This window comes from Streptomyces sp. NPDC001728 (assembly GCF_040297565.1).
Lineage (GTDB): Bacteria > Actinomycetota > Actinomycetes > Streptomycetales > Streptomycetaceae > Streptomyces.
Window position 1 is genome coordinate 110,020 of sequence record NZ_JBEOZK010000009.1, and the last position, 46,074, is coordinate 156,093.

The window sequence follows — 46,074 nt, forward strand, 5'->3', positions numbered from 1 at the left end:
CGAACCGCTGGAGCTCTGCCCCTTCCCCAACCTGGTCCGCTGACATCCATGGCGTTGGGAATCGTCCGACCCGGTCAATTGGTCGGTAGCGGGGGTGGCATGCACAACGAGCGGCTGTCTGATGAGGAGCTGGAGCTGTTTGTCCAGTGCCTGCACCGGTTGCGAACCATGACGTGGGACATCTTCCTCAACTGGAAGTCGGGGAGCCCGAGTACCCCGTCGATGTGACGCTCGGCAGGGACTATCCCCCGGTCGGGGAGGCCGCGGACTATCGGCGGCCGTTCGCGGATCGGCGACAGGTGCCATCCAAATCTGACATCAACGACGGTGGATGACAGCAGCCCCGCACGGCACCTCGTGGCGCCCGTGAGCTGGTGTCGACCCTCGCTGGCCGTGGTCTGCGCGAGCTTACAAAGCAGATGTCGGCGGTTCGAAACCGTCCGCGCCCACCAGTGCCATGGCCTACGGCCCTGCTCGGATGAGAGTTCATCGGAGTGGGGCCTTCGGCGTTCGTGGGGTTCGAGGGGGTTCACGGATGCTGTCCTGGAGACTTCTTCTCCTGGGAATCGCCTGTTGGCCGCCGGAACGATCATGTCCGTCGCGATCAGAGCCAGCCGGTGGAGAACACTGTCGTCGTCGCACCGCCGCCCTGTGCGAGATTGTCCACGAGGTGCCCGTCAGTCGTTGGCGGGGCTGCGTAGGGGGAAGCGATGGAGTCGCTCGGGTACGCCATCGGTGCGTTGGCCTGGGGTGCGCCGGTTGTTGCTCTCCTCATGGTCGTGCTCACGGCCATCGTCGTTGGCAGGTGGCGACGGAGGACCCTCGCAGCCTTGGAGCGTGCGGAGCTGGAAGCGGGTGAAAGGGCCTCCCGACGTGACCGGGAGGAAGTACTGGCGGCAGAGGAAGGCTGACACCTGCCGCCGCTCCGTGGATGAGCGATGACGCGGGCGGTCGGCCTCCGCGAACCGATCACGGTCCGGGACTCTCTCTCTGCCTCTGTGGCGGATGGTGCCGCTTGTCTTCCCGTGGTCTTGCGGGAGGTGCGGTGGCTTGTGAGCGGGTCTCCCCGGCACCGCGCCGCCTCCCCCGGGCGGCACCTGCGGCGCAGTCAGCGATCTCCGCTGGCGCGGGCACCTTCGCATCGGTCCGACTCTCCCAGCCACCGTTTTTCACGTCCACGAGCAGATCAGGAAGGTCCGGCCCAGCGAGGCCTGCGACGCATCTGGCACGTAGCTGGCACGGCGCCCCTCCCTCGCCCCCGCCCAAAGAACGAACAAGGCCCAGACCCCCGGTTCAGTACCGGTGGCCTGGGCCATTGTTTATCTACCTACTGGTGGGCGCGGACGGTTTCGAACCGCCGACATCTGCTTTGTAAGAGCAGCGCTCTACCCCTGAGCTACGCACCCGTGGGAGGGACAACAGCGTACATGGCGGATGGGTGGGTGCCGCAATCCGATACCTCTGGCCGGGGGGGGTAGCCCCACCCCCGGGACGGTGGGTCGCCGGATCGTGACGTGGGGTGGCGGGGGCATAGCGTCGTCCTACTGTCCGCGTTTCTCGGTGGGGGTTCATCGTCATGGCTGTCGCAGGTCGTCCGTTCCGTGTGCTGCTCGTCTCCGGAGGGGTGCTGCTCTCCTCCCTCGTGCTCGCCGGGTGCGGTTCCGCCGATGTCGACGCCGCGTCCGTGGAGCGGAAGTCGTTCGCCTTCGACGGCGCGGCGCTCACCATCGACTCCGACGACTCCGAGCTGGTGATCACGCCCGCCGACATCGACGAGGTGCGGGTCGAGCGGCAGGTCGACGGGTGGGTGTTCATGGGGTCCGGGCCCGAGCCCACCTGGACGCTCACCGGCGGGCGGCTCACCCTGCGCGTGGGGTGCAGCGGGGTCTCCTCCAACTGTGACGCCGTCCACCGCATCCAGGTGCCCCGCAAGGTCGCCGTCACCGTCCAGGACGACAACGGCGGCGTCACCGCCGAGGGCTTCACCACCCCTCTGAAGGTACGGTCCGACAACGGCGACGTCCGGGTCCGCAAGCCCGCCGGCCCCCTCGACCTGTTCACCGACAACGGCGATGTCGTCGTCGACTCCGGCGCCACCGCCCCCGAGGTCGTCGCCCGCTCCGACAACGGCAACGTCCGCATCGCCCTCGGCGCCGTACCCCGCCGCGTCGACCTCTTCACCGACAACGGCGACATCACCCTCTCCCTCCCCACCTCCGAGTACGACGTGACCGGCGCCAGCGACAACGGCGACATCCGCATCGACGTCCCGCGCCGCGAAGGCAGCGGCCACGCCGTGAGCGCCCGCAGCGACAACGGTGACGTGTCCGTCCTCACCGCGAACTGACCGGCCCGTGTGTTCGTCCTTACCTGGTGGGAGAATGAATCGGACCGGGCACGGCGGACACAGCACGGGAGAGGTACGTGGCGGCGAGCGACGCGAGGGGGGCGGGCGGGGTTCGACGTCGTGACACGCCCGGCCGGGCAGACACCCGAACCGACGGTGGGCCGCGGCGGGCGCCCTCCGGCCTCCGGCTCGCCCTCGCCCTGCCCCTCCTCGTCGGCGCCCTGCTGCCGCACGCCTTCGCCGGCGGCGGCACCCGCCGCTGGTTCGGCGGGCGCGGTGAGAGCCAGCGGGCCGAGGCCCAGGCCGCCAAGGACGCCGCCGCCGCGGCCTTCTACGAGCTCGACACCGCCCAGCGCGGGCTGCGCATCTCCGTCGAGACCATCACCGCCGTCGACAGCTCCCCCGAGGCCCGCCGCGCCGTCGAGGGCTTCGAGGCCCTCGGCCGCCGCATCGACGAGGTCAGCCACCTCTACATCGACGCCGTCGACGCCCACGACCTCGACCACGACGACCTCGACGCCGCGACCGCATCCCGCGCCCGCGCCGAACTGACCCGCGCCAAGGACGAACTGAACCGCGCGAAGGCCGACCTGGACCGGTACGAGGAGGGGCTCGCGCCGCTGCTCGGGCGCGCCGAGACCCAGCTCGCCCGCCTCGCCCCCGCCGTCGAGCGCGCCCGGCAGGCCCTGCGCGGCGCGTCCGGCGCCCTCGACTCCGTACGCGAGAGCGGGCTGCGCGCCGACGACCTCGCCACCCGGCTCGCCGCCCTCGGCCCCGAGCTGACCCGGCTCAACGAAGGCGCCGGGCGGCACGGCGTGCCCGAGACGCTCCAGCGCGCCGACCGGGTGATGCGGGACGCCGAGGCCGTACGTGCCGAAGCCGAGCGGCTGCCCGCGCGGGCCGCCGAGATCGACCGGCGGCTCGTCTCCCTCCGTACCCGCACCGAAGCGCTCACCACCCGCACCGGCGGCGTCGAACCCGTCCTCTCCGAGCTGCGCCGGCGCTTCACCGCGCCCTGCTGGCAGGATCTCCAGCACGTGCCCGAGCAGGCCACCACCTCGCTCCACCAGGCCGAGGAACGGCTCGCCGAGGCCGGAAAGGCACGGGCCGAGCAGCGTTGGCCCGACGCCACCTCGCTCCTCTCCACCGTCCGCGCCCTGCTGGACTCCACCGACGAGGCCGTCTCCGCCGCCGGGGACCGGCTGCGCCGTCTCGACGCCGTCGCCAAGGACCCGAAGGCCGAGATCGACCGGACCCGGTTCGCCGTGCGCGACGCCCAGCGGCTCGCCATGGCAGGCCGGAGCACCCCCGACCCCCGCCACGCCCGGCCCCTCGACGAGGCCGTCGCCCGGCTCGACCGCGCGGTCGGCACGCTGGAGGGGCGGCACCCCGACTACTGGCACTTCCTCACCGAACTGGAGGGCGTACGGGCCACGGCCGCGCACGTCGTCGGGCAGATCCGGGAGGAGCGGGGCGCCGGACATTGATCCGGGAGCCGGGAGCCGAAAGCGGGGGCTGCGGGCAGGAAGCTGCAAGCGGAGGCCGTGAGCGGAACACTCCGAGCCGAAGGCTCTAGCCTGTCCCCATGCCTCGTTACGAATTCCGCTGCCGGACCTGCGGCGACACCTTCGAGCTCAGCCGTCCCATGGCCGAGTCCTCCGACCCCGCCTCCTGCCCCGCCGGGCACGACGACACCGTGAAGCTGCTCTCGGCCGTGGCCGTCGGCGGCAGCTCCACCGCCGGCCCCGCGCCGAGTGGCGGCGGGGGCGGCGGTTGCTGCGGCGGGGGCTGCTGCGGCTGAGGCCGCCGTACCCCTGACCGTCACCTAGACGGCGACCGCCGCCCGGAAGCGGCGCAGGATCTCCTCGCCCGCCGCGACCCCGCGTTCCACCAGGACGTCGAGGTGGGGGGCGGTCCAGTCGCTGTCGGCCAGTTCGCCGTGGCCCGGCCGCCAGGCCCGGTCCGCGGCGAGCAGCAGGTCCGCGTCGAGGAGGGAGTCGCCGGCGGCCAGCGTGAGCGTGGCCCCGGTGCGGTGGGCGACCTCGCGGACCGCGGCGCTCTTGGTGAGCGGCTTCGGGACCGCGTACACCTTGCGGCCCTGGAGCGAGACCGTCCAGCCGCGTTCCCCCGCCCAGGCGCCGAAGCGGCGCAGCCAGTCCTCGGGGAGCCGCTCGCGCTCGACGACGAGGTACGCGAAGAGGTCCTCGGCGACGCGGTGCTTGCGCACCCAGGACAGGTCCGTGGTCGCGGTGAGGTAGGCGCGGATCTCGGAGAGCGGTGCGCACTCCTCCGCGAGCCGGCGCACCACGGAGGCGTGCCACTCGGGGTCGGAGACGCCGTCGACGAGGATGTGTCCGCCGTTGGCGCAGATCGCGTACTTCGGTGCGGCGCCGGGGAGCTGGATGCGCTGGTACTGCTTGCGCGTCCGGGTCGTGGTGGGCACGAAGACGGCTTCGCCGGTCAGTCGCGCGAGGAGGTCGGCCGCGTCCTCGGTCATGTAGGAGAGCGGCTTGGACTCGTGGACCTCGACGCAGAGCAGCCGGGGGGCCTGCGCGTCGGGCATGCCGAGGGCGAGGGCCGCGGAGGAGTAGATGAGGGTGCGGTCGAGGTCGCTGGCGACCAGTACGGAGGCCGGGGCCTTCGTCCCACCCACCGGGGTCGTACTCACTGGGACACCACCGCCTTGCCGTCGGCGCCTGTCGCGCCCCTGGTGTACTGAGGGTGGATCAGACCGACGCAGCTGTACGGGAGTTCGTCGACCTCCTCGACCGGTACGCCGCGCTGCTCGGCGAGCAGCCGGACGTGCGCGAGGTCGGCGCCCGCGCCCCGCCTGGCGAGGATCTTCCAGGGGACGCGGCGGAGCAGGACGCGGGTGGTCTCGCCGACACCCGGCTTGACCAGGTTGACGTCGTGGATGCCGTACTCCTCGCTGATCCGCTCGACGGCCGCCCAGCCCTCCCAGGTGGGGGTGCGGTCGGCGGCGAGGAGTTCCTTGACGTCCCCGTCGACGGATCCGGCGACCTCGTCGAAGCGGGCGGCGACGGCGTCGAGGAAGTCGTTGGAGACGTCGGATCCGGCCAGTTCGCGGTAGAACTTGCCGCCGTGGAAGTCGTCCGGTCCGACCAGGTCTGCGCGGAGGACCGTACGCGATATCAGTCCGGACACCGTGGAGTTGAGGCAGGCGGACGGGATGAGGAAGTCCTCGCGGGTGCCGTAGGTGCGGACGCAGGAGCCGGGGTCGGCGAGGACCGCGATCTCCGGATCGAAGCCCGTGACACCCTCGGCCGCCTCGAACTCCCTTATCGCTTCGGCGAGTTCGCGAGTGATGGCGCCCTTGCCGGTCCAGCCGTCGACGAACACGACGTCGGCCGGGTCGTGGTGGGCGGCGAGCCAGCGCAGCGCGTTGGCGTCGATGCCCCGGCCACGCACGATGGAGACGGCGTAGTGCGGCAGGTCGAGGCCGTGGCGGGCCTGCGCCCAGCGGCGCATGAGGACACCGACGGGGGTGCCGGCGCGGGCGAGGGAGACGAGCACGGGGCGCCGGCCGGGGCACTCGGCGAGGACCGTCTCGGTGACGGTGCCGACGGCGCGGGCGATACGGGCGGCCGAGGTCTCCAGGGCGCTGTGGAACAGCTCCTGGTAGCGGGGGCTCGGCTGGTACTCGACGGGCAGCGACTCGGCGTAGTGGGCGCCGCCGCTCTGGATGGCTTCCTCGCGTTCCTCGGTGGGCGCCTCCAGCTCGACGTCCGAGAGGTCCTGGAGCAGCCAGCCGACCTCCTCGGGGGCGTAGGAGGAGAAGGCGGGGCCGCGGAGGGGCTCGGGCAGCATGGAGCTCCTTTCGGGAGCTTCGGTGACCGGGGGCCTGTCGTCGTACGAGGGGTACGGCGGGGCCGTGGGCGTGTGCGTGGGCAGGGGCGCGGCTGTGGGTACGGCTGTGGTCCTGTGCGTGGGTGCGGCGGTGGCCGTGGGCGTGTGCGAGGGGATGACGGCCAGGACGACGCGCGGGACGTGCGCGGACAGCTGGGCGAGCAGGCCGTCGGGGGCGTGCAGGGCCGGGGTGTCGGCGGTGGAGTCGACGACGGCGACGACCGCGTCGAAGCCCGCGCCGGCCACGTTGTACGCGTACCGCTCGCCGGGTCCGTCGGCGGGGTCGTCGTGGGCGGGGAAGACGAGCCGGGTGCGTATCGCGTATCCGGGGTCGTCGACGGCGAGGACGGGCGAGCGGGTGGTGGTGGAGTAGCTGACGTCGTGGCCGGCGTCCTCCAGGGCGGTGCCGAGGCGCAGCGGCGCGTACATCAGCTCCTCGAAGCCGAGGACGAGGACGCGGGGCGCGGCGGGAGCGCCGGGCTCCTCCGCGGTGACCGACGGGGCGCCCAGTTCCTCGCCGATCCTGCGTGCCAGGGCCGGCAGGGCCTGCTCAAGGCGGGTGCGGTGCTCCGGTGTGAAGCCGTGCCTGCCGCCGTCGGGGACCCCCTCGGGCCAGTCGAGCGCGATCCGCACGGGGGCCGGGCGGGACGCCGGGCGGAGGGGGGCGGGGGTGGGCGTCTCGTGCTCGGCCACCAGCGCCTGGCCCTTCTCCAGGACCCCTTCCGGGAGGCGTACGGTCCCGGCGGCGCCGGCCACCAGGTCGACGCGGGCGCCGATCTCCTCGGCGAAGGCGTCCAGGCGGCCGAGGTCGGCGGCGGAGCGCATGTCGACGAGGGCCACCACGACGTACCGCTTGCGCGGGTAGCGCTCGTGGAGGGTCCGGACGGTGTTGAGGACGGTGTTGCCGGTGGAGAACTCGTCGTCGACGAGGACCAGCGGCCCGTCGCCCGCGAGCAGCTCGGTGTCCTCGGGCAGCAGCAGGTGCGAGGTGGCGTGCGAGTGGGACTCCTCGAAGCCGCCCGCGCGGGCGACTCCGGCCACCGGCCGCCGGGTGGAGTGGAGGTACGGGGCGAGGCCGAGCCCGTCGGCGACGGCGTGGCCGAGGGCCGTGGCGGTCTCGGCGTACCCGAGGACGACGGAGCGCGCGGCCTCCTCCTCGCCGAGGAGTTCACGGACGCGCCGGCCGAGGCCGAGGCCGGAGCCGTACACGACCGAGGGGCGCTGCGGCACGTGCTTGCCGAGCACGCTGGAGACGAGTAGGTGCGCGCGCTTGGGGTTGCGGCGCAGTGCGAGGCCCAACAGGGCCGGTAGCTCCTCGTCGCCGATCAGTTCGACGCCCAGTCGCTCCGCGACCCACGTTCCGGTCCACACCACGTCGTCGACGTCCCTTCGTCAGCCGGCGAGGCCGGCGGTGAGCAGATCCACGAAGCCGACGTCCTCGTTGGCGACGCCGAAGACCTCGGCGCGCAGCAGGGTGCGCTCGGCCCACGCGCGATGCGGCTTCACTTCGTTCATCTTGTTCGTGTAGGCGGAGCGGAGGACTCCGCCGCCGCCCTGTTCCGGCCGCAGGATGTCCTGGGCGTCGCTCCACTCCTCGTGGCTGACCACGGAGAGGGCGTGCACCGGCACCACATGGGTGGGGTGGATGCAGGTCTTGCCGAGCAGGCCGTTGGCGCGGTCGAGTTCGATCTCGCGGAGCAGTCCGTCGAGGTCGTGCTGGATGAGCGCGGTACGGAGGTCCTCGGCGCGGCCCTCCAGGAAGGGGCTGCGGCGGAGCTGGGGCTTGAACATGCGCTCGCCGGGGCGGAAGTACTCCCAGACGGGTCCGGTGACGGTGAAGCCGGTGCCGTCGGAGCGGCCGAGGACGTTGACGACGTCGGCGATGACGTTCGCGACGATCTTGACGTCGTAGGCGGTCATGTCGGGCGAGCGGCGCAGCCCGTAGGCGGAGCAGAAGTCGGTGACGCCGAGGCGCAGGGCGAGGACGCGGTCGCGGTACTTGTCGGTGATCGAGGCGATGCCGGCGAGGGTCTCGGCCCGGGTCTCCAGGTGGAGGAGTTCGGGGGACTCCAGGACGGGCATGGCGAAGAGGCGCCGTCCGCAGTTCCGCTCGGCCTGGGTGAGCGCTTCGAGGAAGGCGCGCCCGCGGTTCTCGGTGAATTTGGGCAGTACGAATCCGGACAGCAGCCGGACCGTGTCGCCGAGGCGGTCGACGAGGTCGGTGATCTGGCGCGGTTCGCGGACCCGGATGAACAGCAGGGGCACGTCCGTGGCGGTGTCGGCGTCCGTCACGGTGCCCGCGGCGAGGTCGGCGAACTGGCGGACGAGGTTGACCTCGCCGGCCTCCACCTCGCCGTCGCTGATGGAGTCCTCCAGGCAGAGCACCATGGAGACCACTCCGCGGGCCGCCTGCTTGCGCACGTCGTCGGCGAGCCGCGGCCGGGTGGCCGGGCTGTAGAGCGTGGCCCCCAGGGCCACGGCGAGCGTGCGCGCGGGCGAGTCGGCGGTGAAGACGGCCGGCTCGCGGTGGAACAATCCTGCCCGTGTCGCGGACGAGATGTGTCCGAAATGACGCATATAAGTCCCCCGTCTACCTTTCTCGACCTGACGACATGTGGCCGGTAATAGTACGTAGGTGCGGGTGTCCGTAGTTCCCCGCGAGCGTGAAATTCAGGTAACTCGTCAGCATCCGTCACTCCTCTCCCCAGGTCGGTGGCGCCCCCGCGTTGTCCGCGGGCCCGCCGGGAGGGCAGGATTGCCGTCATGACGCACGCGATGCTGAAGGGCTCCAACGTCCCTCTCGACACCGCGGCCGTACGGGCCGTGCTCCGCTGGACCCCGGGCCCCGGGGTCCCCGACGTCGATGCGTCGGCCCTGCTGCTCGGGCCCGCCGGCCGCGTGCGGTCCGACGAGGACTTCGTCTTCTACAACCAGCCGCGCCACCCCTCGGGCCTGGTGCGGCGGCTGCCGAAGAAGCGGGACTCCGAGGGCCTGACGGACACCGTGGAGGCCGATCTCGGCGGTCTGGACGTCTCGGTCGACCGGGTGGTGATCGCGGCCTCCTCCGACGGCGGCACCTTCCGGTCCGTCTCGGACCTGCGGATCCTGCTGTACGACGCCTCGCCCGGCCCCGAGCGCGAGCCGCTGGCCCTGTTCGCCGTGACGGCGGAGACCGGCGAGGAGACGGCGGTGATCTGCGGCGAGCTGTACCGGCGCGGGGACACCTGGAAGTTCCGCGCGGTCGGACAGGGCTACCCGACCGGCCTGATCGGCCTCGCGACCGACTTCGGCATCTCGGTCGACGAGGACGCGCAGGAGGCACTGGACGTCCAGGACGCGCGGAGCGACGCCTGGACGCCCCAGGGCGGCTTCCCCGAGGCTCCTGGCGGCTTCTCCGAGCTCCCGGGCGCCCGGGAGCCCTCGGGCGCCGCCCAGGAGGCCGTGGCGGCAGCTCCCGCCCCCGGCTCGCCCGATCTCGACCTGACCGTCGCCCACGGCCCCGTACCTCCGCAGCCGATGATCCCGCCGCCGGTCCCCGACCGGGCCCCGGCCTACGGCTACCCCCAGCCGCCGACGAACGTCCCGGCCCCCGCGTACGGCTATCCGCAGCCGGTCGGCGCCGCGCCCGAGCAGCACCCGGCACCGGAGTTCCGGATGCCGCCCATGGGTCCCCAGTTCGTCCGGTCCTGAGGCGGCTGCGGGCAAGGGCTACGCCTTGGTCTTGTAGCCGCGCCCCCACTGGAGTCCCCAGCCGTACAGCCGGTCCAGCTCGGCCTGGAAGCCGTACACGAAGCGCACCTCGCGGCGGACCGTCAGCTCGCCCTTTGTGTTCTCCACGGTGAAGACCGCGCAGGAGCGGGCCTGCGGAGCGCGCTCGTCGAGCTCGATCTCGATCCGGGGGCCGCTGCTCGGGTAGAGCGTGATCTTGGCGTGCGTACGGTCGAAGGCCGGAGTCTGGTCGTAGATGTACGCGAAGAACAGCAGGCGCTTGATCTCGTCCTTGTGGTCCAGATTGACGAAGATCGTCTCGCCGGACGAGCCGCCGAAGCGGTCGTCCCCGCTGAGCTTCACGTACGGGGCGCCGTTCAGGTCGCCGAAGAAGTCGCCCAGCGGCTGCACCACGCCCTTGCTGCCGTCCTTGAGCTCGTAGAGGCAGCCCAGGTCCAGGTCGACGTTGACCATGCCCTGGGTGTGCGCCTGGACGACCTCGGGCTTGAAGAACTGGGAGGGGTTGCGGAGCAGTCGCCCGCTCTGGCGCGAGCGCCCTTCCAGGTCGGAGGTCCGCATCCGCCAGGACAGGTTCACCCGGAGGTTGCCGGTGGCAGCTCCCTGCTTGCTCAGCGAGACGGTCGGGTGCCGTCTCGTCAGGTCGATCGAGTTCGACGCGGCGCTGCCCGAGTCGAAATGCGCCGCCCTCCCCGGAAATAGGTTGTCCCAGAAGGCCATGCCGCCTTCACCCCCCACTGCTCGTGATCTCCCGCGCACATGCCTGCGGGGCGGCCGGGTGATACGGCCGCCCCGCAGTGAAGCGTTCCTCGTTGCCGGGGGTGTCACACCCCGGACGGCACCTCGGTCTTCTGCTCCGAGGAACCGGAGCCTCCCTCGGCCGCCGCCAGCCGCTTGTTGCGGCGGACGGAGGACCAGAAGGACCAGCCGATGAGCGCGACACCGAGACCGCCCGTGATGACCTCGGGGATCTCGTACTGGATGGTGACCAGGAGCAGGACGGCCAGGGCGCCGATGGCGTAGTGGGCGCCGTGCTCCAGGTAGACGTAGTCGTCGAGGGTGCCCTGGCGGACCAGGTAGACCGTCAGCGAACGGACGTACATGGCACCGACACCGAGGCCGAGCGCCATCAGGACGATGTCGTTGGTGATGGCGAAGGCGCCGATGACACCGTCGAACGAGAAGGAGGCGTCGAGGACCTCCAGGTAGAGGAACATGAAGAAGGCGGCCTTGCCGGCCAGCTGGACGACGGAAGGCTTCTTGCCGCTGCGCCTGGCCTCTTCCTCGACCTCGTGCTCGCGCTCCTCCTCTTCCTCCAGCTTGTTCTCGAAGTAGCTGGAGAGACCGCCGACGACGAGGTACGTGATGAGGCCGGCGATGCCGGAGATCAGCACCGTCTGCGCCTTGTCGACGTGCGTGCCGCCGTGCTGGTGGGCGTGGGTCGCGAAGGTCATCGCGCTGACGAGCAGGACGACGAGGGCGATGCAGACCGACAGCATGTCGACCTTGCCGAGCTTGGCGAGCGGGCGCTCGATCCAGCGCAGCCACTGGATGTCACGGTCCTCGAAAATGAAGTCGAGGAAGATCATCAGAAGGAACATGCCGCCGAAGGCGGCGATCGACGGATGCGCGTCGGTCACCAGTTCCTGGTAACGGTCGGGGTTGTTGAAGGCCAGGTCGACGGCGTCGATCGGGCCGATCTTGGCGCTGATCGCGACGATCACGACGGGGAAGACGAGCCGCATGCCGAACACGGCGATGAGCACACCGATCGTGAGGAAGATCTTCTGCCAGAAGGCATTCATCTTCTTCAGGATTCCGGCGTTGACCACCGCGTTGTCGAAGGACAGCGAGATCTCGAGGACACAGAGGATCGCAACGATCCCGAAGGCCTCCCACCCCCCGTAGAGCACCGCTGCGGCCAAGCCGAGCGCAGTGATCGCGAACGACCAGCCGAAGGTTTTCAGAACCACTGTCTACCCCATCGTGAAATTACATGGCTTTACGAAACGTTGACCCCGAAGTCTAGAGCGATGCCCCGGAGCCCGGACGCGTACCCCTGACCCACCGCCCTGAACTTCCATTCGCCGTTGTAGCGGTACAGCTCGCCGAAGATCATCGCGGTCTCGGTCGAGGCGTCCTCGGAGAGGTCGTAACGGGCGAGTTCCTGACCGTCCAGCTGGTTCACGACACGAATGAACGCGTTGCTGACCTGACCGAAGCTCTGGCTGCGGTTGTCGGCGTCGTGGATCGACACCGGGAAGACGATCTTGTCGCAGTGGGCCGGCACCTTGCCGAGGTCGACGATGAGGGACTCGTCGTCCCCGTCACCCTCGCCGGTGAGGTTGTCGCCGGTGTGTTCGACGGAGCCCTCGGGGCTGCGGAGCTGGTTGTAGAAGACGAAGTACTCGTCGCCGAGCACCCGTCCGGCCTGGCACAGCAGCGCGCTGGCATCGAGGTCGAACGGAGCCCCGGTGGTGGAGCGCGCGTCCCAGCCGAGCCCCACGAGGACCTGGGTGAGGTTGGGTGCGGCCTTGGAGAGGGAGACATTGCCTCCCTTGGCGAGCGTGACGCCCATGATTCGGTTCCTCCCCGGTGGTGATGAGGCACGTCCGGCGCCGCACGGGGTGTGCGGCGCCGGACGGTTCGAACGGTTCGGCTCAGACGTTGACGCCGAAGTCCTGCGCGATGCCGCGCAGGCCCGAGGCGTAGCCCTGGCCGACGGCACGGAACTTCCACTCCGCACCGTGGCGGTACAGCTCGCCGAAGACCATGGCGGTCTCGGTCGAGGCGTCCTCGGAGAGGTCGTACCGGGCGATCTCGGCGCCGCCGGCCTGGTTCACGACGCGGATGAACGCGTTGCGCACCTGGCCGAAGGACTGCTGGCGGTTCTCGGCGTCGTAGATCGACACCGGGAAGACGATCTTGGCCACGTCGGCCGGCACGGTGGCCAGGCTGACCTTGACCTGCTCGTCGTCGCCCTCGCCCTCACCGGTGAGGTTGTCACCGGTGTGCTCGACGGAGCCGTCGGCGCTCTTCAGGTTGTTGAAGAAGACGAAGTCCTGGTCGTTGCGGACCTTGCCCTCCTCGCTCACCAGGATCGCGCTGGCGTCGAGGTCGAAGTCCGTACCGGTGGTGGTGCGGACGTCCCAGCCCAGACCGACGGTCACGGCGGTGAGGCCAGGGGCCTCCTTGGTCAGCGAGACGTTGCCGCCCTTGCTGAGGCTGACTCCCACGAGTCCCTCCATAGGTTTCCAGGGGCAGCGCCCCCGTCGTGCGTTGGTATCGGATCAACGACTGGATCCTAGTGACGGGTTCCCGGTCGAAACAGTCGATTCGCCCGGTGAATCCGAGGGTGTCGGTGCCGGAGCGGCCCGACGGGTGCCTCAGAGGGCGTCGAGCGCCTTCAGGTACTCGCCGAGGTCGCGGGCCTCCGACAGGGCGTTGACGACGGTCCAGCGGACCACGCCCTCCTTGTCGATGACGAAGGTCCCGCGCACCGCGCAGCCCTTCTCCTCGTCGAACACACCGTAGGCACGGGAGGCCTCACCGTGCTTCCAGAAATCGGAGAGCAGCGGGAACTCCAGGGACTCCTGGTCGCCGAAGACGCGCAGGGTGTGGATGGAGTCGTTGGAGACGGCCAGCAGCTGGGTGTCGTCGTTGACGAACGCCCCCAGGTTGTCGCGCAGCGCGGTGAGCTCACCGGTGCAGACGCCGGTGAAGGCGAAGGGGTAGAAGAGCAGCACCACGTTCTTCTCGCCGCGGAAGTCGGAGAGCCGCACGGTGCGCCCGTGGTTGTCCTTCAGCTCGAAATCCGGGGCCTCGGCCCCGACCTCGATCGCCATCGCGTACGCATCCCTTCGCCGGGGCCCTGACCTTGGGCCGAATCGGTGATCCCCACCCTACGGCCTGCACACGAAAGCCCCCGCCGGCGTCCCGGCGGGGGCTTCTCGCAGCGTGGTGATCAGCGCTTGGGGGCGGTCAGGCGGGTACCCGTCCAGTCCTTGGCGACGCTGATGCTCTTGGTCTGGGAGAGACCAGCAGTCTGCGCGGCATCGTTGATGTCGGACGGCTCGATGTAGCCGTCGCGGCCGGTCTTCGGCGTCAGCAGCCAGATGGTGCCGCCGTCCTCCAGAAGACCGATGGCGTCCACCAGGGCGTCGGTGAGATCGCCGTCCTCGTCGCGGAACCAGAGCACGACGGCGTCAGCGACGTCGTCGTATTCCTCGTCCACGAGCTCGGCCCCGATGATGGACTCGATGCCTTCACGGAGATCCTGGTCGACGTCATCGTCGTAGCCGATCTCCTGGACCACCTGTCCGGGCTCGAACCCCAGCCTGACGGCCGGGTTGGTCCGCTCCTCCGCGTGGTCCGCGGTCGCGCTCACGGCTTGCCTCCTGCTCATTCGGTAAATGCTTTGGGCCACGCGTATGCGCGCGGCGCTGGCCGTAGTCCACACGTGCCGGGGCTCATCGCGCAAGTACCCGGCCGTGGAGACCGCCGAAACGGTGACGTTTGGGGCCGTCTCGCCGCAACTTCCGGCGCTGACGGACCGCGCTCCGTGATCAGGCACACACGATTCATCCCGTTTCGGGGACTTCTGAGGTTTCAGTCTGCCGAACGCCCGGACGAAACGCATGCGCGGGTTGGGCGTAAGGTTGCGATTTGAGTACACCCGGACGCCTGGAGGGCACCCCTGGGGGTTACCTTTCGGTAAATGTGACGTCTGGCACCGACCGGGGTACACGATGGACATCCCGACCACTTCCGTGGCCCCGTGGGTACCACCGAACAGCGAAGGAAGAGCGTGGCTCCCGGATCCGATCGCAACCCGATCATCATTGGCGGCCTTCCCAGCCAGGTCCCGGATTTCGACCCGGAAGAGACCCAGGAATGGCTCGACTCCCTCGATGCCGCCGTCGACGAGCGGGGCCGTGAGAGGGCCCGCTACCTCATGCTCCGACTGATCGAGCGGGCCCGCGAGAAGCGCGTGGCCGTGCCCGAGATGCGCAGCACGGACTACGTCAACACCATCGCCACCAGGGACGAGCCGTTCTTCCCCGGCAACGAGGAGATCGAGCGCAAGGTCCTCAACGCCACCCGGTGGAACGCGGCCGTGATGGTCTCGCGCGCCCAGCGTCCGGGCATCGGCGTCGGCGGTCACATCGCCACCTTCGCCTCCTCGGCCTCGCTGTACGACGTCGGCTTCAACCACTTCTTCCGCGGCAAGGACGAGGGCGACGGCGGCGACCAGATCTTCTTCCAGGGGCACGCCTCCCCCGGCATCTACGCCCGCGCGTATCTCCTGGACCGGCTGAACGACACCCAGCTCGACGGCTTCCGCCAGGAGAAGTCGAAGTACCCGAACGGCCTCTCCTCGTACCCCCATCCGCGGCTGATGCCGGACTTCTGGGAGTTCCCGACCGTGTCGATGGGCCTCGGCCCGCTCGGCGCGATCTACCAGGCCCGGATGAACCGGTACATGGAGGCACGCGGCATCGCGGACACCTCCAAGTCCCACGTCTGGGCGTTCCTCGGCGACGGCGAGATGGACGAGGTCGAAGCGCTCGGCCAGCTGTCCATCGCCGCCCGCGAGGGCCTGGACAACCTGACCTTCGTGGTCAACTGCAACCTCCAGCGGCTCGACGGTCCGGTCCGCGGCAACGGCAAGATCATCCAGGAGCTGGAGTCGATCTTCCGGGGCAACGGCTGGAACGTCATCAAGCTGATCTGGGACCGCTCCTGGGACCCGCTGCTGGCGCAGGACCGCGACGGCATCCTGGTCAACAAGCTGAACACCACCCCCGACGGCCAGTTCCAGACGTACGCGACCGAGACCGGCGGCTACATCCGGGACCACTTCTTCGGCGGCGACCACCGGCTGCGGGCGATGGTCGAGGGCATGTCGGACCAGCAGGTCCTGCACCTGGGCCGCGGCGGCCACGACCACAAGAAGATCTACGCGGCCTACGCGGCGGCCAAGGCCCACGCGGGCCAGCCGACCGTGATCCTCGCGCAGACCGTCAAGGGCTGGACGCTCGGCCCGAACTTCGAGGGCCGCAACGCGACCCACCAGATGAAGAAGCTGACGGTCGACGACCTCAAGCGCTTCCGCGACCGGCTGCACATCCCGGTCACGGACAAGCAGCTGGAGGACGGCCTGCCGCCGTACTACCACCCGGGCCGGAACTCCGAGGAGATCCAGTACATGCACGACCGCCGCAAGGCGCTGGGCGGGTACGTCCCGACCCGTGTCGTGCGGGCCAAGCCGCTGGTCCTCCCCGCGGACACGACCTACGCGGCGGCCAAGAAGGGCTCCGGGCAGCAGTCCATCGCCACCACGATGGCCTTCGTCCGCATCCTGAAGGACCTCATGCGGGACAAGGAGATCGGCAAGCGCTTCGTGCTGATCGCCCCCGACGAGTACCGCACCTTCGGCATGGACGCCTTCTTCCCGAGCGCCAAGATCTACAACCCGCTGGGCCAGCAGTACGAGGCGGTGGACCGCGAACTCCTCCTCGCCTACAAGGAGTCGCCGACCGGGCAGATGCTGCACGACGGCATCTCCGAGGCCGGCTGCACGGCCTCGCTGATCGCCGCGGGTTCGGCGTACGCCACGCACGGCGAACCGCTGATCCCGGTGTACGTCTTCTACTCGATGTTCGGTTTCCAGCGGACCGGCGACCAGTTCTGGCAGATGGCCGACCAGCTGGCGCGCGGCTTCGTGCTCGGCGCCACCGCCGGCCGGACGACGCTGACCGGCGAGGGCCTCCAGCACGCGGACGGCCACTCCCACCTGCTGGCCTCGACCAACCCGGCCTGCATCGCCTACGACCCGGCGTTCGGCTTCGAGATCGCGCACATCGTCAAGGACGGTCTGCGCCGGATGTACGGCTCCGAGGCCGAGGACGTCTTCTACTACCTGACCGTCTACAACGAGCCGATCCAGCACCCGGCCGAGCCGGCGGACGTGGACGTGGAGGGCATCCTCCAGGGCATCCACCGCTTCAAGCCGGCCGAGGCGGGCACCATCCCGGCCCAGATCATGGCCTCGGGTGTCGCCGTGCCGTGGGCGATCGAGGCGCAGCGGATCCTCGCCGAGGAGTGGAACGTCAGGGCCGACGTCTGGTCCGCGACCTCCTGGACCGAGCTGCGGCGCGAGGCCGTGGCCGTCGAGGAACACAATCTGCTCCACCCGGACGAGGAGCAGCGCGTCCCGTACGTGACGCGCAAGCTCCGGGGCTCCCAGGGCCCGTTCGTGGCGGTCTCGGACTGGATGCGGGCGGTGCCGGACCAGATCTCCCGCTGGGTGCCGGGCACGTACGGCTCGCTCGGCGCGGACGGCTTCGGCTTCGCGGACACGCGGGGCGCGGCCCGTCGCTACTTCCACATCGACGCTCCTTCGATCGTGCTGGCGGTACTGACGGAACTCGCCCGCGAGGGCAAGGTGGAGCGCTCGGTGCTGAAGCAGGCCGTGGACCGCTACCAGCTGCTCGACGTGGCGGCGGCCGACCCGGGCCCGGCGGGCGGCGACGCCTGAGCCGGGCCGACGGCGAGGGCCGCGCCGGGCCGACGGCGAAGCCTGACCCGGCCGTTGGCGCTCGGACCGGCCCTCCCGGGGCCTTTCCGTAGCGCCCCGGTAGCACGGATCGCCTGGTGAGGGGCGGTGGGACTCCGGTCCTGCCGCCCTTCGGCGTTCTCTACGATTCCCCGCATGAGGGATCGCTGGGAAGAGCGGACGCAGGTGCCGCTCCTTGTGCTGGCCGTGGCGTTCGGCATCGCGTACGCCGTGCCGATCGTCGCTCCCGGCGCCGACCCCTGGGTGCACCGGCTGTGCACCCATGTCGAGTGGACGGTCTGGGCGGCCTTCGCCCTCGACTACCTGGTCCGCCTCGCCATCGCCCCCGCCCGCTGGGCCTTCGTCCGGTCCCATCCCGTCGATCTGCTCGCGGTCCTGCTCCCGATGGTGCAGCCGCTGCGGCTGCTGCGGGTCGTCTCCACCCTCCTCCTCGTGGGTCGGCGGGCCCGGATGGCCCCGCAGATAACACTCACCACCTATGTGGCGGGGGCGGTCGTCGGGCTGATGATGTTCGGCTCGCTGGCCGTGCTGCACGTCGAGCGGGACGCGCCGAACGGCAACATCAAGACGCTCGGGGACGCGGTCTGGTGGTCCTTCACCACGATGACCACGGTCGGCTACGGCGACCACGCACCGACCACGGGTCTCGGCCGGGTCCTGGCGGTGGGGCTGATGCTCTCGGGCATCGCGCTGCTCGGTGTCGTCACCGCCAACATCGCGGCCTGGTTCATCTCCCGCTTCGACCGGGACGACGCGGTGGAGCGCCGGCACACCGAACTCCTCGAGGCGCTGACCCTGGAGGTCCGCGAACTGCGCGCGGAGGTGGCCCGGCTGTCGCCCGCGCCGGAACTCCCGGCCCCGGCCGCCCCAGGAACCCCGGCCGCCGCGCCCGTCCCCGTATCCACCCCCGCTACCGGCCCCGCTTCCGGCCCCCTCGGCGAAGCGGCCCCTACCGCTCCCAGAGCTTGAACGCTCTGACCTCGTAGGGCGTCTGCGGCACCCACGTCCCCCGCCCCGGGTAGGTCTCGAACTCGCCCGTCTCCGCGCACTCCGCCGACTGGTACGTGGTGACCGGCCGGCCCGTACGGTTCGCCAGGGACTGGGCCGAGGTGCCCGCCGGGAGGGCGACACAGCTGTCGATGTCGATCGTGGCCAGCTCATGGGTCTGGGCACGGCCCTTGAAGTCGGGCTTGGACCAGAGGCAGAGCCGCCCGGGTCCACAGGCGCCGAGGGCCGTCCCCCCGGCGGGCACGGCGCTGACGGGCACCGCGAGCAGCGCGGTCAGGACGGCCGCGACGGTCGCGGCGGCGAGAACGGTCCTCGTGAGAACGGGCCTCGCGCGGTGGACGGGCCTCGCGCGGTGGACAGGCGTCGTGCGGTGGACAGGCGTCGTGCGGTGGACAGGCGTCGCCTGGACGGTCTTCGTATACATGCTGATGAACCCCCGCTTGGTCACTCTCTGTAATCACGAGAATGACGGAGGTCTCCCGCCGATGGAAGAGGGGCCGCCCCCGTTCACGCGAACGGGTGACGGCCCCCTACGGGAACCCTGACGAACCTCAGATGTGGCCGCCGCCCATGCCGCCCGCCTCCGCGTTCTCGCCGCGCTTCGTGAGCGTGGCGACCAGGGCCGCGACGACCGCCACGACACCGGCGACGGTGAAGGCGAGGCCCATGCCGTCGAGGAAGGTGTCGTGGATGACCTTGGTGATCTGCTGGAGCAGATCGGGGGTCATCCCCGGCGCCTTGGCCAGCTCCGGCGGGGCCATGCCGAACTCGGCGGCCTGCTCCAGCTGCGGGTTGACGGGGGCCGGGATGCCGGCCTCCTTCCAGTTGCCCTCGAAGGAGTCGGCGACCTTGGAGGACATCACGGCGCCGAGCACCGCCGTACCGAGCGCGCCGCCGACCTGCATCGCGGCCTGCTGGAGACCGCCGGCGACGCCGGAGAGTTCGAGCGGCGCGTTGCCGACGATGACCTCGGTGGCGCCGACCATGACCGGGGCGAGCCCGAGGCCCAGCAGGGCGAACCAGAGGGACATCGCGAGGGTGCCGGTGCCGGCGGTGAGCGTGATCATGCCGAACATGGCGACGGCCGTGCAGACCATGCCGCCGACCAGCGGCACGCGCGGGCCGAACCTGGTGATCAGCGCGCCGGCCAGCGGCGAGGAGACGATCATCATCGCGGTCAGCGGCAGCAGGTGCAGACCGCTGTCGACCGGGCTGAGGCCCTTCACCCCCTGGAGGTAGAAGGTCACGAAGAACAGGCCGCCCATGAAGGCGAAGGCCATCAGGACCATCAGCACCACACCGGCCGAGAGCGGCACGGAGCGGAACATGCCCAGCGGGATCAGCGGCTCCTTGACCTTGGTCTCCCAGAAGGCGAAGACCACGAAGAGCAGCACGGCGCCGATCAGGCCGCCCCAGGTCTTGCCGCTCGACCAGCCCCAGGACTCGCCGGCCTTGATGAGGCTCCAGACGAGGGAGGCCATGGCGCCGGAGAGCAGCAGGATGCCGAGGACGTCGAAGGAGCGCGGCGCGTTCTCGGCGCGGTGGTCCTTGAGGATGACCAGGCCGAGGACGAGGGCGACGACGCCGACCGGCACGTTGATGAAGAAGACGGACTGCCAGCTGACGTGCTCGACGAGCAGGCCGCCGACGATCGGGCCGCCCGCCGTGGAGGCGCCGATGACCATGCCCCAGATGCCGATGGCCATGTTCAGCTTCTCGGCGGGGAAGGTGGCGCGCAGCAGGCCGAGCGCGGCCGGCATGAGCAGGGCGCCGAAGAGGCCCTGGAGGACGCGGAAGGCGATCACCGCGCCGATGGAGTGCGAGAGGCCGATCGCGCCGGAGGCGGCGGCGAAGCCCGCGATGCCGATGAGGAAGGTCTGCCGGTGGCCGAAGCGGTCACCGAGCTTGCCGGCGGTGATCAGGGCGACGGCGAGCGCGAGCAGATAACCGTTGGTGATCCACTGGACCTGGGCGAGCGAGGCGCCGAGGTCGTTCTTGATGGCGGGGTTGGCGATGGCGACGATGGTGCCGTCGAGGGCGACCATCATCACGCCCACGGCCACGCCGAACAGGGTCAGCCAGGGGTGGCCGCGCAGTCCCTTCGCCGGGCCCGGTACGGGTTCCCGGGTGCCCCCCTGACCCTGCGGGGCCTTTTCCACGGTGGTCTGACTAGTCATGAAAACAAACTAGTGACAGTCACTGACAATTGACAAAGCGATTCACGCGTCGGTAACTGTCACGTAGCTCACAGGTACGCTGAGCAGGACGAAATGCCTGAAAAGAGGGACCCGACGTGACCGTGCCCGGCCTGCGCGAGCGGAAGAAACAACGCACGCGCGACGCGCTGACCCGGGTGGCCCTGGAGCTCTTCACCGCCCAGGGGTACGAGCGTACGACCGTCGACGAGATCGTCGAGGCCGTCGAGGTCTCCCAGCGCACCTTCTTCCGGTACTTCTCCTCCAAGGAGGAGGTCGCCTTCGCGGTGCAGCAGATGGTGGAGGAGCGTTTCGTCGAGGCGCTCGGGGAGCGACCGCCGGGCGAGGGGCCCTTCGACGCCATGCGCAACGCCGTGCTCTGCGCCTGGGACACCATCGGCGACGCCATCACCGAGGTCGTCCCCGTCGAGCTGTACCTGCGCACCTTCCAGATGATCGAGTCGACGCCCGCGCTGCTCGCCGTCCATCTCCGCCGCTCCACCGAGATGGAGGAGACCATCGCCCGGATCATCGCCGACCGCGAGGACCTGGACGTGGACGCGGACCCGCGGCCCCGGATCGCGGTGGCGGCGTTCAGCGGTGTGATGCGCGTCACCGGACAGCTGTGGGGCAGGGGTCCGGACCAGAGCCTGGAGGCCATCCGCGGCCTCACCGAGGAGTACCTCGACCACCTCGGCCCCGCGCTCGCCCCGCGCTGGCGGGACCGGCTGCCGGGGGCCTGAACCGGGCCCCGTAGGGTGGCGGCCCGTGACCTCAGCCGATGCCGTTTCACCCAGCCTCGCCGTCGTACGCGCCCTGCTCGCGCTCGCCGTCGTGTTCGTGCTGCTCTCGACCACCGGGTGGACGACGATCCGGCACCGCCCCGTGCCCGGCCCGTCCCTGGAGGCCGCGCTCACCGCCTGGACGCGCGACCGGATCGACCACCGCCCGCTGCCGGGGCCCGACAGTCCGGCCCGTACCGTCGCCGGGTTCTTCGCCGGGCTCGGCCACGTGCGCGGGGCTCGGCTCGCCGAGCGGCACCCGCTCGTCGTCGGCAACCTCGACGGCGCCCCGGTCGCCCTGCGCTACCGCGCCAACCGGATCGCCCTCGGCCGCGCGCTCGACGCCGAACGGGGCAGGGTCGACGACGCCCGGCTCTCCCCCGAGGGGCGGCACGAAGCACGGCGCCGGTTCGACCGCTTCGCCTCGCTGATGCGGCCCGGCCGCCAGATACTCGCCTTCGACCCGACCGGTACGGGCCGGACGGCCGAGGTCCTCGGCGACCTGGAGCGGGCCCGGCGCGTCTCGGTGATCGTGCCCGGCGTCGACACCAACCTCCTCACCTTCCAGAAGACCCACGGCCGGTACGCGGCTCCCGCCGGCATGGCCGAGGCCCTCTACAGCGCCGAGCGGCGGACCTCCCCCCGCGCCAGGGTCGCGGTGATCGCCTGGGCCGACTACACCGCGCCCGCCGGGGTCGGCGTCGACGCGGCCACCGGCCGGCTCGCCGAGGAGGGCGCCGTACGGCTCGTGAAGCTGACCGGGTCACTGCCCGGCAACGCGCGCGTGGCGCTGTTCTGCCACAGCTACGGCTCCGTCCTCTGCGGGGTCGCCGCGCCCCGGCTGTCCGGCCGGGTGACGGACGTGGCCGTGGCGGGGAGCCCCGGCATGCGGGTCGAGCGTGCCGCCGACCTGGCCACACGCGCGCGCGTGTGGGCGATGCGGGACACCGACGACTGGATCGCGGACGTGCCCCATCTGGAGGTCGGCGGGCTCGGGCACGGGGCGGACCCGGTGGAGCCGGAGTTCGGCGCCCGGCTGCTCTCGGCGCGGGGCGCACTCGGCCACAGTGGCTATTTCGAGCCGGGGACCGAGAGCCTCGGCAACTTCGCCGCGATAGGGGTCGGCGCCTACCCGAGTCTGGTCTGCGCACGTGCCGACAGCGCGTGCCACGAGGGAATATCCGGCACGGAAGGGCTCTGACGCGCGTAGATCACGTGATTTCAGGACCTTTCACAGGGGCGACGCGGAGACACGCGCCGCTTACGATGAGGCGTATGGGTGATGTGCTGGCCGGAATTCATGCCACCTGGGAGCTCGAGAGCGACGCGCTCGTCATCCGCTTCGAACGGGGGATCCGCACGCCGAAGCTCTACCAGGCGCTGCGCGAACGACGTGTACCGCACGAGGCGTTGGCGTCCGTGACGCTCACGCCCGGGAAGCGGGGCACCGTCGTGCTGCACGCCGTGCCCAGACCTGGCGCCGATCCGCTGATGGAGGCGGCTGCGGGGCAGCTCAAGGAGGGGTGCGATCCGTACCGCCTGGTGCTCCCCGCCGAACGTGAGCCGCTCGCCGCGCGCTACCGGGACGAGCTGCTTGGCCGGCTGTCGCCCGGTGACGGGGACCTGATGCCGGGCGACCGGTTCCTGGTCGCGCCGCCGCGGGGGCCGCTGTCCTTCAAGGCGTACGACGGCAGGGCGATCTTCGACGGGGCCTCCGAGGTCACCTTCCGCTGGTCGTGGACGGGGGCCTCGTCCGAGAAGTGGAAGGCGGGCGACCAGTCCTTCTCCGTACGGGACCTCCGCGGGGTCGAGTGGTGCTCGGCGGACGGGCTCGACGGGTATCTGCGCCTGGTGCGCCGGTGCGGTGAGCCGCGGGTGCCGCAGGCCGACCGGGACCCCGCCTCGGTCGTGTTCGGCCGCGGCTACGGGCCGGTGCACGAGTCCCTTCCCTTCGCGGCGGCGGTGCTCGCGGCGATCCGGAGCACGGACCGCGTACCCGCGCGCGTGGCCACGCCCGGAGCGGTTGCCGAAAGGATTCGGCACCTGGGTGAACTGCACCAGGCGGGGCTGGTGACGGACGAGGAGTTCTCGGCGAAGAAAGCGGAGCTCCTGGCGGAGCTCTGACCGGGGGGCGCCGGGCGGCCGGGGCCGCGGACACCGGACCACGAACCCCGGACCCCGGACCTGGGGTGCCGGGGCCGCAGACACCGGATCCCGGACCTGGGCGCCCGGCCCGGAGACACCGGACCCCGGGCCCTGGGTGACCCGTGCCCGGAATCACCGGAGCCCCGCGCTGCGCGCCCGGACCCCGACCCCGGGACCTCGACCCCGGGACGCCGGGCCCGGAAACACCGGCCCCCCGCGCCCCCGTTGTCATACCCCGGTATCAGTCCGCAGCCCGCTCCCCGGTATGACGCCGGGCGTCGGGTGTGCTGCCTACGCTGGGCGGGTCATGGCTACCGAACAGCGGCACGAGCCGCCCACCCTCCGCCGGATCGGCACCCGGGCCCGCGCGATGTTCCAGGGGCTGGGCACCGCGCTCACCACCCCGACCACCCCGGGGGCGCCGCTCCTCGCCGACGCCTCCTCGCGGTGGGTGCGGCTGCTGCCGTACGCCGTCGCCCTGGCCTTCGTCGCCTCGCTGCTGCCCACCACGATCCAGATCCTCACCGGGGACTACGGCGTCAACGGCGCCCTGGCCGGGGCGCTCGGCACCGCCCAGACCGCGCCGCTGCTGCTGGCTGTCGCCCGTCCCCTCGAAGCCTGGTGGATCATCTTCGCCGCCGACGTCCTCGGCGCCCTCGTCCTCCTCACCGCGGACGGGCCGCAGGCCCACTTCTGGCCCTGGACCCCGCCCGCCCTCGTCGGCTACTGCGCGCTGATGATCGCGCTCGGGCTCCGCGAATCCCGTCGGGCCCTGTTCGGGGTGTGGCTGGCGACGGGCGTCGCCGGATACGTCCTGGAGGTCTTCCGCCCCGACGGGTACACCAGCATCCACACGCTGCTGCTCGTCCTGAGCGGGGTGCTGCTCCTGCTCACCTCGGCGGTACGCGCGCGTGGGGACGCCCAGCGGCGGCTCGTCGAGCAGGAGCACATCAGCGAGGCCGAGCGGGCACGCCGGACCCTGCTGGAGGAGCGGGCCAGGATCGCGCGCGAGCTGCACGACGTGGTGGCCCACCACATGTCCGTCATCACCGTGCAGGCGGACTCGGCGCCGTACCGCATCCCCGAGCTCCCGGAGGCGGCCCGCGAGGAGTTCACCTCGATCGCGGCGAGCGCGCGCGAGTCGCTGGCCGAGATGCGCCGGCTGCTCTCGGTGCTGCGCAGTGACGGCAGCGAGGGCGAGCGGGCCCCGCAGCCGGGCCTGGACCGGGTGCAGCAGCTGGTGGAGGCGACGGTACGCGCCGGAGTGCCGGCCGAGCTTCGGCTCGCCGCCGACCTCGGGGACGTACCACAGGCGGTGGACCTGTCCGCGTACCGGATCGTTCAGGAGGCGCTCGCCAACGTCGTCCGGCACGCGCCGGGGGCGTCGACCCGGGTGTCGGTCCGCGCGGACGACGGCTGGCTGACGGTCCTCGTCGTCAACGGGCCCAGCCTGGAGGCGGGTTCCTCGGTCGAGCGGGGTGTGCCGGGGACGGGTCACGGGCTCGTCGGCATGCGGGAGCGCGTACGGTTGACCGGCGGCTCGCTCGACACGGGGCCGCTGCCGGACGGAGGCTTCCGGGTGGCGGCGCGGATGCCGCTGGCCGCGGACCCGGTTCCGGGCGCCGTTCCGGGCCCTGTTCCGGACCTCGTCGCCTCCCCGACCCGGAAGCCGACCCCAGCCCAGACATCGACCCCGACCCCGGCGTCGCCCCCGGCCCAGACATCGACCCCGACCCCGGCGTCGACCCCGGCCCAGACATCGACCCCGACCTCGCCCCCGAAGCCGACCCCCACCCCCACCACCAAGGACCCCGAGTGACCATCCGTGTGATCATCGTCGACGACCAGGCCATGGTGCGGGCCGGTTTCGCCGCGCTGCTCGCCGCGCAGCCCGACATCGACGTCGTGGGCGAGGCCCCCGACGGACGGCAGGGCGTCGACGTGGCCCGTTCGACGCATCCGGACGTGGTGCTGATGGACGTAAGGATGCCGGAGCTGGACGGGCTCGCCGCCGCCCGGGAGATCCTGCACCCGCCGACCGGGGTGACCCATCTGCCGAAGGTGCTGATGCTGACCACCTTCGACGTCGACGACTACGTGTACGAGGCGCTGCGCGCGGGCGCGTCCGGCTTCCTCCTGAAGGACGCGCCGCCGGCCGATCTCATCGCGGCGGTACGGGTGGTGGCGGCGGGCGAGGCCCTGCTCGCCCCCTCGGTGACCCGGCGGCTCATCGCCGACTTCGCCGCCTCCCGGCCCGCCCCGCGCCGGGACACCACGGCGCTGCGCCTGAACGGTCTCACCCCGCGTGAGACCGAGGTACTGGAACTCATCGCCCGGGGCCTGTCCAACCAGGAGATCGCGGATCATCTGGTCCTCGCCGAGCAGACCGTGAAGACCCACATCGGCCGGGTCCTGGCCAAGCTGGACCTGCGCGACCGGGCGCAGGCGGTGGTCTTCGCGTATGAATCGGGCCTGGTCACACCGGGTGCGTCCTGATCCCGCACCCCCGCTCCACCCCACACCCCGGCCCGGCGCGCGCTGAACCCGCGCCCGCGCCCCTGACCCACCCCCCGGCCCGCCCCCGGGGGAAAACCCCACCCCTCCCCTGGTGTTGGCTGCTCCTCCACCCCCTACCGGGGTATCGGCCGGGAGTTGGCTCCCCGGTGTGACGTGCTGTCACCCGTCGTCTTCCTACCTTCCTCTCGCCAGCGAACGAGCGAGTACCGAAGAGGGAGGGCGACCCCATGCGCCGCATTTCGAGGACCCTGATCACCGCGGCCCTGGTGACCGCCGTGATCGGCGGGACGGCGGGCTTCGCGGCCGGCGACAGCCAGGTGGCCGTGACCGGGGCGCCGGCCGGGACGGCCGAGTGGCGGGCGGCGGGGCTGCCCGACCCCGAGCGGATGGACCCGGCCGGGGTGGCGCGGTTCTTCGCCGGTCTCGACCCCGTACGGCGGCGGGAACTGGCCCGGACCCACCCCACCGTCGTCGGGAACCTCGACGGCGCGCCCCTGGAGCTGCGGTACGAGGCCAACGCCCGCGCCACCCGGGGGCAGTTCGGCGGGGCCCGGGTCCTCGCCCACGACGCACGCGGCCGGGGCCAGGTGGCCCTGGTGTACGGGGACCTGGCGCGGGCCGAGCACGTGGCGGTGATCGTCCCCGGGTCCGACACCGACGCGGGGCGCATCGGCTCGCTCGAAGACATGGCGGAGGCGCTGCGCCGGGCCACCGGCGGCCGTACGGCGGTCGTCGCCTGGGCGGGGTACACGACTCCCCTCGGCGTCGGTCTGGACGCGGCCACCGGGCGGCTCGCCGAGGTGGGGGCGGACCGGCTCACCCGGTTCGTGGAAGGTCTGGCGGCGGTCGGGGCGGCCGAGCCGTCCGTGTTCTGCCACAGCTACGGCTCCGTGGTCTGCGGCCTCGCCGCCCACCAGCTGAAGGCCAAGGACCTGGTGGTGTTCGGCTCCCCCGGGATGCGCGCCGGGAACGTCGGCGAACTCGGCACCTCCGCCCGCGTCTGGGCGGCGAAGGATCCCACCGACTGGATCGACCGGGTCCCCAACGTCGAGTTCGCGGGCCTGGGGCACGGCACCGACCCGACGGAGCCGGCCTTCGGCGCCCGCCGTATCGCGGCCGACGACGCCGACGGCCACGGCGGTTACTTCGCGCCCGGCACGACCTCCCTCCGCACCTTCGCCGCCATCGCCGAGGGAGACGTCCGATGAGCACCCTGACGACCATGGCCCGCAAGACGGCCGCGAAGATCGAGTCCGGCACCCCGGCCCACCGCGACCGGGCGATCGACGGGCTGCGCGCGCTGGCCCTGCTCGCCGTGCCGACCGGGCACTGGCTGCTCGGCGGCTTCACGCTCTCCGCCGACGGCGCGATCCACAACGCCAGCCCGCTGGGCACCTTCGCGGGCCTCGCCCCGGTCAGCTGGGTCCTCCAGATGCTGGGGATCTTCTTCCTGGTCGGCGGCTACGCCTCGGTCCTCTCGTACCACCGCCGCAAGGGCTCCACCGGCGAGTGGCTCAAGGGCCGGCTCGCCCGGCTCGGCCGCCCGGTCCTCGGGGTCACCGCCGTGTGGGCGGCGCTCCTCCCACTGCTGCACTTCGGGCTCGGGGTGCCCGTGGACACCCTGCGGACGGCGTCCACGCTGGTGATCCAGCCGCTCTGGTTCGTCGGGGTGTACACCGTGGTCACCGCGCTGACCCCGCTGTGCGTACGGGCGGCCCGCCGCCTCGGGGTGTGGGCGGCGGCCCCGCTGCTCGGCTCGGTCGCCGTCGTCGACTTCCTGCGGTACGGGCCGTACGCCGACGCCGTGCCGTCCTGGCTCAGCCTCCTGAACATCCTGCCCGGCTGGCTGTTCGCGTACCAGCTCGGCGTCTCCTGGGGCGAGGGCCGGGTCACCAAACGGCACGCCTGGGCGCTGCTGCTCGGCGGGGCCACGCTGTTCGCCGCGCTGCTGCTCGCCTTCGGCTACCCGGCGTCGATGGTCGGCGTCCCCGGCGAGGCCCGCACCAACTCGCACCCGCCGTCGCTGCTCGTCCTGGCCCTGGCCGCCGCGCAGAGCGGCGCGGCGATCCTGCTCCGCGACCGGCTCGGCCGGCTCCTGAAGCGGCCCGCGCTGTGGGCGCCGGTCGTGGTCGTCAACCTGTCGGCGATGACGATCCTGTGCTGGCACCAGACGGCGATGCTCGCCGCCGCGGTGCCCGGCTCGTACCTCGGGGAGATCCCGGGCCTGGTCGGCGCGCCGGACTCGGTCGGCTGGATCCTGGCGCGGCTCGCCTGGATGCCGGTCTTCGCCGGCCTCCTCGTCCTCATCGGCCGGTACGCCCGGACCTTCGAGTCCCCGTGGACGAGGACCGGCCCGGCCCGCCGCACCCTGGCGGGGCTGCTCGCGGCGGGCTTCGCGGTCTTCGCGCTGGGTCTCGCGTGAGGGGGACCGGGTCCCGGCCCCGGGCCGGGACCCCGGGTCTCCCGTCAGGAGGCGGAACCCGGGGTCCCGCGTCAGCGGGTGGAGCGGCCGGCTCAGACCTCCCGCTCCACCGATGTGAACCGCATGTCCGGGTAGCGGTCGCCCGCCACCAGGCCCGCGATCGGCTCCAGTTCGGCGAGCTCGGTGTCGGTGAGGGTGATGCGGGTGGCCGCCGCGTTCTCCTCCAGGCGGGAGCGCTTGCGGGTCCCGGGGATCGGGACGACCGTCAGGCCGTGCACCGAGGCCCGCTGCTGGACCCAGGCGAGGGCGATCTGCGCCGGGGTCGCCCCGTGCGCGGCGGCGATCTTCCGTACCGGGTCGAGGAGGGCGGCGTTGCGCTCCGCGTTCTCGCCGGTGAAGCGGGGCTGGTAGCGGCGGAAGTCGCCGCCCGACAGGTCCTTCGCGGCGTCCGCGAACGCCCCGGTCAGGAAGCCCCGGCCGAGCGGCGAGTACGGCACGAACGTCACGCCGAGTTCGGCGGCGGCGCCGACGGCGCTGCGCTCCACGTCGCGGGAGAAGAGCGACCACTCCGACTGGAGCGCGGTGATCGGGTGCACGGCGTGGGCCTCGCGGAGTTCGGCCCCGGTGACCTCGCTGAGGCCCAGGTACCGGACCTTGCCCGCCCGGACGAGTTCGGCCATCGCGCCGACGGACTCGGCGAAGGGGATCTCCGGGTCGCGGCGGTGCATGTAGTAGAGGTCGATGGTCTCGACGCCGAGGCGCCGCAGGCTGTCCTCGGCGGCCTTCCTTATGTACGCGGGGTCGTTGCGGACTGCCCGGTGGGTGGGGTCGTCGGCGCGCCGCTCGATCGCGAACTTGGTGGCGAGGGTGACCTCGTCACGGTGGGCGGCGAGGAACGGGGCGAGGAACTCCTCGTTGGCGCCGCTGCCGTAGATGTCGGCGGTGTCGATCAGGGTGACGCCGGCCTCCAGGGCCGCGTCGAGGGTGTCGCGGGCGGCGGTCTCGTCGGTGTCGCCGTAGAACTCGCTGATGCCCATGGCGCCGAAGCCCTGGACGCCGACCCGGGGTCCGTCCTGGCCGAGGCGTACGGTGTCGATCCTGGTCTCGCTGGTCATGAAGGTGTTCCTCCGCAGACGGTCCCGTAATGGCTGATCTTGATGTCGAGCACGGCGAGCGTGTCGTGCAGTTCGGTGATCCGGGTGAGCACGTCCTCCCTGGTGGCCTCCAGGAGCTCCCGTCGCGCGTCCCGGGTGTGGTCGCCCTCGCGGACCAGCTCGGCGTACCGGACCATGTCCGCGACCGGCATCCCCGTGAGCCGCAGCTTGCCGACGAAGGCGAGCCAGGTCAGGTCCTGCTCGGTGAAGCGGCGCTGGCCGGTGTGCGACCGGTCGACGTGCGGCATGAGGCCGATCCGCTCGTACCAGCGCAGGGTGTGCGCCGAAAGGCCGGTCAGCGCGGAGACCTCGCTGATGGTGTGGTGCGCCCGGGTTCCGCTCGGGCTCGTGCTCGTGCTCGTGCTCGCCATCACGCTCATGACCCCACGCTAAAACGTTGGAGTGCACTCGAAGCAAGTAGGCTCGGCCGCATGGAGAGCAGCGTGCCGAGCCTGGCGTCGATCGAGAACTGGCCCGTCCCCACCGCGACCGCCGCCGTGGTCCGCGCGGACGGCACCCTGGCCGGGGCGTACGGCCCCACCGGGCGGCGCTTCCCGCTCGCCTCGGTCACCAAGCCGCTCGCGGCGTACGCCGTCCTCGTCGCGTACGAGGAGGGGGCGATCGACCTGGACGAACCGGCCGGGCCCGAGGGCGCGACCGTCCGCCACCTGCTCGCCCACACCTCGGGGCTCGCCTTCGACGAGAACCGGGTCATGGCCGCGCCGGGCACCCGCAGGATCTATTCCAACACCGGCTTCGAGGCGCTCGGCGACCATCTCGCCAAGGCGACCGACATCCCCTTCGCCGAGTATCTGCACCAGGCGGTCCTCGAGCCGCTGGGCATGACGTCGACGACCCTGGACGGCTCGCCCGCGAAGGACGGCGTGTCGACCGTGGACGACCTGGTGCGGTTCGCCGCCGAGGTGCAGGCGCCGCGGCTGCTCGACCCGCGCACGGTCCTGGAGGCGATGACCGTCGCGTACCCCGGTCTGACCGGCGTCCTGCCCGGTTACGGACACCAGCGGCCGAACGACTGGGGGCTGGGCTTCGAGATCCGCGACGGCAAGACCCCGCACTGGACGGGCGCGAGCTCCTCGCCGCGCACCTTCGGCCACTTCGGCCAGTCCGGCACGTTCCTGTGGATCGACCCGGACGTCCGGGCCGCGTGTGTGGCGCTCACCGACCGGCCCTTCGGGGCGTGGGCGGTGGAGGCGTGGCCGCCGTTCACGGACGCGGTGCTGGCGGAGCTGCGGGCGGCGTCCTCGTCCTCGTAAGGGACGGGCAGCGCTATGCGTCGCAGCGCGTGACCGGCAGGGCACCGTCCGGGCCGGTGATCGACACGTCGACCAGACCGGCCGGGTGTTCCGCGTAGGCGGTCGTGCAGACCAGCTGGCGGACGGCCGACTCCGACAGTTCCCTGACGGGGAAGGGCGCCCGGAGCCGGAGCAGCCGGCGTCCCGAGACCGGGCCGGCCGGGTCCGGTGTGACGTGCAGGCCGCCGGCGGTGGCGGCGTCGGGCAGGGCGGTGGTGATGCCCGCCGCGGCCTCGGCCGGCCCGGGGCCGGCCAGCAGCATCGCGAGGATCTTGTCGGTGGCGACCTCCCCGGAGCGGGGGCCGCCGGGCGGGAACTTGTCGTCGGGGCCGACCCCTTCGTGTGCGGCCGTGCCGCCCGACGTGCTGGTGGCTACCGGGACGGGGCGGGTGAACTCGCGGGCCACCGGCATCGACCGGCCGTCCGGGCCGAGGAAGTAGAGCACGGTCCGGTACTCGGGGATCGGGGCGACGGCGACGGTCGCGGCGCCGCCCGCCTCGACGACGTCGCTCTCCTGTATGCCGCAGGCCGTCGCCGTCAGCGTCAGCAGGGCGAGCAGCGCCGCGGCGGCCGGGCGGCAGACCCCGACGGCGGCCGGGCGGCGCCTCACAGCGGCATCCGTACGGTGAAGACGGCCCCGCCCGCCGGGTGGTTGGCCGCCGCGACCGTGCCTCCGTGCAGCCGTACGTTCTCCAGGGTGATCGCGAGGCCGAGGCCGCTGCCCGCCGAGCGGGTGCGAGCCTGGTCCGCCTTGTAGAAGCGGTCGAAGACATGGGGCAGGACGTCCGGGTGGATGCCCGGCCCCCGGTCGGCGATCTCGGTCACCAGCTCGTCCCCCTCCGCGTACAACCGGACCGTGACCGGCGTCCCGCCGTGCCGCAGGGCGTTGCCGACGAGGTTGGCGACGACGACGTCGAAGCGGCGCGGGTCGAGCCGGGCCCTGATCCCCTCCGTGAGGTACGGGACGACCCGGTCCGGATCGGTCCAGTGCCGGTTCTGGAGAGTCTTGCGTACGCAGTCCGCCGCGTCGACCTCGTCGGTGTGGAGTTCGGCGGCGCGCGCGTCGAAGCGGGAGATCTCCATGAGGTCCTCGACGAGCACGGCGAGCTTGCCGGTCTCGGCGCTGATCAGCCGGACCGCGCGGGCGGTGTCGCTGTCGAGGCTCCCGGCGTCCTCGTCGAGGACCTCGGTGACCGCGAGCATCCCGGCGAGCGGGGTGCGCAGCTCGTGGGAGACGTCGGAGGCGAAGCGGCGGGCCCGGGCCTCGGCGTCCCTGAGTTCCGCGACGGAACGTTCCAGCTCGGCGGCGGACTCGTTGAACGTGCGGGCGAGATCGGCGAGCTCGTCGCGGCCCTTGGCGTGGATACGGGTGTCGAGCCGGCCGCGCCCCATGCTGTGGGCGGCGTGGCGCAGCTCCCGTACCGGCCGCAGCACGCTGCGCGCGGCGATCAGCGCGGGGATGAGCGCGACGGCGAGGGCGGGGAGGGCGCCGTCGCGGGCGGCCATGACCATGGCCTCGACGTTCGCCTCCTCGGCGCCGAGGTCCATGACGGCGTAGAAGACCAGACCGGTGCGCTGCGGGGGTCCGCCGGGCGAGTGGGCCAGGAAGACGGCGGGGACGGCGATCGTGAGGTACGGGACGCCGCCCTTGACCACCCGCTGGAAGCTGCCGTGCGGGACGGCCTGGTCGGCGGCGCGGGCCCGCAGCTCCGGGGTGATGACGGAGGAGGAGGGCCGGTCGGTGGAGGAGACGCGGACGGTGCCGTACTCGGCGTAGACCCGCCAGGGGCGGGGCTTGCCCTGGCGGGCGATCTGCATGAGCGAGCCGCGCAGGTCGCCGGGGTCGACGGGCAGCTGGACGTTGAGGGCGTCGACCTGCTCGCGGAAGGCGGAGACGGCGGTGTTCTGGGTCTGCTCCAGGATGGCGTTGCGGGCGGCCCGGTAGGTGAGGGCGGCGGTGGTGCCGCAGCCGACGGCGGCGACGAGGAGGAAGGCGAGGACGAGCCGGGTGCGCAGGCCGAAGGGGTGCGGGCGCAGCCGGGGGCTGCGGGCCCGCCGCCGGGGCTCGCGACGGGGTTCGACCGTGTCCCCGGTGTACGGCTCCGGGCTCACACAGGCCTTCACAGCGGTCCGAAGCGGTAGCCGAAGCCGCGCAGGGTCTGGATGTAGCGGGGTTCGCCCGGGGTGTCCTCGATCTTGTTCCGCAGCCGTCGGACGCAGGCGTCGACCAGCCGGGCGTCGCCGTGGTAGCTGTGCTCCCAGACGTGTTCGAGGAGTTGCTGGCGGCTGAAGACCTGCTCGGGGGCGGCGGTGAGGTGGAGCAGCAGCTTCAGCTCGGAGGGGGCGAGGCCGAGGCGCTCGCCGGACTTGGCGACGGTGAGCCCGGCCCGGTCGATGGCCAGCTCCCCGTGGAACTCGACGGCGGCCTTGCTGCCGCCGGGTTCCTCGATGCGGCGGAGCACGGCCCGTATCCGGGCCTCGATGACCTCGGTACGGGCGGGCTTGACGATGTAGTCGTCGGCGCCGGCCTCCAGGCCGACGACCACGTCGAAGTCGTCGCCGCGGGCGGTCAGCATGATGATCGGCAGCTGGCTGCTCTCGCGGACGGTACGGCACACCTGGACGCCGTTCATGCCGGGCAGCATCAGGTCGAGCAGCAGCAGATCGGGCCGGAACTCGCCGAGGGCGGCGAGCCCGGCCTCCCCGGTGGGCGCGGTCCGCACCTCGTGGCCGCGGCGGCGCAGCCCGATCTCGACTCCTTCACGGACGGAGGGGTCGTCTTCTATCAGGAGCACGCGGGGCATCTGTGGAGTATCCCAAGGTGGACGGGCCCCTCGTGCGGAGGGGGCGGTGGGTCAGGTGCGGCGGGCGAGGCCGCGCAGTCGGCCGGACCCGGCCGTGAGGAGGGACCGCAGTTCGGTGAGGCGGAAGGGGCGGGCGAGGACGGCGAAGACCCCGAGGACGGTGAGGGCGCCGGCGAGGCCGGAGGGTACGGCTCCGGCGGGGCCGGTGAGGTCGGTGACGAGGAGCCCGTACCCGGCGGCGGGCACGGCGGCGAGCAGCAGGCGCGTGATCGCGGGGACGGCACCTTCGGAGGCCTCGGGGTCCCCGGCGCCGGCGCTCCCGCCGCCGTCCTCCCTGCCCCCCGACAGCCTCCGCCTCAGCACGTACGCCGTGACTCCCCAGCCCAGCCACAGGGCGAGCGAGTACCCGGCCGCCATCCCCGCGACGGCCCAGCGCGTCGGCAGGGTCGCGTACGCGGTGAACGAGAGGAGCGCGTTGAGTCCCGCGATGACCAGGTTGAGCATGAACGGGGTGCGGGTGTCGCGCAGGGCGTAGAAGGCGCGGGTGCACACGTACTGTCCGGACAGCGCGACGAGGCCGGGTGCGAAGGCCATCAGGATCCACGACATGGCGCGGATGTCGTCGGCGCCGGTCGCCCCGTACCGGAAGACGACCGTCATCAGGGGGACGGCGAGCGCGAGGAGCACGCAGGCGGCGGGGACGACGGCCGCCGCGCTGGTCCGCAGGGCGTACGAGACGTCCCGCCGGACCCCGGCGAGGTCGCCGTCGGCCGCGGCGCCGCTCATCCGGGGCAGCAGGGCGGTGACGAGGGAGACGGTGATGATGCCGTGCGGGACGGTCCACAGCAGATAGGCGTTGTTGTAGGCGGCGAGGCCCGAACCGCCGCCGGTGGCCGTGCCGCCCGCCGAGGTGGCGAGCAGAGTGGTCACCCAGTACGCGCCCTGGTTGGTGAGGACCAGCAGTACCAGCCAGCCGGCCGAGCGCAGCGGGGCGGCGAGGCCGCTGCCCCGCCAGTCGAAGCGGGGCCGCCAGCGGAAGCCCGCGGCGCGCAGCGAGGGCATGAGGGCGAGGGCCTGGAGGGCGATGCCCGCGGTGGTGCCCCAGCCGAGCAGCGCGGTCTCCCCGGGGGTGAGTTCTCCGCCGTCGCCGACGACGAGGAAGAGGCCGAAGACGGCGACGACGACCACGTTGTTGAGGACGGGGGTCCACATCATGGCGCCGAAGCGGCCCCGGGCGTTGAGGACCTGCCCGAGGAGGGTGAAGAGGCCGAGGAAGAGGATCTGCGGCAGGCACGCGCGCGCGAAGGCGACGGTCATCTCCCGCTGCGGGCCCGCGTAGTCGGTGTACAGGTCGACGATCTGCGGGGCGGCGAGCACCGCGGCGGCCGTGAGGGCGGTGAGGGCGAGCGCGCAGAGGGTGAGGAGCCGGTCGGTGTAGGCGACTCCGCCGTCGGCGTGTTCCTTGGCGGCCTTGACCAGTTCGGGGACGAAGACGGCGTTGAGGGCGCCGCCGAGGAGCAGCATGTAGACGATGGTGGGGACGGAGTTGCCGACCGCGTAGCCGTCGGCGACATAGCCCGCGCCGAGCGCGGCGGCGACGACGGCGGCCCGGACGAAGCCGGTGGCGCGGGAGACGAGCGAACCCGCGGCCATCAGCGCCCCGCTGCGCAGCGCGGTGGGCGCGGCCTTGGCCGCCGGCCGGCCGGCGGTGAGCATGGCGGTGGTGCCCGTCATCGGCGGGCCAGGTACGCGTGGAAGGCGCGGTACAGCGCCTGGTTGGTCGTCCCCTGCATCGGTGTCTCCCACTCCCCCAGCGTCTCGACGACCTGTCCGCCCGTGCCGAGCTTCCAGCGGAGGAGCCCGTGGGCGCGGTCGCCCGGATCGAGGGTGGAGGGTACCCCGCGCAGGTCGTAGACGGCGGCGCCGAGGGCGTGCGCGTCGAGCAGCATGCGCCACTGGAGGGCGTTGGAGGGGCGGACCTCGCGGCGGTGGTCGGCGGAGGCGCCGGTCTGGTACCAGACGCGCCCGCCGACCGTGACCATGGTGTGGGCGGCGAGGATCTCGCCCTCGTGGCGGGCGAGGTAGAGCTTCATCCGGCCGGGCATCTCGGCGTTGAGGACGGCGTACTGGCGCTCGTAGTACGCGAGGGAGCGGCCGAGGCGGAAGCCGTCGCGTTCCTCGGTGATGCGGAGCAGCCGGTAGAACTCGGGGAGGTCGGCGGCGGAGCCGAGGGTGATCTCGACGCCGGACTTGCGGGCCTTGCGGACGTTGCGCCGCCATTCCTGGTTGAGGCCGGTCCACAGGTCGTCGGTGGTGCGTCCGGTCAGCGGGACCTGGAAGACGTGCCGGGGCTGGGCGTCGGCGCCGTCCTCGGACTCGCCGCCGCAGCGCCGCCAGCCGCGCGCCCTGAGCCGGTCGGCGACGACGGTGCCGAGCGGGTCGACCTCGTCGGCGAGCACGTCGGAGAGACGGCGCCCGGGGCCGCTGCCCGCCTTGACGGTGGCGGCGTTCCACCGCCGGTAGGCGGGGCCGGGACCGATCCGTACGGCGAAGGCGCCCGAGGCCCGCAGATGTCCGAGCAGCGGGGAGAGCCAGCCGTCGACGTCGGGGTCCGCCCAGTCGGCGACGGGCCCCTCGGGAAGGTAGGCGAAGTACTTCCGGGTGCCGGGGAAGGGCCGCAGGAGCACCAGGGCGACCCCTTCGAGTTCCCCGGACTCCGGCCCCCAGCCGATGAGCTGGTGGTTCCAGCCGTCCTTCACCTGCGCCCAGGAGGGGACTTGGAGGAAGCTGGGACCGTCCGCACCGGAGCGGGACGCGAGGAACGCGCGGTACGCCTCGGGGGTCACGGGCCCGAGCCGCAGGGCACGGCGGGCGGCGGGTGCGGCCGTCACGAGCAGCGCTGACACAACGGGAGCCTCCTTGTTCCGCCCCTCGGTGGTGGGGCGCACAGCAGGCTCACAGCCGAATTCGACGGGTGCGCGCGGCACATGTGACCGGACGGTGACCGTTCCGCCGCAGCCCCCGTCACATGGGCTCCGGGCCGCCCGGGAGCGGCCGGGGCGACCTACAGTCCGGAACATCCCACCCGATTCCCTCACGCGGAGGTCTTCCGTGCTGCGCATACGCACATCCCGTCCCGCCCTCGCGGCAGTCGCGCTGAGCGTCTCCCTCACGGCCTGCTCGGCCCAGGCCGCGAGCGGCCCCTCGAAGACGACGGGGGCGCCCGCGTCGGCGGCGGCCCCGGCGAAGGTGACGGTCGTGGACCCGGCGGCCGGCCGGCCGGTGACCGTGACCGCCTCGGGCGGCACGCTCGCCGAGGTGAAGGTCGTCGACGCGGACGGCGGGGCCCTCGCCGGCCGTACGGCTGCGGGCGGGGCCAGCTGGATCTCGGACCGGAAGGCCGCGCCGGGCACCACGTACACGGTGCGGGTGACCTCCCGCGCCGGCGACGGCAAGGAGTCGACGACGACGTCCTCCTTCAGCACCCCGGAGGCGGGGAAGGTCAACAAGCTCACCCTGGCCCCCGGCAAGAACACCACCGTCGGCGTGGGCCACCCCCTCTCGATCGTCTTCGACCTCCCGGTGACGAAGAAGGCGGACGTGGAGAAGCAGCTGAAGGTCACCACCTCGAACGCCACCGAGGGGTCCTGGGGCTGGGTCAAGGACTACTCGGGCCGGGACAGGGCCGACTGGCGCCCCCGGGAGTACTGGAAGCCGGGCACGAAGGTCACCCTGGAGGCCGACCTGAACGGCACGGACTCCGGCGGCGGCTGGTTCGTCCGCGACTACCGCACCGGCTTCACGATCGGCGCCTCGCAGATCGTGAAGGTGGACCTGGACCGGCAGAAGCTGACCCTGGTCAAGGACGGCCGCGCGATCCGTACGATCCCGGTCTCCGGCGGCACCCCGGGCGGCGACAAGCGGTCCTGGCGGGGCACGGCCGTGCTGATGGCGAAGGAGGGCACCATCAACATGAACTCGGAGACGGTGGGCCTCGGCGACGCCTACGACAAGGACGTCGACTACTCGATGCGGCTGACCTGGTCGGGCATGTACGCGCACGCGGCCCCGTGGAACGCGGCGTACTTCGGCAACGCCAACAAGAGCTCGGGCTGCATCGGCATGAGCGACGAGAACGCCGCCTCCTTCTACGCCTCGGTGAAGGTCGGCGACCCCTTCGAGATCACCGGCAAGGACACCAAGGGCACGGTCGCCGAGGGCAACGGCTACGGGGCGTGGAACCTGAGCTGGGAGCAGTGGAAGCAGAAGAGCGCGCTCGCCTGAGGAACCCTCCGGGGGCCGTCGTCCCCCCGGGCGTTCACCCCAGGGCCCTGCGCCAGTCCCGCATCTCCCAGATCAGGACCTCCGCGTCGGCCGTGGCGGTCAGGGCGAGTTCACCGGTGTGGTCGGTGAGCCGGGCCGCGTCGCCGGGGCCGAGTTCCTCGCCGTCGAGGAGCAGCGCGCCCCGCACCACGTGCACATACGCGAAGTCGGCGGCCGGGACCTCGAACCGCTCCCCCTCCCGGGGGCGGTCGACGTGCAGCCGGGCGTCCGCCTCCGGGAGGTCGTACGGGTCCCCGAGACCGCGCACCACCTCGTACGACGGCTCCCCGCCCGGTACGAGCGGCGCGAGCCACATCTGCACGAAGACGAGCGGCACGTCGGCGTCGTTGCGCTCGACGTGCCGGACGCCGCCCGCCGCGCTCAGCCGCTGGAGGTCGCCGGGCCGGACGACCGTGGTGTGACCGGCCGTGTCGTGGTGGGTGAGCTCGCCCTCCACGACCCAGGTCACGATCTCCGTGTGGCTGTGCGGATGCTCCTCGAAGCCCGCGCCGGGCGCGAGCCGCTCCTCGTTGCAGGCGAGCAGGGCGCCGAATCGGAGGTTGTCGGGGTCGTAGTGCGGGCCGAACGACAGGGCGTGCCGGGTCTCGATCCCGGCCGCCGGGTCGCCCCCGGGGTACCGCTCGGCGGCGCGCTGGATGCGTATCACCCGCCCCACGGTAGTGCGGCCCCCTGGGCCCGGCGGAGGCGAACCCGCCCCGACCCCGCACGGCGCCGTCCCGATAAGGCAGTCTTGTCCCCGTGCCAGAACCCCAGAACGTCCCTCACTCGCACGCCGCGACCCTGAAGCGCCTCGAACAGTCCTCCGGGCGGCTCGCCGCGAACGCCATCGCCCGCATGGACGAGACGCTGCCGTGGTACCGGGCGATGCCGCCCGAGAACCGGTCGTGGATCGGTCTGGTCGCCCAGGCCGGCATCGCCGCGTTCACGGAGTGGTTCCGGCACCCCGAGACCCCGCAGGCGATCTCGACGGACGTCTTCGGCACCGCGCCCCGCGAGCTGACCCGCGCGATCACCCTCCGGCAGACCGTCGAGATGGTGCGCACCACCATCGAGGTCATGGAGACGGCCATCGACGAGGTCGCCGCCCCCGGCGACGAGTCGATCCTCCGCGAGGCACTGCTCGTCTACGCACGGGAGATCGCCTTCGCGACCGCCCAGGTGTACGCGCAGGCCGCCGAGGCCCGGGGCGCCTGGGACGCGCGGCTGGAATCCCTCGTGGTGAACGCGGTCCTCTCCGGCGAGGCCGACGAGGGCGCCGTCTCCCGCGCGGCGGCCCTCGGCTGGAACTCCCCCGACCATGTGTGCGTGATCCTCGGCACCGCCCCCGACGGCGACAGCGAGCTGACGGTCGAGGCCATCCGCCGGGCCGCCCGGCACGCCAAGCTCCAGGTGCTCACCGGCGTCCTCGGCAACCGTCTGGTCGTCATCGCGGGCGGCAACGACAACCCGCTGGCCGTGGCCAAGGCGCTGATCGGCCCCTACGCGGCGGGTCCCGTCGTGGCCGGCCCGGTCGTCCCCGACCTGCTCGCGGCGACCCGCTCCGCGCAGGCGGCGGCGGCCGGCCTCAAGGCGTGCTCGGCGTGGCAGGACGCCCCCCGCCCGGTTCTCGCGGACGATCTCCTGCCCGAGCGCGCCATCGCCTCCGACCCTTCGGCGCGCGAGCAGTTGGTGGAGGAGATCTACAGACCGCTGGAGGAAGCGGGCTCGGCGCTGCTCGAAACTCTCAGTGTGTACCTGGAGCAGGCCAGCAGCCTGGAAGGCGCGGCGCGGATGCTCTTCGTCCACCCGAACACCGTGCGCTACCGGCTCCGACGTGTGACCGACGTCACCGGCTGGTCACCCTCCGACGTTCGCTCCGCGTTCACGCTGCGGATCGCGCTCATCCTGGGACGCTTGGCCGACGCAGATAAGCAGTCCTAGACTTTTGTTGAACACCAACAATTCCCCCGACGGTTCTTCGTCCCTGTCCCCACGGGCGCCAGGAGCCGTCCCCAAGAGAGAGTGTGAGGGTGCTCGTACTCGTCGCTCCCGGCCAAGGCGCCCAGACGCCCGGCTTCCTGACCCCCTGGCTCGAACTCCCCGGCGCCGCCGACCGCATCGCGGCCTGGTCGGACGCCATCGGGCTCGACCTCGCCCACTACGGCACGAAGGCTGACGCGGACGAGATCCGTGACACCGCCGTGGCGCAGCCGCTCCTCGTCGCCGCCGGCCTGCTGTCCGCCGCCGCGCTCGGCGAGGTGAGGCCCGGCGTCGTCGCCGGTCACAGCGTCGGCGAGTTCACCGCCGCCGCGTTCGCGGGCGTCCTCGACGACACTGCGGCGCTGCGTCTCGTACGGACCCGTGGGCTCGCGATGGCCGAGGCCGCCGCGATCACCGAGACCGGCATGTCGGCGCTGCTCGGGGGCGACCCCGAGGTGACCGTCCCGCACCTGGAGAAGCTCGGCCTGACCGCCGCCAACGTGAACGGCGCGGGCCAGATCGTGGCCGCCGGCACCATGGAGCAGCTGGCCGCCCTGGAAGCCGACAAGCCCGAGGGCGTCCGCCGGGTCGTCGCGCTCAAGGTCGCCGGCGCCTTCCACACGCACCACATGGCCCCGGCCGTGGCGAAGCTGGAGGAGGCGGCGAAGGAGCTCTCCCCGGCCGCCCCGGCCACCCGTTACGTCTCGAACAAGGACGGGCAGGTCGTCGCCGACGGCGCCGAGGTCGTGGCCCGCCTGGTCGGCCAGGTCGCGAACCCGGTCCGCTGGGACCTGTGCATGGAGACGTTCCAGGCGCTCGGCGCGACCGCGCTGATCGAGGTGTGCCCGGGCGGCACCCTGACCGGCCTCGCCAAGCGCGCCCTGCCCGGAGTGGCCACCGTCGCGCTGAAGACTCCTGACGACCTGGACGCGGCCCGTACGCTCATCGCTGAGCACACGGCCGTCTGACAAGGAGTGTCGAGAAGCATGTCGAAGATCAAGCCGAGCAAGGGCGCCCCGTACGCGCGGATCCTCGGTGTCGGCGGCTACCGCCCCACCCGGGTCGTGCCGAACGAGGTGATCCTCGAGACGATCGACTCGTCCGACGAGTGGATCCGCTCGCGCTCCGGTATCGCCACCCGCCACTGGGCCTCGCCCGAGGAGACCGTCGCCGCCATGTCGGTGGAGGCCTCGGGCAAGGCCATCGCGGACGCCGGGATCAGCCCGGAGCAGATCGGTGCGGTGATCGTCTCCACGGTCTCGCACTTCAAGCAGACCCCGGCCGTCGCCACCGAGATCGCCGACAAGATCGGCGCCGGGAAGCCGGCCGCGTTCGACATCTCCGCCGGCTGCGCGGGCTTCGGGTACGGCCTGACGCTCGCCAAGGGCATGATCGTCGAGGGTTCCGCCGAGTACGTCCTCGTCATCGGGGTGGAGCGGCTCAGCGACCTGACGGATCTGGAGGACCGCGCGACGGCCTTCCTGTTCGGCGACGGCGCCGGCGCCGTGATCGTCGGCCCCTCCGACGAGCCGCACATCGGCCCCACCGTGTGGGGTTCCGAGGGCGACAAGTCCGAGACGATCAAGCAGACCGTGCCGTGGAACGAGTTCCACGTCGGCGACGTCTCGAAGCTTCCGCTCAACGAGGCCGGCGAGATCAAGTTCCCCGCCATCACGCAGGAGGGCCAGGCGGTCTTCCGCTGGGCCGTCTTCGAGATGGCGAAGGTCGCCCAGCAGGCGCTGGACGCCGCCGGCATCTCGGCGGACGACCTGGACGTCTTCATCCCGCACCAGGCGAACATGCGGATCATCGACTCGATGGTGAAGACGCTGAAGCTGCCGGAGCACGTGACGGTCGCCCGCGACGTCGAGACCACCGGCAACACCTCGGCGGCCTCGATTCCGCTCGCCATGGAACGACTTCTGGCGACCGGCAAGGCCAAGAGCGGCGACACGGCACTCATCATCGGCTTCGGGGCGGGTCTCGTCTTCGCCGCGACGGTCGTTACCCTCCCCTAGGCACTCCGGTTCTTCCGGAAGCCCGTACCCAAGCAATCACAAGAAGGAGCGCCACCATGGCCGCCACCCAGGACCAGATCGTCGAAGGCCTCGCCGAGATCGTCAACGAGATCGCCGGCATCCCGGTCGAGGACGTCGAGCTGGGCAAGTCGTTCACCGACGACCTGGACGTCGACTCGCTCTCCATGGTCGAGGTCGTCGTCGCCGCCGAAGAGCGCTTCGACGTCAAGATCCCGGACGAGGACGTCAAGAACCTCAAGACGGTCGGCGACGCTGCCGACTACATCCTGAAGCACCAGGCCTGATTCGGCCCTCGCTGACTCGGTCCGCCACCCGGCGGTGGCGCCGTATTCCGACCATCACACACATGGAGAACGAATTCCTGTGAGCTCGACCAATCGCACCGTGGTCGTCACCGGTATCGGCGCAACCACACCGCTGGGTGGCGACGTGTCGTCGACCTGGGAAGGTCTCTTGGCCGGACGCTCCGGCGTCAGGCCCCTGGAGGGCGAGCGCTTCGCCGAACTGCCCGTCCAGATCGCCGCGACGGCCGCCGTCGACCCCGGTGACGTCCTGCCCCGCCCGCTCGCCCGCAAGCTGGACCGCTCGGCGCAGTTCGCGCTGATCGCGGCCCGCGAGGCCTGGGCCGACGCGGGCTACACCGCCCCCGCCGGCGAGGACGAGAAGATCGCGCCCGAGCGGCTCGGCTCCGTCATCGCCTCGGGCATCGGCGGTGTCACCACACTGCTCGACCAGTACGACGTGCTCAAGGAGAAGGGCGTCCGCCGCGTCTCCCCGCACACCGTGCCGATGCTGATGCCGAACAGCCCCTCCGCGAACGTGGGCCTGGAGGTGAACGCCCGCGCGGGCGTCCACACCCCCGTCTCCGCGTGCGCGTCCGGCGCCGAGGCCATCGGCTACGCCGTCGAGATGATCCGTACCGGCCGTGCCGACGTGGTCGTCGCCGGCGGTACCGAGGCCGCGATCCACCCGCTGCCGATCGCCGCGTTCGCCAACATGATGGCGATGTCCAAGAGCAACGACGAGCCGACGAAGGCCTCCCGGCCGTACGACACGGGCCGTGACGGCTTCGTGCTCGGCGAGGGCGCGGGCGTCGTGATCCTGGAGTCCGAGGAGCACGCGAAGGCGCGCGGCGCGCGCGTCTACTGCGAGGTCCTCGGCCAGGGCCTGTCGGCCGACAGCCACCACATCGCGCAGCCCGAGCCGACCGGCCGGGGCATCGCCGCCGCGATGCAGAACCTGCTGGACGCGACGGACCTCAAGCCGTCCGAGGTCGTCCACCTCAACGCGCACGCCACGTCGACGCCGCAGGGCGACGTCGCCGAGATCAAGGCGCTGCGGAAGGTCCTGGGCGACGACCTGGACCATGTCGCGATCTCCGCGACGAAGTCGATGACCGGTCACCTCCTCGGCGGCGCGGGCGGCATCGAGACCGTCGCGACGGTCCTGGCGCTCCACCACCGGCTGGCCCCGCCGACGATCAACATCGACGACCTGGACCCGGACGTCGACGCGGACATCGTCCGCGACGAGCCCCGCGAACTCCCGCAGGGCACGATCGCCGCGATCAACAACTCGTTCGGCTTCGGCGGCCACAACGTGGTGCTGGCGTTCCGCACGGTCTGAACCATGGCGTGACGTTTCGTCACAAGGGCGGAGGCCCACCCCTCGGGGGTGGGCCTCCGCCTTTCTTGTCCCATAAGTAGATCAACGCGCGTGTCACACCTTTTGACCCGAATGGGCGTGTGAAGCTGACCGCCGTACCGCCACTCGGCCCCCTCCGGGGGCGGGATCGGGGCGGTCGGCGGTAGGCGCCGGCCGAGCACTCGGCCGCGAGAGGCGTCACCTATGACCCGTCGTCACCACAGAGGTGGCCGCCCCGGGCGAACCCCGCGCACCGCGGTGGGCGCACTCAGCGGCTGGTACCCGCGGGCAGCAGCCAGGCCCTGCTCCGGATCAACGGCGTGGGCGACGCGCTGGAGCCGCAGGCCGTCTGGCTGACCCCGGAGGCCCGCGAGCCGGACCTCCAGCTCACCAAGGCCAACGAGCCGCCCGGCGCCACCAGCGACACCCGAGATCTGGCCCACCTGTCCACAGCCTCCCGGGGCAGAACACCTAGACCACCTGGTGCAGCCAGCGCACCGGAGCTCCTTCGCCCGCGTAGCGGAAGGGCTCCAGTTCGTCGTCCCAGGGTTTGCCGAGGAGCCGGGCGATCTCCGCCTCAAGCACCGTCTCACCCTGGGCCGCGCGGGCCAGGGCGGCGCGCAGGCGGTCCTCCGGGACGAGGATGTCGCCGTGGATGCCGGTGACGGCATGGAAGATGCCCAGCGCTGGGGTGGCGCTGTAGCGCTCGCCCTCGGCGGTGGGGCTGGGCTCCGCGGTGACCTCGAAGCGGAGCATCTGCCAGCCGCGCAGGGCGGAGGCCAGCTCGGAGGCGGTGCCGGTGCGGCCCTGCCAGGAGAACTCGGCTCTCCAGGTGCCGGGGGACGCCGGCTGGCGGATCCAGTCGAGCTGGACCCTCGCACCGAGGACACCCGCGACCGCCCATTCGACGTGCGGGCACAGCGCGCGCGGTGCGGAGTGTACGTACAGGACTCCACGTGTCGTCACCGGGACCTCCAGTGTGGGACGAGGTTCGCCTTTCCCAGCGGCCTCAGTAAACAGCATCAGGAGCAGAACATGGCAAACCCGCAAAAAGGGGACAGTATGTGACGTGATGTAATTTACCGGAGCCGTTCGGCAAAGGTGCCTCTGGTTCGACGGGGGAAAAGCTACCGTGCCGCACCGTCATCGGTGTGACGTACGGTCGGTCCGGGGGCGGGTGAACACGAAGCTTTCACCCGCCAGGACGCCGAAGGAGGGACCGGGGATGCACGGCCGACGCCGATTCCGTACCGCTGTCGTCTCCGCGACGGCGGCGCTGCTGTGCGCGGGGGCGCTGTCCGGCTGCACCGCCGGGGAACCGTCGGGGACCCCTACCGCCACCAGAGCGGCCCCGAAGCCGAAGCCCACCCCGCCGCCGGAGCCCCTCTGGGACGTCTCTCCCGCCTCCGTCGCCGCCGTCGGGGACTCGGTCACCCGCGCCTTCGACGCCTGTTCGGTCCTGTCGGACTGCCCCGAGGTCTCCTGGGCGACGGGCACGGACACCGCCGTGAACAGTCTCGCCCTGCGCCTCCTCGGCCCGGCGAAGGTGGCCACCCACAGCTGGAACCTGGCACGGACGGGCGCCCGGATGGCGGAACTTCCCGAGCAGATGGCGGGGGCGGCGGCCGAACGGCCCGCGCTGGTCACGGTGATGATGGGCGCCAACGACGCCTGCCGGGCGACCCCGGAGCTGATGACACCGGTCGCCGATTTCCGGTCGTCCTTCGAGACGGCGATGGCCCGGCTCCGGAAGGGCGCGCCGAAGGCGCAGGTGTACGTGGCGAGCGTGCCGGACCTGATGCACCTGTGGTCGACCGGGCGGGTGAGCCCGATGGGCCGGGAGGTGTGGAAGCTGGGGATCTGCGGCGCGATGCTGGCGGACCCGGAGGATCTGGGTCCGGCGGCGGAGCGGCGGCGCGCGGAGGTACGGGGCCGGGTGGTGGCGTACAACCGGGTGCTCTCGGAGGTGTGCGCGAAGGATGAGCGCTGCCGGTACGACGGCGGCGCGGTCTTCGGATTCCGGTTCGACGGCGGGCAGTTGAGCCCCTGGGACTGGTTCCATCCGAGCCGGGACGGGCAGGCGCGGCTCGCGGAGCTGGCGTACCGGCGGATCACGAAGGAGTGAGGGACCCGCAGGCGCGGCTCGCGGAGCTGGCGTACCGGCGGATCACGAAGGAGTGAGGGACCCGCAGGCGCGGCTCGCGGAGCTGGCGTACCGGCGGATCACTA

42 protein-coding genes and 1 tRNA gene (1 of these 43 only partly in view) are annotated in these 46,074 nt (G+C 71.9%); 22 read left to right on the forward strand and 21 right to left on the reverse strand.

Annotation, left to right across the window (positions count from 1 at the left end; genetic code table 11):
• Nucleotides 1-43: the 3' portion of a hypothetical protein gene (locus ABT154_RS16060; protein WP_351857451.1), read on the forward strand. Its footprint begins 116 nt before the window's first position; only the last 43 of its 159 coding nucleotides appear in the window; its start codon lies off the left edge, out of view; the stop codon is at nt 41-43.
• A 1,288-nt stretch (nt 44-1,331) separates the two neighbouring features.
• On the opposite strand, the gene ABT154_RS16065 is transcribed toward ABT154_RS16060, so the two are convergent.
• A tRNA-Val gene (locus tag ABT154_RS16065) sits at nt 1,332-1,406 on the reverse strand.
• A 170-nt stretch (nt 1,407-1,576) separates the two neighbouring features.
• Between ABT154_RS16065 and ABT154_RS16070 the strand changes: the two genes are divergently transcribed.
• The 3 genes from ABT154_RS16070 (at nt 1,577) to ABT154_RS16080 (ending at nt 4,148) form a co-directional block, all read left to right on the forward strand.
• Nucleotides 1,577-2,347: a DUF4097 family beta strand repeat-containing protein gene (locus ABT154_RS16070; RefSeq protein ID WP_351857452.1), complete on the forward strand. Its 771-nt coding sequence runs from the start codon at nt 1,577-1,579 to the stop codon at nt 2,345-2,347.
• A 77-nt stretch (nt 2,348-2,424) separates the two neighbouring features.
• A complete protein-coding gene (locus tag ABT154_RS16075; protein ID WP_351857453.1) occupies nt 2,425-3,834 on the forward strand; it encodes a hypothetical protein in 1,410 nt (469 codons plus the stop codon).
• A 98-nt stretch (nt 3,835-3,932) separates the two neighbouring features.
• The gene (locus ABT154_RS16080; protein ID WP_056559462.1) at nt 3,933-4,148 is read left to right on the forward strand and encodes an FmdB family zinc ribbon protein; all 216 of its coding nucleotides are present in this window, start codon (nt 3,933-3,935) and stop codon (nt 4,146-4,148) included.
• Between the two features lie 24 nt (nt 4,149-4,172).
• Here the strand turns inward: ABT154_RS16080 and ABT154_RS16085 are convergent, their stop codons facing one another.
• From ABT154_RS16085 to ABT154_RS16095, 3 genes are read right to left on the reverse strand one after another with little or no spacing between them, the layout of a single operon-like run.
• Nucleotides 4,173-5,015: an HAD family hydrolase gene (locus ABT154_RS16085; RefSeq protein ID WP_351857454.1), complete on the reverse strand. Its 843-nt coding sequence runs from the start codon at nt 5,013-5,015 to the stop codon at nt 4,173-4,175.
• Nucleotides 5,012-7,588 (reverse strand): phosphoribosyltransferase, encoded by a 2,577-nt coding sequence (locus ABT154_RS16090; protein WP_351857455.1) that lies wholly within the window; start codon nt 7,586-7,588, stop codon nt 5,012-5,014. Before ABT154_RS16090 ends, ABT154_RS16085 begins: the two co-directional genes overlap by 4 nt.
• Before the next feature lie 18 nt (nt 7,589-7,606).
• Nucleotides 7,607-8,791 (reverse strand): HpcH/HpaI aldolase/citrate lyase family protein, encoded by a 1,185-nt coding sequence (locus tag ABT154_RS16095; protein WP_351857456.1) that lies wholly within the window; start codon nt 8,789-8,791, stop codon nt 7,607-7,609.
• Between the two features lie 186 nt (nt 8,792-8,977).
• Here ABT154_RS16095 and ABT154_RS16100 point away from each other — a divergent pair, with 186 nt between their 5' ends.
• The gene (locus ABT154_RS16100; RefSeq protein ID WP_502969515.1) at nt 8,978-9,904 is read left to right on the forward strand and encodes a TerD family protein; all 927 of its coding nucleotides are present in this window, start codon (nt 8,978-8,980) and stop codon (nt 9,902-9,904) included.
• An 18-nt stretch (nt 9,905-9,922) separates the two neighbouring features.
• Here ABT154_RS16100 and ABT154_RS16105 read toward each other — a convergent pair whose 3' ends face one another.
• From ABT154_RS16105 to ABT154_RS16130, 6 genes are all read right to left on the reverse strand, one after another.
• Complete coding sequence (locus tag ABT154_RS16105) at nt 9,923-10,660, reverse strand: TerD family protein (RefSeq protein WP_351857457.1); 738 nt, start codon at nt 10,658-10,660, stop codon at nt 9,923-9,925.
• Between the two features lie 104 nt (nt 10,661-10,764).
• Complete coding sequence (locus ABT154_RS16110; RefSeq protein WP_351857458.1) at nt 10,765-11,913, reverse strand: DUF475 domain-containing protein; 1,149 nt, start codon at nt 11,911-11,913, stop codon at nt 10,765-10,767.
• 29 nt (nt 11,914-11,942) lie between these two features.
• Nucleotides 11,943-12,518, reverse strand: coding sequence for a TerD family protein (locus tag ABT154_RS16115; protein WP_351857459.1), 576 nt, complete (start codon nt 12,516-12,518; stop codon nt 11,943-11,945).
• Nucleotides 12,519-12,600: 82 nt separating this feature from the next.
• A complete protein-coding gene (locus tag ABT154_RS16120; RefSeq protein WP_026058190.1) occupies nt 12,601-13,176 on the reverse strand; it encodes a TerD family protein in 576 nt (191 codons plus the stop codon).
• A 150-nt stretch (nt 13,177-13,326) separates the two neighbouring features.
• Complete coding sequence (locus ABT154_RS16125) at nt 13,327-13,785, reverse strand: peroxiredoxin (RefSeq protein ID WP_351857460.1); 459 nt, start codon at nt 13,783-13,785, stop codon at nt 13,327-13,329.
• Between the two features lie 119 nt (nt 13,786-13,904).
• Nucleotides 13,905-14,327, reverse strand: a complete 423-nt coding sequence (locus ABT154_RS16130) for a DUF3052 domain-containing protein (RefSeq protein ID WP_056559438.1) — start codon at nt 14,325-14,327, stop codon at nt 13,905-13,907.
• 420 nt (nt 14,328-14,747) lie between these two features.
• Between ABT154_RS16130 and aceE the strand changes: the two genes are divergently transcribed.
• A complete protein-coding gene (gene aceE, locus ABT154_RS16135) occupies nt 14,748-17,480 on the forward strand; it encodes a pyruvate dehydrogenase (acetyl-transferring), homodimeric type (RefSeq protein ID WP_351857461.1) in 2,733 nt (910 codons plus the stop codon).
• A gap of 174 nt (nt 17,481-17,654) precedes the next feature.
• Complete coding sequence (locus ABT154_RS16140) at nt 17,655-18,488, forward strand: potassium channel family protein (protein WP_351857462.1); 834 nt, start codon at nt 17,655-17,657, stop codon at nt 18,486-18,488.
• Here ABT154_RS16140 and ABT154_RS16145 read toward each other — a convergent pair.
• Both ABT154_RS16145 and ABT154_RS16150 read right to left on the reverse strand, forming a co-directional pair.
• Nucleotides 18,469-18,804 (reverse strand): peptidase inhibitor family I36 protein, encoded by a 336-nt coding sequence (locus tag ABT154_RS16145; protein WP_502969522.1) that lies wholly within the window; start codon nt 18,802-18,804, stop codon nt 18,469-18,471. The genes ABT154_RS16140 and ABT154_RS16145 overlap by 20 nt on opposite strands.
• A gap of 274 nt (nt 18,805-19,078) precedes the next feature.
• Nucleotides 19,079-20,704: an MFS transporter gene (locus ABT154_RS16150; protein WP_317873950.1), complete on the reverse strand. Its 1,626-nt coding sequence runs from the start codon at nt 20,702-20,704 to the stop codon at nt 19,079-19,081.
• A gap of 116 nt (nt 20,705-20,820) precedes the next feature.
• Between ABT154_RS16150 and ABT154_RS16155 the strand changes: the two genes are divergently transcribed.
• From ABT154_RS16155 to ABT154_RS16185, 7 genes are all read left to right on the forward strand, one after another.
• Nucleotides 20,821-21,465, forward strand: a complete 645-nt coding sequence (locus ABT154_RS16155; protein WP_351857464.1) for a TetR/AcrR family transcriptional regulator — start codon at nt 20,821-20,823, stop codon at nt 21,463-21,465.
• A 25-nt stretch (nt 21,466-21,490) separates the two neighbouring features.
• Nucleotides 21,491-22,705 carry an alpha/beta hydrolase gene (locus ABT154_RS16160; protein ID WP_351857465.1) on the forward strand — a complete coding sequence of 405 codons (1,215 nt, stop codon included), beginning with the start codon at nt 21,491-21,493 and terminating at the stop codon, nt 22,703-22,705.
• Between the two features lie 74 nt (nt 22,706-22,779).
• Entirely contained in the window at nt 22,780-23,628 is an 849-nt protein-coding gene (locus ABT154_RS16165; RefSeq protein WP_351857466.1) for a DUF4429 domain-containing protein, read from the forward strand.
• Nucleotides 23,629-23,956: 328 nt separating this feature from the next.
• Nucleotides 23,957-25,468: a sensor histidine kinase gene (locus ABT154_RS16170; protein WP_502969517.1), complete on the forward strand. Its 1,512-nt coding sequence runs from the start codon at nt 23,957-23,959 to the stop codon at nt 25,466-25,468.
• Nucleotides 25,465-26,145, forward strand: coding sequence for a response regulator (locus ABT154_RS16175; protein ID WP_351857467.1), 681 nt, complete (start codon nt 25,465-25,467; stop codon nt 26,143-26,145). The genes ABT154_RS16170 and ABT154_RS16175 overlap by 4 nt, the downstream gene beginning before the upstream one ends.
• Before the next feature lie 248 nt (nt 26,146-26,393).
• A complete protein-coding gene (locus tag ABT154_RS16180; RefSeq protein ID WP_351857468.1) occupies nt 26,394-27,374 on the forward strand; it encodes an alpha/beta hydrolase in 981 nt (326 codons plus the stop codon).
• Nucleotides 27,371-28,588, forward strand: a complete 1,218-nt coding sequence (locus ABT154_RS16185; RefSeq protein WP_351857469.1) for an acyltransferase family protein — start codon at nt 27,371-27,373, stop codon at nt 28,586-28,588. Before ABT154_RS16180 ends, ABT154_RS16185 begins: the two co-directional genes overlap by 4 nt.
• Before the next feature lie 92 nt (nt 28,589-28,680).
• Here the strand turns inward: ABT154_RS16185 and ABT154_RS16190 are convergent, their stop codons facing one another.
• Nucleotides 28,681-29,703 (reverse strand): aldo/keto reductase, encoded by a 1,023-nt coding sequence (locus ABT154_RS16190; protein WP_351857470.1) that lies wholly within the window; start codon nt 29,701-29,703, stop codon nt 28,681-28,683.
• Entirely contained in the window at nt 29,700-30,122 is a 423-nt protein-coding gene (locus ABT154_RS16195; RefSeq protein ID WP_351857471.1) for a MerR family transcriptional regulator, read from the reverse strand. Before ABT154_RS16195 ends, ABT154_RS16190 begins: the two co-directional genes overlap by 4 nt.
• Before the next feature lie 51 nt (nt 30,123-30,173).
• Between ABT154_RS16195 and ABT154_RS16200 the strand changes: the two genes are divergently transcribed.
• Nucleotides 30,174-31,016 (forward strand): serine hydrolase domain-containing protein, encoded by an 843-nt coding sequence (locus tag ABT154_RS16200; protein WP_351857472.1) that lies wholly within the window; start codon nt 30,174-30,176, stop codon nt 31,014-31,016.
• A gap of 13 nt (nt 31,017-31,029) precedes the next feature.
• On the opposite strand, the gene ABT154_RS16205 is transcribed toward ABT154_RS16200, so the two are convergent.
• Genes ABT154_RS16205 through ABT154_RS16225 form a run of 5 tightly spaced genes read right to left on the reverse strand, consistent with a single transcriptional unit; the run spans nt 31,030 to nt 36,765 of the window.
• Nucleotides 31,030-31,665 carry a hypothetical protein gene (locus ABT154_RS16205; protein ID WP_351857473.1) on the reverse strand — a complete coding sequence of 212 codons (636 nt, stop codon included), beginning with the start codon at nt 31,663-31,665 and terminating at the stop codon, nt 31,030-31,032.
• Nucleotides 31,662-33,167: a sensor histidine kinase gene (locus tag ABT154_RS16210; protein ID WP_502969518.1), complete on the reverse strand. Its 1,506-nt coding sequence runs from the start codon at nt 33,165-33,167 to the stop codon at nt 31,662-31,664. The genes ABT154_RS16205 and ABT154_RS16210 overlap by 4 nt, the downstream gene beginning before the upstream one ends.
• A gap of 8 nt (nt 33,168-33,175) precedes the next feature.
• Nucleotides 33,176-33,859 carry a response regulator gene (locus ABT154_RS16215; protein WP_317873940.1) on the reverse strand — a complete coding sequence of 228 codons (684 nt, stop codon included), beginning with the start codon at nt 33,857-33,859 and terminating at the stop codon, nt 33,176-33,178.
• 51 nt (nt 33,860-33,910) lie between these two features.
• A complete protein-coding gene (gene murJ / locus ABT154_RS16220) occupies nt 33,911-35,593 on the reverse strand; it encodes a murein biosynthesis integral membrane protein MurJ (RefSeq protein ID WP_502969519.1) in 1,683 nt (560 codons plus the stop codon).
• Entirely contained in the window at nt 35,590-36,765 is a 1,176-nt protein-coding gene (locus ABT154_RS16225) for a lipid II:glycine glycyltransferase FemX (RefSeq protein WP_351857474.1), read from the reverse strand. The genes murJ and ABT154_RS16225 overlap by 4 nt, the downstream gene beginning before the upstream one ends.
• A gap of 205 nt (nt 36,766-36,970) precedes the next feature.
• On the opposite strand from ABT154_RS16225, the gene ABT154_RS16230 reads away from it, so the two are divergent.
• Entirely contained in the window at nt 36,971-38,143 is a 1,173-nt protein-coding gene (locus ABT154_RS16230; RefSeq protein WP_351857475.1) for a L,D-transpeptidase family protein, read from the forward strand.
• Nucleotides 38,144-38,177: 34 nt separating this feature from the next.
• Here ABT154_RS16230 and ABT154_RS16235 read toward each other — a convergent pair whose 3' ends face one another.
• Entirely contained in the window at nt 38,178-38,849 is a 672-nt protein-coding gene (locus ABT154_RS16235; protein ID WP_351857476.1) for a pirin family protein, read from the reverse strand.
• A gap of 92 nt (nt 38,850-38,941) precedes the next feature.
• Between ABT154_RS16235 and ABT154_RS16240 the strand changes: the two genes are divergently transcribed.
• From ABT154_RS16240 to fabF, 5 genes are all read left to right on the forward strand, one after another.
• Nucleotides 38,942-40,123, forward strand: coding sequence for a PucR family transcriptional regulator (locus ABT154_RS16240; protein ID WP_351857477.1), 1,182 nt, complete (start codon nt 38,942-38,944; stop codon nt 40,121-40,123).
• Between the two features lie 89 nt (nt 40,124-40,212).
• Complete coding sequence (locus ABT154_RS16245) at nt 40,213-41,130, forward strand: ACP S-malonyltransferase (protein ID WP_351857478.1); 918 nt, start codon at nt 40,213-40,215, stop codon at nt 41,128-41,130.
• Nucleotides 41,131-41,148: 18 nt separating this feature from the next.
• Nucleotides 41,149-42,180 carry a ketoacyl-ACP synthase III gene (locus ABT154_RS16250; protein ID WP_351857479.1) on the forward strand — a complete coding sequence of 344 codons (1,032 nt, stop codon included), beginning with the start codon at nt 41,149-41,151 and terminating at the stop codon, nt 42,178-42,180.
• Between the two features lie 56 nt (nt 42,181-42,236).
• Nucleotides 42,237-42,485 carry an acyl carrier protein gene (locus ABT154_RS16255; protein WP_030220891.1) on the forward strand — a complete coding sequence of 83 codons (249 nt, stop codon included), beginning with the start codon at nt 42,237-42,239 and terminating at the stop codon, nt 42,483-42,485.
• 79 nt (nt 42,486-42,564) lie between these two features.
• Nucleotides 42,565-43,827: a beta-ketoacyl-ACP synthase II gene (fabF, locus tag ABT154_RS16260; RefSeq protein ID WP_317877322.1), complete on the forward strand. Its 1,263-nt coding sequence runs from the start codon at nt 42,565-42,567 to the stop codon at nt 43,825-43,827.
• A 489-nt stretch (nt 43,828-44,316) separates the two neighbouring features.
• Here the strand turns inward: fabF and ABT154_RS16265 are convergent, their stop codons facing one another.
• Nucleotides 44,317-44,811 (reverse strand): DUF3145 domain-containing protein, encoded by a 495-nt coding sequence (locus tag ABT154_RS16265; protein WP_317878700.1) that lies wholly within the window; start codon nt 44,809-44,811, stop codon nt 44,317-44,319.
• 259 nt (nt 44,812-45,070) lie between these two features.
• Between ABT154_RS16265 and ABT154_RS16270 the strand changes: the two genes are divergently transcribed.
• Nucleotides 45,071-45,970, forward strand: coding sequence for an SGNH/GDSL hydrolase family protein (locus ABT154_RS16270; protein WP_351857480.1), 900 nt, complete (start codon nt 45,071-45,073; stop codon nt 45,968-45,970).
• Nucleotides 45,971-46,074 lie beyond the last annotated feature (104 nt).

What these genes read in the sequence shown, in the direction of transcription:
- ABT154_RS16070 (WP_351857452.1), top strand. Translation starts at nt 1,577, where the DNA reads ATGGCTGTCGCAGGTCGTCCGTTCCGTGTGCTGCTCGTCTCCGGAGGG.
- ABT154_RS16080 (WP_056559462.1), top strand. Translation starts at nt 3,933, where the DNA reads ATGCCTCGTTACGAATTCCGCTGCCGGACCTGCGGCGACACCTTCGAG.
- ABT154_RS16095 (WP_351857456.1), bottom strand. Translation starts at nt 8,791, where the DNA reads ATGCGTCATTTCGGACACATCTCGTCCGCGACACGGGCAGGATTGTTC.
- ABT154_RS16100 (WP_502969515.1), top strand. Translation starts at nt 8,978, where the DNA reads ATGACGCACGCGATGCTGAAGGGCTCCAACGTCCCTCTCGACACCGCG.
- ABT154_RS16105 (WP_351857457.1), bottom strand. Translation starts at nt 10,660, where the DNA reads ATGGCCTTCTGGGACAACCTATTTCCGGGGAGGGCGGCGCATTTCGAC.
- ABT154_RS16115 (WP_351857459.1), bottom strand. Translation starts at nt 12,518, where the DNA reads ATGGGCGTCACGCTCGCCAAGGGAGGCAATGTCTCCCTCTCCAAGGCC.
- ABT154_RS16125 (WP_351857460.1), bottom strand. Translation starts at nt 13,785, where the DNA reads ATGGCGATCGAGGTCGGGGCCGAGGCCCCGGATTTCGAGCTGAAGGAC.
- ABT154_RS16140 (WP_351857462.1), top strand. Translation starts at nt 17,655, where the DNA reads ATGAGGGATCGCTGGGAAGAGCGGACGCAGGTGCCGCTCCTTGTGCTG.
- ABT154_RS16150 (WP_317873950.1), bottom strand. Translation starts at nt 20,704, where the DNA reads ATGACTAGTCAGACCACCGTGGAAAAGGCCCCGCAGGGTCAGGGGGGC.
- ABT154_RS16165 (WP_351857466.1), top strand. Translation starts at nt 22,780, where the DNA reads ATGGGTGATGTGCTGGCCGGAATTCATGCCACCTGGGAGCTCGAGAGC.
- ABT154_RS16170 (WP_502969517.1), top strand. Translation starts at nt 23,957, where the DNA reads ATGGCTACCGAACAGCGGCACGAGCCGCCCACCCTCCGCCGGATCGGC.
- ABT154_RS16180 (WP_351857468.1), top strand. Translation starts at nt 26,394, where the DNA reads ATGCGCCGCATTTCGAGGACCCTGATCACCGCGGCCCTGGTGACCGCC.
- ABT154_RS16185 (WP_351857469.1), top strand. Translation starts at nt 27,371, where the DNA reads ATGAGCACCCTGACGACCATGGCCCGCAAGACGGCCGCGAAGATCGAG.
- ABT154_RS16190 (WP_351857470.1), bottom strand. Translation starts at nt 29,703, where the DNA reads ATGACCAGCGAGACCAGGATCGACACCGTACGCCTCGGCCAGGACGGA.
- ABT154_RS16195 (WP_351857471.1), bottom strand. Translation starts at nt 30,122, where the DNA reads ATGAGCGTGATGGCGAGCACGAGCACGAGCACGAGCCCGAGCGGAACC.
- ABT154_RS16200 (WP_351857472.1), top strand. Translation starts at nt 30,174, where the DNA reads ATGGAGAGCAGCGTGCCGAGCCTGGCGTCGATCGAGAACTGGCCCGTC.
- ABT154_RS16215 (WP_317873940.1), bottom strand. Translation starts at nt 33,859, where the DNA reads ATGCCCCGCGTGCTCCTGATAGAAGACGACCCCTCCGTCCGTGAAGGA.
- murJ (WP_502969519.1), bottom strand. Translation starts at nt 35,593, where the DNA reads ATGACGGGCACCACCGCCATGCTCACCGCCGGCCGGCCGGCGGCCAAG.
- ABT154_RS16250 (WP_351857479.1), top strand. Translation starts at nt 41,149, where the DNA reads ATGTCGAAGATCAAGCCGAGCAAGGGCGCCCCGTACGCGCGGATCCTC.
- ABT154_RS16255 (WP_030220891.1), top strand. Translation starts at nt 42,237, where the DNA reads ATGGCCGCCACCCAGGACCAGATCGTCGAAGGCCTCGCCGAGATCGTC.
- ABT154_RS16270 (WP_351857480.1), top strand. Translation starts at nt 45,071, where the DNA reads ATGCACGGCCGACGCCGATTCCGTACCGCTGTCGTCTCCGCGACGGCG.